General features: G+C 72.0%; 52 protein-coding genes (2 of these 52 running past the window's edge). 34 read left to right on the top strand and 18 right to left on the bottom strand.

Features of this window, described 5'->3' with window-relative positions:
- Window positions 1–702, bottom strand: partial view of a crotonyl-CoA carboxylase/reductase gene (gene ccrA / locus ACFPM7_RS04355; protein WP_378244999.1) — the 5' portion only. It extends 606 nt beyond the left edge of the window; 702 of the gene's 1,308 nt are visible here — the first part of the coding sequence; the start codon lies at window positions 700–702; its stop codon lies beyond the left edge, outside the window.
- A 250-nt stretch (window positions 703–952) separates the two neighbouring features.
- Between ccrA and ACFPM7_RS04350 the strand changes: the two genes are divergently transcribed.
- Both ACFPM7_RS04350 and ACFPM7_RS04345 read left to right on the top strand, forming a co-directional pair.
- Window positions 953–1,537, top strand: coding sequence for a VOC family protein (locus tag ACFPM7_RS04350; RefSeq protein ID WP_378244060.1), 585 nt, complete (start codon window positions 953–955; stop codon window positions 1,535–1,537).
- 220 nt (window positions 1,538–1,757) lie between these two features.
- Entirely contained in the window at window positions 1,758–3,221 is a 1,464-nt protein-coding gene (locus ACFPM7_RS04345) for a peptide MFS transporter (protein ID WP_378244058.1), read from the top strand.
- 48 nt (window positions 3,222–3,269) lie between these two features.
- On the opposite strand, the gene ACFPM7_RS04340 is transcribed toward ACFPM7_RS04345, so the two are convergent.
- The gene (locus ACFPM7_RS04340) at window positions 3,270–4,520 is read right to left on the bottom strand and encodes a M64 family metallopeptidase (protein ID WP_378244056.1); all 1,251 of its coding nucleotides are present in this window, start codon (window positions 4,518–4,520) and stop codon (window positions 3,270–3,272) included.
- Between the two features lie 128 nt (window positions 4,521–4,648).
- Between ACFPM7_RS04340 and ACFPM7_RS04335 the strand changes: the two genes are divergently transcribed.
- Window positions 4,649–5,593, top strand: coding sequence for a LysR family transcriptional regulator (locus tag ACFPM7_RS04335; protein ID WP_378244054.1), 945 nt, complete (start codon window positions 4,649–4,651; stop codon window positions 5,591–5,593).
- Here ACFPM7_RS04335 and ACFPM7_RS04330 read toward each other — a convergent pair.
- Window positions 5,560–8,382 carry an NACHT domain-containing protein gene (locus ACFPM7_RS04330; RefSeq protein ID WP_378244052.1) on the bottom strand — a complete coding sequence of 941 codons (2,823 nt, stop codon included), beginning with the start codon at window positions 8,380–8,382 and terminating at the stop codon, window positions 5,560–5,562. The genes ACFPM7_RS04335 and ACFPM7_RS04330 overlap by 34 nt on opposite strands.
- A gap of 31 nt (window positions 8,383–8,413) precedes the next feature.
- Window positions 8,414–8,860 (bottom strand): methylmalonyl-CoA epimerase, encoded by a 447-nt coding sequence (mce, locus tag ACFPM7_RS04325; protein ID WP_378244050.1) that lies wholly within the window; start codon window positions 8,858–8,860, stop codon window positions 8,414–8,416.
- Between the two features lie 131 nt (window positions 8,861–8,991).
- On the opposite strand from mce, the gene ACFPM7_RS04320 reads away from it, so the two are divergent.
- Both ACFPM7_RS04320 and meaB read left to right on the top strand, forming a co-directional pair.
- Window positions 8,992–10,179, top strand: a complete 1,188-nt coding sequence (locus ACFPM7_RS04320) for an acetyl-CoA C-acetyltransferase (protein ID WP_378244048.1) — start codon at window positions 8,992–8,994, stop codon at window positions 10,177–10,179.
- Window positions 10,180–10,181: 2 nt separating this feature from the next.
- Window positions 10,182–11,144 (top strand): methylmalonyl Co-A mutase-associated GTPase MeaB, encoded by a 963-nt coding sequence (meaB, locus tag ACFPM7_RS04315; protein WP_378244046.1) that lies wholly within the window; start codon window positions 10,182–10,184, stop codon window positions 11,142–11,144.
- Here the strand turns inward: meaB and ACFPM7_RS04310 are convergent.
- Window positions 11,131–12,792: a hypothetical protein gene (locus ACFPM7_RS04310; protein WP_378244044.1), complete on the bottom strand. Its 1,662-nt coding sequence runs from the start codon at window positions 12,790–12,792 to the stop codon at window positions 11,131–11,133. The genes meaB and ACFPM7_RS04310 overlap by 14 nt on opposite strands.
- Before the next feature lie 98 nt (window positions 12,793–12,890).
- Between ACFPM7_RS04310 and ACFPM7_RS04305 the strand changes: the two genes are divergently transcribed.
- Genes ACFPM7_RS04305 through ACFPM7_RS04295 form a run of 3 tightly spaced genes read left to right on the top strand, consistent with a single transcriptional unit; the run spans window position 12,891 to window position 15,202 of the window.
- Window positions 12,891–13,802: an ABC transporter ATP-binding protein gene (locus tag ACFPM7_RS04305; RefSeq protein ID WP_378244042.1), complete on the top strand. Its 912-nt coding sequence runs from the start codon at window positions 12,891–12,893 to the stop codon at window positions 13,800–13,802.
- On the top strand, window positions 13,799–14,842 hold the full coding sequence (locus ACFPM7_RS04300; protein ID WP_378244040.1) for an ABC transporter permease: 1,044 nt from the start codon (window positions 13,799–13,801) through the stop codon (window positions 14,840–14,842). Before ACFPM7_RS04305 ends, ACFPM7_RS04300 begins: the two co-directional genes overlap by 4 nt.
- Window positions 14,843–14,884: 42 nt before the next feature.
- Window positions 14,885–15,202 carry a DUF3817 domain-containing protein gene (locus tag ACFPM7_RS04295; RefSeq protein ID WP_378244038.1) on the top strand — a complete coding sequence of 106 codons (318 nt, stop codon included), beginning with the start codon at window positions 14,885–14,887 and terminating at the stop codon, window positions 15,200–15,202.
- 137 nt (window positions 15,203–15,339) lie between these two features.
- Here the strand turns inward: ACFPM7_RS04295 and ACFPM7_RS04290 are convergent, their stop codons facing one another.
- Window positions 15,340–15,843: a MarR family winged helix-turn-helix transcriptional regulator gene (locus tag ACFPM7_RS04290; protein ID WP_378244036.1), complete on the bottom strand. Its 504-nt coding sequence runs from the start codon at window positions 15,841–15,843 to the stop codon at window positions 15,340–15,342.
- A 13-nt stretch (window positions 15,844–15,856) separates the two neighbouring features.
- Window positions 15,857–16,891 (bottom strand): DNA polymerase IV, encoded by a 1,035-nt coding sequence (locus ACFPM7_RS04285; RefSeq protein WP_378244034.1) that lies wholly within the window; start codon window positions 16,889–16,891, stop codon window positions 15,857–15,859.
- Window positions 16,892–16,938: 47 nt separating this feature from the next.
- On the opposite strand from ACFPM7_RS04285, the gene ACFPM7_RS04280 reads away from it, so the two are divergent.
- The 4 genes from ACFPM7_RS04280 (at window position 16,939) to ACFPM7_RS04265 (ending at window position 20,426) form a co-directional block, all read left to right on the top strand.
- Window positions 16,939–17,235, top strand: coding sequence for an MTH1187 family thiamine-binding protein (locus ACFPM7_RS04280; protein WP_378244032.1), 297 nt, complete (start codon window positions 16,939–16,941; stop codon window positions 17,233–17,235).
- Window positions 17,236–17,245: 10 nt separating this feature from the next.
- Complete coding sequence (locus ACFPM7_RS04275) at window positions 17,246–18,118, top strand: SCO6745 family protein (protein ID WP_378244031.1); 873 nt, start codon at window positions 17,246–17,248, stop codon at window positions 18,116–18,118.
- Window positions 18,119–18,177: 59 nt separating this feature from the next.
- Window positions 18,178–19,155 (top strand): co-chaperone YbbN, encoded by a 978-nt coding sequence (locus tag ACFPM7_RS04270; protein ID WP_378244029.1) that lies wholly within the window; start codon window positions 18,178–18,180, stop codon window positions 19,153–19,155.
- Between the two features lie 116 nt (window positions 19,156–19,271).
- On the top strand, window positions 19,272–20,426 hold the full coding sequence (locus tag ACFPM7_RS04265; protein ID WP_378244027.1) for a hypothetical protein: 1,155 nt from the start codon (window positions 19,272–19,274) through the stop codon (window positions 20,424–20,426).
- A 456-nt stretch (window positions 20,427–20,882) separates the two neighbouring features.
- Here the strand turns inward: ACFPM7_RS04265 and glgP are convergent, their stop codons facing one another.
- Entirely contained in the window at window positions 20,883–23,414 is a 2,532-nt protein-coding gene (gene glgP, locus ACFPM7_RS04260; protein ID WP_378244025.1) for an alpha-glucan family phosphorylase, read from the bottom strand.
- Window positions 23,415–23,540: 126 nt separating this feature from the next.
- On the opposite strand from glgP, the gene ACFPM7_RS04255 reads away from it, so the two are divergent.
- The 10 genes from ACFPM7_RS04255 to ACFPM7_RS04210 all read left to right on the top strand — a co-directional run bounded on the left by ACFPM7_RS04255 (window position 23,541) and on the right by ACFPM7_RS04210 (window position 36,516).
- Window positions 23,541–25,508 (top strand): alpha-1,4-glucan--maltose-1-phosphate maltosyltransferase, encoded by a 1,968-nt coding sequence (locus tag ACFPM7_RS04255; protein ID WP_378244023.1) that lies wholly within the window; start codon window positions 23,541–23,543, stop codon window positions 25,506–25,508.
- A 301-nt stretch (window positions 25,509–25,809) separates the two neighbouring features.
- On the top strand, window positions 25,810–27,597 hold the full coding sequence (treS, locus tag ACFPM7_RS04250; protein WP_378244021.1) for a maltose alpha-D-glucosyltransferase: 1,788 nt from the start codon (window positions 25,810–25,812) through the stop codon (window positions 27,595–27,597).
- Window positions 27,594–28,946 carry a maltokinase N-terminal cap-like domain-containing protein gene (locus ACFPM7_RS04245; RefSeq protein WP_378244019.1) on the top strand — a complete coding sequence of 451 codons (1,353 nt, stop codon included), beginning with the start codon at window positions 27,594–27,596 and terminating at the stop codon, window positions 28,944–28,946. Before treS ends, ACFPM7_RS04245 begins: the two co-directional genes overlap by 4 nt.
- 106 nt (window positions 28,947–29,052) lie before the next feature.
- Complete coding sequence (locus ACFPM7_RS04240; RefSeq protein ID WP_378244017.1) at window positions 29,053–29,478, top strand: CBS domain-containing protein; 426 nt, start codon at window positions 29,053–29,055, stop codon at window positions 29,476–29,478.
- 6 nt (window positions 29,479–29,484) lie between these two features.
- Window positions 29,485–31,641, top strand: coding sequence for a 1,4-alpha-glucan branching protein GlgB (glgB, locus tag ACFPM7_RS04235; protein ID WP_378244015.1), 2,157 nt, complete (start codon window positions 29,485–29,487; stop codon window positions 31,639–31,641).
- A gap of 41 nt (window positions 31,642–31,682) precedes the next feature.
- Window positions 31,683–32,444: a class I SAM-dependent methyltransferase gene (locus ACFPM7_RS04230; RefSeq protein ID WP_378244013.1), complete on the top strand. Its 762-nt coding sequence runs from the start codon at window positions 31,683–31,685 to the stop codon at window positions 32,442–32,444.
- Window positions 32,441–32,917 (top strand): NUDIX hydrolase, encoded by a 477-nt coding sequence (locus tag ACFPM7_RS04225; protein ID WP_378244011.1) that lies wholly within the window; start codon window positions 32,441–32,443, stop codon window positions 32,915–32,917. The genes ACFPM7_RS04230 and ACFPM7_RS04225 overlap by 4 nt, the downstream gene beginning before the upstream one ends.
- 56 nt (window positions 32,918–32,973) lie before the next feature.
- Entirely contained in the window at window positions 32,974–34,344 is a 1,371-nt protein-coding gene (locus ACFPM7_RS04220) for a neutral zinc metallopeptidase (RefSeq protein ID WP_378244009.1), read from the top strand.
- A 65-nt stretch (window positions 34,345–34,409) separates the two neighbouring features.
- On the top strand, window positions 34,410–35,870 hold the full coding sequence (locus ACFPM7_RS04215; protein WP_378244007.1) for a neutral zinc metallopeptidase: 1,461 nt from the start codon (window positions 34,410–34,412) through the stop codon (window positions 35,868–35,870).
- Window positions 35,871–35,931: 61 nt separating this feature from the next.
- Window positions 35,932–36,516 carry a phosphoribosylanthranilate isomerase gene (locus ACFPM7_RS04210; RefSeq protein WP_378244005.1) on the top strand — a complete coding sequence of 195 codons (585 nt, stop codon included), beginning with the start codon at window positions 35,932–35,934 and terminating at the stop codon, window positions 36,514–36,516.
- 187 nt (window positions 36,517–36,703) lie between these two features.
- Here ACFPM7_RS04210 and glgX read toward each other — a convergent pair whose 3' ends face one another.
- Window positions 36,704–38,833, bottom strand: a complete 2,130-nt coding sequence (gene glgX, locus ACFPM7_RS04205) for a glycogen debranching protein GlgX (protein ID WP_378244003.1) — start codon at window positions 38,831–38,833, stop codon at window positions 36,704–36,706.
- A 478-nt stretch (window positions 38,834–39,311) separates the two neighbouring features.
- On the opposite strand from glgX, the gene ACFPM7_RS04200 reads away from it, so the two are divergent.
- From ACFPM7_RS04200 to ACFPM7_RS04185, 4 genes are read left to right on the top strand one after another with little or no spacing between them, the layout of a single operon-like run.
- Entirely contained in the window at window positions 39,312–40,079 is a 768-nt protein-coding gene (locus tag ACFPM7_RS04200; RefSeq protein WP_378244997.1) for an ABC transporter ATP-binding protein, read from the top strand.
- A gap of 50 nt (window positions 40,080–40,129) precedes the next feature.
- On the top strand, window positions 40,130–40,915 hold the full coding sequence (locus tag ACFPM7_RS04195; protein WP_378244001.1) for an enoyl-CoA hydratase/isomerase family protein: 786 nt from the start codon (window positions 40,130–40,132) through the stop codon (window positions 40,913–40,915).
- Window positions 40,905–41,858, top strand: a complete 954-nt coding sequence (locus ACFPM7_RS04190) for a class I SAM-dependent methyltransferase (protein WP_378243999.1) — start codon at window positions 40,905–40,907, stop codon at window positions 41,856–41,858. The genes ACFPM7_RS04195 and ACFPM7_RS04190 overlap by 11 nt, the downstream gene beginning before the upstream one ends.
- A 1-nt stretch (window position 41,859) precedes the next feature.
- Window positions 41,860–43,017, top strand: a complete 1,158-nt coding sequence (locus tag ACFPM7_RS04185; protein ID WP_378243997.1) for a THUMP-like domain-containing protein — start codon at window positions 41,860–41,862, stop codon at window positions 43,015–43,017.
- On the opposite strand, the gene ACFPM7_RS04180 is transcribed toward ACFPM7_RS04185, so the two are convergent.
- Together ACFPM7_RS04180 and ACFPM7_RS04175 are read right to left on the bottom strand one after the other, a co-directional pair.
- Window positions 43,014–44,171, bottom strand: coding sequence for a hypothetical protein (locus ACFPM7_RS04180; protein ID WP_378243995.1), 1,158 nt, complete (start codon window positions 44,169–44,171; stop codon window positions 43,014–43,016). The two genes, ACFPM7_RS04185 and ACFPM7_RS04180, sit on opposite strands and share 4 nt — an antisense overlap.
- A 101-nt stretch (window positions 44,172–44,272) precedes the next feature.
- A complete protein-coding gene (locus tag ACFPM7_RS04175; RefSeq protein ID WP_378243993.1) occupies window positions 44,273–45,205 on the bottom strand; it encodes a nucleoside hydrolase in 933 nt (310 codons plus the stop codon).
- Window positions 45,206–45,242: 37 nt separating this feature from the next.
- On the opposite strand from ACFPM7_RS04175, the gene ACFPM7_RS04170 reads away from it, so the two are divergent.
- From ACFPM7_RS04170 to ACFPM7_RS04160, 3 genes are read left to right on the top strand one after another with little or no spacing between them, the layout of a single operon-like run.
- Window positions 45,243–45,989 carry an acyltransferase gene (locus ACFPM7_RS04170; protein ID WP_378243991.1) on the top strand — a complete coding sequence of 249 codons (747 nt, stop codon included), beginning with the start codon at window positions 45,243–45,245 and terminating at the stop codon, window positions 45,987–45,989.
- Window positions 45,990–46,049: 60 nt separating this feature from the next.
- Complete coding sequence (locus tag ACFPM7_RS04165; RefSeq protein WP_378243989.1) at window positions 46,050–46,874, top strand: helix-turn-helix domain-containing protein; 825 nt, start codon at window positions 46,050–46,052, stop codon at window positions 46,872–46,874.
- 1 nt (window position 46,875) lies between these two features.
- Window positions 46,876–47,028 (top strand): DUF397 domain-containing protein, encoded by a 153-nt coding sequence (locus ACFPM7_RS04160; protein WP_378243987.1) that lies wholly within the window; start codon window positions 46,876–46,878, stop codon window positions 47,026–47,028.
- Window positions 47,029–47,157: 129 nt separating this feature from the next.
- Here the strand turns inward: ACFPM7_RS04160 and ACFPM7_RS04155 are convergent, their stop codons facing one another.
- From ACFPM7_RS04155 to ACFPM7_RS04125, 7 genes are read right to left on the bottom strand one after another with little or no spacing between them, the layout of a single operon-like run.
- Window positions 47,158–47,646, bottom strand: coding sequence for a hypothetical protein (locus tag ACFPM7_RS04155; RefSeq protein WP_378243985.1), 489 nt, complete (start codon window positions 47,644–47,646; stop codon window positions 47,158–47,160).
- Window positions 47,625–48,242 carry a class I SAM-dependent DNA methyltransferase gene (locus ACFPM7_RS04150; protein ID WP_378243983.1) on the bottom strand — a complete coding sequence of 206 codons (618 nt, stop codon included), beginning with the start codon at window positions 48,240–48,242 and terminating at the stop codon, window positions 47,625–47,627. Before ACFPM7_RS04150 ends, ACFPM7_RS04155 begins: the two co-directional genes overlap by 22 nt.
- Entirely contained in the window at window positions 48,233–49,087 is an 855-nt protein-coding gene (locus ACFPM7_RS04145; RefSeq protein ID WP_378243981.1) for an NAD-dependent epimerase/dehydratase family protein, read from the bottom strand. The genes ACFPM7_RS04150 and ACFPM7_RS04145 overlap by 10 nt, the downstream gene beginning before the upstream one ends.
- Entirely contained in the window at window positions 49,084–50,328 is a 1,245-nt protein-coding gene (locus tag ACFPM7_RS04140) for a glycosyltransferase family 4 protein (RefSeq protein ID WP_378243979.1), read from the bottom strand. Before ACFPM7_RS04140 ends, ACFPM7_RS04145 begins: the two co-directional genes overlap by 4 nt.
- A 9-nt stretch (window positions 50,329–50,337) precedes the next feature.
- Window positions 50,338–51,846: a 1,4-alpha-glucan branching protein domain-containing protein gene (locus ACFPM7_RS04135; RefSeq protein WP_378243977.1), complete on the bottom strand. Its 1,509-nt coding sequence runs from the start codon at window positions 51,844–51,846 to the stop codon at window positions 50,338–50,340.
- On the bottom strand, window positions 51,843–52,619 hold the full coding sequence (locus ACFPM7_RS04130) for a methyltransferase domain-containing protein (protein WP_378243975.1): 777 nt from the start codon (window positions 52,617–52,619) through the stop codon (window positions 51,843–51,845). Before ACFPM7_RS04130 ends, ACFPM7_RS04135 begins: the two co-directional genes overlap by 4 nt.
- A gap of 59 nt (window positions 52,620–52,678) precedes the next feature.
- A complete protein-coding gene (locus tag ACFPM7_RS04125) occupies window positions 52,679–53,503 on the bottom strand; it encodes an SAM-dependent methyltransferase (RefSeq protein WP_378243973.1) in 825 nt (274 codons plus the stop codon).
- A gap of 92 nt (window positions 53,504–53,595) precedes the next feature.
- On the opposite strand from ACFPM7_RS04125, the gene ACFPM7_RS04120 reads away from it, so the two are divergent.
- From ACFPM7_RS04120 to ACFPM7_RS04100, 5 genes are all read left to right on the top strand, one after another.
- Window positions 53,596–54,459, top strand: a complete 864-nt coding sequence (locus ACFPM7_RS04120) for a helix-turn-helix domain-containing protein (RefSeq protein WP_378243971.1) — start codon at window positions 53,596–53,598, stop codon at window positions 54,457–54,459.
- A gap of 174 nt (window positions 54,460–54,633) precedes the next feature.
- Window positions 54,634–54,834, top strand: coding sequence for a DUF397 domain-containing protein (locus tag ACFPM7_RS04115; RefSeq protein WP_378243969.1), 201 nt, complete (start codon window positions 54,634–54,636; stop codon window positions 54,832–54,834).
- A complete protein-coding gene (locus tag ACFPM7_RS04110) occupies window positions 54,831–55,211 on the top strand; it encodes a hypothetical protein (protein ID WP_378243967.1) in 381 nt (126 codons plus the stop codon). Before ACFPM7_RS04115 ends, ACFPM7_RS04110 begins: the two co-directional genes overlap by 4 nt.
- Before the next feature lie 261 nt (window positions 55,212–55,472).
- Window positions 55,473–56,258, top strand: a complete 786-nt coding sequence (locus tag ACFPM7_RS04105) for an electron transfer flavoprotein subunit beta/FixA family protein (protein WP_378243965.1) — start codon at window positions 55,473–55,475, stop codon at window positions 56,256–56,258.
- Window positions 56,259–56,283: 25 nt separating this feature from the next.
- Window positions 56,284–56,742, top strand: the 5' end (the start) of a protein-coding gene (locus tag ACFPM7_RS04100; RefSeq protein WP_378243963.1) for an electron transfer flavoprotein subunit alpha/FixB family protein. The gene runs 510 nt beyond the window's last position; the window shows 459 of its 969 coding nt (coding positions 1–459); its start codon is at window positions 56,284–56,286; its stop codon lies off the right edge, out of view.

Raw genomic sequence — 56,742 nt, 5'->3', positions numbered from 1 at the left:
GAACTGGGTGGCGTAGGAGCCGAGGCCGCCGGAGGCGCCCCAGATCAGCACGATGTCGCCCTGCTTCATGTTGGCGCCGTTGGTGGAGACCAGCTGCCGGTAGGCGGTGCAGTTGACCAGGCCGGGGGAGGCGGCTTCCTCCCAGGTCAGGTGGTCGGGCTTCGGCATGAGCTGGTTGGCCTTGACCAGCGCGACCTCGGCGAGGCCGCCGAAGTTGGTCTCGAAGCCCCAGATGCGCTGCTCGCTGTCGAGCATCGTGTCGTTGTGCCCGTCGGGGCTCTCCAGCTCGACGTTGAGGCAGTGCGCGACGACCTCGTCGCCGGGCTTCCAGTTGTGCACGCCGGGCCCGGTGCGCAGCACGACGCCCGCCAGGTCGGAGCCGACGACGTGGTAGGGCAGGTCGTGGCGCTTGGCCAGCGGCGAGGTGCGGCCGTAGCGCTCAAGGAACTTGAAGGTGGACACCGGCTCGAAGATCGAGGTCCACACCGTGTTGTAGTTGATCGCGCTGGCCATCACGGCCACGAGCGCCTCGCCGGGGCCCAGCTCCGGCACCGCGACCTCGTCGAGGTGCAGCGACTTGCGCGGGTCCTTGTCGCGGGATTCGAGTCCGGCGAACATCTCGACCTCGTCGGCGTGGACGGTGACCCCGCGATAGGTGTCGGGGACATCCAGCCCACCGATCGAGTCCAGCTCATCGGCCATGATGGCGTCGAGGATCTTCTGCACGGCGACTCCTCCAAGGGCGGCTCGGGTGCGCTGAGGTTACTCACGGGTAGCGATTCAGAAAGCGGCGATGTGAGCGATGGCACCCGACGGGGTGACGGTCGCGGGTCGGTCAAAGCCGCTCACACGGGCCGCAAAGGCCCGTGTCGGACCAATAGAGCAAATGCGGAGAAGTAGGTCGCCCGTTTCGGCGAGCGTCCTGCGCCGCGCAGAGGACACCATTGACCTTGTGCGATATCTCGACCACGTTCTGATTGCCACCGGCGACATCGAGGCGGCCATCGCGCGGCTGCGGACCGACCACGGGCTGGGCGCCCTGGAGCGACGCAGCTCGCCGGTGCCCGGCGTCGTCAACGTGGCGATCCCGCTCGCGCCGCCGACGTACCTGGAACTCGTCATGGCGACCGACCCGACCGCCCACCCCGCGGCCGCCGACCTCGCCGCCGCGCGGGAGGGCCTGTTCACCTGGGCGATCGAGGCCGAGGACCTGCGCGCGGTCGCCGAGGAGCGCGGGGTCGAGCGCTGCGACTACCCGCAATGGAGCGTCGTCAGCGCCGTGGACCCCGGGCTGCCGTTCTTCATCCGGTACAACCAGAGCCGCGCCGAGCGCTTGCCGTACTGGACGGACGCGTACGCGCGGGCGGCCCATGAGTGCGCTCCTGGTCGCATCACCTCCGTGCGGTTGGGAGGTGACGAGGCCGCCGCCCGGCGGTGGGTGGGCGAGGTGGACGTGCCGATCTTGTTCGGCGGGCCTGGCCGGGGGATGACGACGGTGGTCATCGAGACGGCGGCGGGGCCGATCGCGCTCACCTGACCGGAGCCCGCCGGGGAGTTTCGGGATGGGGGTCGATCGCGCGGCGACCACTGGGTCGTTGCCCGGGTGATCGAGATCTCGCGTGCGAAGCATCCGGCCCCCCGCCGCCAGGTTATCGAAGCTCGGGGGTGGCGGGGCAGGGGTGGACAAGGGGCTGTGGACAACCCGGCTAGGGCGGCTGGCCAGCCGGAAGCCGAGGTCAGGCGTACCGTCACAGGCCATGTCAACCTCTACCGAGGAATCTCCACCGAAGGGTTTTTTCGGACACCCACGAGGTCTCGCGAACCTGTTCGGCACCGAGATGTGGGAGCGCTTCTCCTTCTACGGGATGCAGGCGATCCTGCTCTACTACCTGTACTTCAGCGTCGCCGACGGCGGGCTGGGCATCGATGAGGCCGTCGCCGCGGGCATCGTCGGGGCGTACGGGGGCTCGGTCTACCTGTTCACCATCGCGGGGTCGTGGGTGGCCGACCGGCTGTTCGGGCCCGAGCGGACGCTGCTCTACAGCGCCGTCCTGATCCTGGCCGGTCACGTGGCGCTGGCCGTGCTGCCGGGGGTCGGGGGTGTGGCCGTCGGGCTGATCTGCGTGGCGCTGGGGTCCGGGGGGCTCAAGGCCACGGCGACCGTGCTCGTCGGGCACCTCTACGCCGAGGGCGACGAGCGGCGCGACGCCGGGTTCTCGATCTTCTACATGGGGGTCAACCTGGGGGCGCTCGCCGGTCCGCTGCTGACCGGCCTGCTGCAGGACAAGGTCGGCTTCCACTGGGGCTTCGGGCTGGCCGCGGTCGGCATGGCGTTCGGCCTGGCGCAGTACGTGCTGCAGCGGGGCAACCTGCCGGCCGCGGGGCGCGAGGTGCCGAACCCGGTGGTCGGGGCCGAGCGTGTGCGGGCGTTCGCCGTCATCGGGGTGGGGGTCGCCGCGGTCGCGGTGCTGGTGCTGACCGGGCTGATCGGCGCCGACAACCTCGCCGCCGTCGTCACCTGGGTGATCTCGATCGCGGCGGTGCTGCTGTTCACGATGCTGCTGACCAGCAAGCGCGTCGACGGGGTCGAGCGCAGGCGGGTGGTCGCGTTCATCCCGATGTTCCTGGTCAGCTTCGGGTTCTGGTCGCTGTTCCAGCAGCAGTTCACCGTGCTGGCCATCTACGCCGAGCAGCGCCTCGACCTCGACGCGCTCGGGTTCTTCAGCATCCCGCCGTCGTGGTTCAACTCCGTCGAGCCGCTGTTCGTGGTGCTGCTGGCGCCCGTCTTCGCGGCGATGTGGGTGCGCCTGGGAGAGCGGCAGCCGAGCACGCCGGTCAAGTTCGCCATGGGCGTCGGCGCGATGGGCGTGGCGTTCCTGATCATGGCGCTGATGGGCTTCACCAAGGGCGACGGGGTCATCAACCCGCTGCTGCTCGTGCTGGTCCTGGTGGTGTTCGTGCTCGGCGAGCTGTGCCTGTCGCCGGTCGGGCTGTCGCTGTCGACCAAGCTCGCGCCCAAGGCGTTCGGGGCGCAGATGGTGGCGCTGTTCTACCTGTCGGTCGCTCTCGGCTCCTCGGTCGCGGGGGCGCTGGCCGGGTACTACGCCAAGGACGCCGAGCCCGCCTACTTCGGCACGCTCGGCGCGGGCGCTCTGGTGCTGGGCGCGATCATGTTCGCGCTGTCGCCGCTGGTCAAGCGGCTGATGGGCGGCGTGCGCTGACGTGCGCGGGTGGCGGCGGGCGCACGTCCGCCGCCACCCGCACCGCCACTACGGCGAGGTGTAGCCGAGCGTGTAGGCACCCGCGCCGGAGTCCGAGGCGATCCGGTAGGTGTAGTAGCCGGCCGTGCCGGTGTAGGCCAGGGTCTCGTCCGGCCCGCTGGTGGCCGCCGTGGCGACCGTCGCCCAGGCGCTGCCGTTCCACTTCTGCAGGTAGAGGTTGAAGTTGGTGCCGTTCGGCCCGTCGAGGCAGGCGCGGTGCGCGCCCGCGCCGGACTGGAAGTAGGAGGCGTCCGGCTGATACGCCGAACCGCCCGATGCCAGGCTGCCGGTGCGGGTCGAGGCGTACCCGGAGCAGGTCGCGCCGCCGCTGCTGATCTTGCTGCTGATGGCCCGGTCCATCACGTCGTAGCCGATCAGGTTGTACGGCTTGCCGAGCGAGCGCATCAGGGAGTCCTGCGAGGGCCGGTAGATGCCGTTCGCGTACTGGTGACCGCCCTGGTACGCGCCGATCGTGCCGCCGTCGGGGGTCGATCGGCCCAGGTAGGACGACCACTTGGACCCGCTCGGGTTCTTCGTCACGTTGGGCTCGCGCGGCTCGGTGCCGGTGAAGGTGGTGCCCGGGGTCCAGTACTCGTCGGCCAGGCCGCCGACGGAGTGGCCCAGCTCGTGGATGGCGATCTGGCCGGACTGGGCGTTGCCGCCGGAGACCGTGGACAGGCTCGGGTAGCCCGCGCCGCCGTACTTGGTGGTGTTGCCGACGGCGACGATCGCGTCCACCTGCGGGGCCTGCGCGGCGTACGCCTTGGCCTTGGACTCGTTGAGGCACAGCAGGCGTTCGGTGTTGAAGCACCAGAAGCCCATGTCCAACGCGGTGTCGCGGCTGACGCCCTGCGACGGGTCGTTGTCCACACCGGACTGATTGGACACCACGCCGACCAGCCACACGTTGATCGATCCGCGGTGCTTGTCCCACGGCGCGGACGCGGCGATCTCGTTCCACTTCGCGGTGGCGTGCTGGCGCAGCAGCCCCTGCTCGGCGACGGTGTAGCCGTCGCCGACGATCACCATGTCGAAGCGGGACGCCGACGGCCCGGTCTCCTGGATCGGCTCGACGGCCGAGATGGCGACGTCGGCGGCCGACACCTGGGGCTCGACGACGACCGGCACGCGGACGCGGGTGATGGTGCCGTCGGGGGAGAACACCTCCTTCCACTGCATGGCAGCCGGTTGCGACGATGCGGGGGACGGCACCAGGGCCACCGCGGCGGCCAACGCCGCGGCCAGGCACAAGACGCGCATGGGACGCTCCTCGAATGGGCGCAGGGCAGGGACAACCCGACCGTTCCCATTCGCGCGCGTTCCCGGAAATCCCATTGGGGATAACTGGGGGGTGATGGAGGCCGAACGGCGCAATACGCTGGCCTTCGATGGAGCTGGAGCTGCGGCACCTCACCTCGCTCTGCGCGATCGCCGACGCGGGCAGCGTCTCCAAGGCGGCCGCGCTGCTCGGCGTGTCCCAACCAGCGCTGACCGCCCAGCTCCAGCGCGTGGAGCGGGAACTGGGCGCGCAGGTCTTCATCCGCGACCGCAAGGGCGTCACCCCGACACCGGTCGGCCAGGCCCTGCTGACCCGCGCGCGCGGCGTGCTCACCGCGGTGGACGAGATGCGCCGCGACACCGACCGCCGCGTCTCCACGACCCGGCCGGTGGTGCGCCTGGGCGGGATCGCGGGGGCCGTCTCGGTCGGCCTGGCCGACCGTCTCAGCGACGAGCTGGCCGACTCGGAGGTGCACCTGCGCACCGAGTACTCGCCCCGGGTCATCTGGGACCTGCTGATGGCCAACCGTCTCGACGCGGTGGCGCTGGTCGACTACCCCGGCTTCGCGCTGCGCCCGCCCGCGACGGTGTTGTCCCAGGTCATCGCCGTGGAACCGGTGTTCGTGGCGCTGTCGGAACGGCACCGGCTGGCCGGGCGGACGCGCGTGGATCTCGCCGACCTGTCCGACGAGCCGTGGGCGCTGACGCCCTACGACGGCGCGGGCTGGCCGGACTGCTTCTACAGCGCCTGCGAATCGGCAGGCTTCACCCCGCGCGTGCTGTACACGGTCTCGGACGCGACCCCGATCCGCGAACTGGTGGCGATGGGCCGGGCGGTGACCCCGTGCCAGGCGGTGTTCGCCGGCGGCGACGGGGTGGTGGTGCGCCCGCTGGCGGGTGATCCGGTGACGATGCGCCACGTGCTGGCGTGCCGGACGGACAGCCCGCTGGCGTGCCAGTTCGACCTGCTGCTGCGGCAGGCCACGGACGCGTACTGGGCCTATGCGCAGCGTCGGCCGGACTACCTGTCGTGGCTGGGGGAGGAACCGGCCTGATAGGCCGAAGCGTCGAACAGGGCGTGCACGATCAACCCGGTCTCGGTCTGTTCTCCAGTTAGGTGCCTGCGGCGGGCGGCGGCGAGGATCTGCTCGGCGAGGGCGTTGCGCAGCGGCATGCCGCCGACCAGTGCCAGCACCTCCCTGTGCCGGAACGCCGTCGCCGCGATGACGACGGGGTCGACTCCCTCGTCTTGGGTGAGCGCCCAGTCGGCCAGCGTGCTAGCCCATCCCGGTGGCCACAGGCCCGGCTTGGTGCGCAGCAGCGTCCACACCCGCTCGACGACGGGGAAGCCGCGCCGCTGCTCGGGGAACGACGACGGCGAAGGCCAGTCCCTGGCGTCGGTCAGCTCCAACGCCGTGATCAGGGACTCCACGTCTTCGGTCGCGACGTCGAGGAACGGCGCGAACCCGGGGGAGACCCGGTTGACGGCGAGGTAGCCCGCGAGGGCTGCCAGGGTCGAGTCGGGGCTGTCGGTGAGCAGGCATTCGGCCACCCTGAGGCCGACCGGGTCGTACACGCCCCCGCGCGGCTCGATGGCGGTGATCGTCCAATCCCGCAGGGCCATACGGGTCAGCACCGACTCTGCCGACAGTTGGTCCAGTGCAGCCGTCCACGTCCGCACGCACGAGTTCCACAGCCCCGACGGATCGTCGGGCCAAACATCGTTGATGCGCACATCTTCGACGCACAGGTGCAACAGGACGAGGTTGGCCGAGTAGGTGGCCGCCGCGCGGATGTTGTCCCGGCGCGGAGAGCAGTAGCCGGTATAGCGCCGTGACGGTGGGCGGTGGGCGTAGTCGCCGATGAGCAGGCGCAGCGTCTGGCACAGCTCGTCGCGCTCGGGGTGGGAGTCCAGGCGCTCCTTGGCGAAAGTCAGGATCGGGGGTTGGGCGGACAGCGGTTCGTGGGAGAGCAGGGCGAAGAGGAGGTCGTCGTCGGGGGCGGGTTTGCCGCCTCGGCGGAAGGTGGTGGCGGCGACGTCGGCGAGGACGTCGACCACGTGGTTGGCGACGAGGTACTCGGCGAAGGTGAGGTGCAGGAACTCGTACGCGCGGCGGTTGCCGGACTGTGCCGTGTGGACGAAGAAGAACTCGCCGAGGACGCGCTCGCCCGCGGGTTCCTCGTCCAGGGCTTGGAGATCGGCGGTCAGCTCGGCCTCGGTGATGCTCTGCCTGCCCCGGTTGGTCATGCCCAGCGCGGCGACGGAGAGCCTGCGCAGTAGCGCGGTGACCTCGGCCTCGCGCGACTGCGGGCGGAGGGCTCCGTGCTGTTTGGCGACCTCGCGCTCGGCGTAGGTGCGCAGGAGGCCGCGGTACAGCTCGGGGGTGGACAGGTCGGGGCGGAGTTCTACCTCGGGGTCGGCGAAGTAGAGGGCGAGCATCAGCAGCAGGAGCGGCTGGCGGGCGATCTCGCTCTGCGCGCGGGCCACCTCGACCGGCAGGGGACGGGCGCGCCCGCCCGCGTTGGCCTCGTTCCACCGGCCGATCCAGTCGGCCATCTGGTCGTCGGTGAAGTCGTTGATGGTCACGACCGGGCAGCCCTCGGGAATGCTGACCCGGTCGGCGACGACCGTCCGCGAGGTCACCACCACGGCGACGGGCTGTTCCACCAGCGCCTCGACGCGCTGGAACTCGGCGACCTTGTGCAGGTAGTCCATGCGGTCCTGGCCGCTGGCCTGGAGGAGTTCGTCCAAGCCGTCGAGGAGCACGACGCGCAGCTCGTCGGTCGACTCGGTGACCAGCCGCCGCCAGGTCACGGCGTTGTTGGTCTGGGCCTGGAGGGCTTGGTCGATCTGGTCGGGGATGGAGGCGTTCTCGTCCACCGAGCGCAGCGGGACGCGCACGACGGTATAGCCGCAGGTGGACAGGCGCGCGGCGAGGACCTTGGTGAGCAGCGATTTTCCCGCCCCGGGGTGGCCCAGCAGGACCAGCGGGCGGACGGTGGCCCCACCGCCGGTGAAGTGCCGGGCCAGCATCCACTCCAGGTCGTCGGCGGTCTCGCCCTCAGCGGTGTAGTGCGGGCTGATGAAGATCTTGTCGACGGTGGGCAGGACAGCGCCGACCCCGTACCCGTCGGCGTTGACGTCGAGCACGGGCCGGTTCAGCTCGTCGGCGTTGATCGCTTTGACGACGGTCTGCGCTTCGCGCTGCGGGGTGCGGGAGCCTTGGGTGAGCAGGCGTTCCAGGGTGCCGAGGGCGTGGTGGGTGGCGGAGTGTGCGGTCTGGTCGGCCCAGATGGCGAACTCGGGGACGGCCGTCTGGAGCTGGAGGTAGAGAGAGCGGTAGTTCTGACCGGTCAGGCGAGCGACATCGATTGTCTGCGCCCGGGTGAAGGTGTGGGAGGAGACGGTGTTGGCAGCCTCGCTCGCCCACCGCTCGATGAGGCCCACCGTGGTCTCGAAACCTGCGGTCGCGGACGGCGCAGGCGTGTCCGTCTCAGGCAGGAAGCGCTCCAGGGCAGGCTGCTCCGCGATGACCGGCGGTAGGTGCGCGTCCAGGGCGTCGAGGAAGGCCGTGGCCACGATGGCCGTGTGGGCGGCGATCACCAGGTCGTGCCTGCGCAGCCCGCTGGTGCCTGCGATCTTGCCGGTGGCGGCCGTCACGCCCTCGCGCAGCAGGCGGACGGCTTCGTTCTTCTGGTCGACCCAGCCCCACACGGTGGCAACCGGCCCCGAGGCGAGGATGACCCCGCCCACGGCGGCGTCGATTAGCTTCAGCCAGCCCGGCTCGTCCTTGCCAAGGATCTTGAGAGCGCCACGGAAGGTGAACGCCGGGTCACGTGCCACCCGGCGACCCTACCGAAAGATGATCGTGCGCCTAGTGCCCTTCGCCGGGCTGGACCAGCTCGATCAGCACCCCGCCCGCGTCCTTCGGGTGCACGAAGTTGACCTTGCTGCCCGCCGTGCCCGTCTTCGCGGTCTCGTAGAGCATGCGCAACCCAGCCCCACGCAACACCTCGGCCGCCGCCTCGACATCGGTCACCCGGTAGGCCAGCTGCTGCAGGCCCGGCCCGCTGCGGCCGATGAACTTCGCGATGGTCGAGGTCTCCGACAGGGGGGCCAGCAGCTGGATGGCGGTGCCGGTGCCGTCGTCGCCGGGGGCGCGGAGCATGGCCTCGCGGACGCCCTGTTCCTCGTTGGTCTCCTCGTGCGCGTTCACGAGGCCGAAGTTGTCCCCGTAGAAGGCGATCGCGACGTCGAGGTCGGGCACGGCGATGCCGACGTGGTCGACGGCGATGACAAACGGCTTGAGTGCGTCCTGCATGGGGGTCACCCTATTGGTACCCGTCAGTAACTTCACCCTGTGCGGCTACTCACACGACCACGTGGCGGGTCGGTCGCGCGCGGGTATGGTGCCGGTTAACGCTCGTTCGCACTCGTCGCTAGGAGACCGCCGTGTCCGCAAGCGTGATCGTCGCGGGGGCCCGCACCCCCATCGGCCGACTGCTCGGCTCCCTGAAGGACTTCACCGGCGCGCAGCTCGGTGGGGTCGCCATCAAGGCGGCTCTGGAGAAGGCGGGTGTCAAGCCCGAGCAGGTCCAGTACACGATCATGGGTCAGGTGCTGACCGCGGGCGCGGGCCAGATCCCGGCCCGGCAGGCGGCCGTCGCGGCGGGCATCCCGATGTCGGTGCCCGCGCTGACCATCAACAAGGTGTGCCTCTCCGGCCTCGACGCGATCGCGCTGGCCGACCAGCTCATCCGGGCGGGCGAGTTCGACATCGTCGTCGCAGGCGGCCAGGAGTCGATGACCCAGGCCCCGCACCTGCTGCCCAAGTCGCGCTCGGGCTTCAAGTACGGCGACGTCACCATGCAGGACCACATGGCCTACGACGGCCTCTTCTGCGCCTTCGACCAGGTCGCCATGGGCAACTCCACGGAGAAGGTCAACTCCCGCTACGGGCTGACCCGCGAGGAGCAGGACGCCTTCGCCGCCACCTCCCACCAGCGTGCCGCCGCCGCGATCGCCGAGGGCCGCTTCGCCGAGGAGCTGGCCCCGGTCACCATCCCGCAGCGCAAGGGCGACCCGGTCGTCTTCGACACCGACGAGGGCGTGCGCGCCGACACCACCGCCGAGAGCCTGGCCAAGCTGCGCCCGGCCTTCGCCGCCGACGGCACCATCACCGCGGGCTCGGCGTCGCAGATCTCCGACGGCGCCGCCGCGGTCGTGGTGATGAGCAAGGCCAAGGCCGAGGAGCTGGGCCTGACCTGGATCGCCGAGATCGGCGCGCACGGCGTCGTGGCCGGTCCGGACGCGAGCCTGCACGAGCAGCCGTCCAACGCGATCAAGGCCGCGCTGGCCAAGCAGGGCCTCTCGGCCGCCGACCTGGACCTGGTCGAGATCAACGAGGCGTTCGCCGCGGTCGGCGTCGTGTCCACCCGCGAGCTGGGCATCAGCTCCGACATCGTCAACGTCAACGGCGGGGCCATCGCCCTCGGCCACCCGATCGGCGCCTCCGGGGCGCGGGTGCTGGTGCACCTGGCCTACGAGCTCAAGCGCCGCGGCGGTGGGGTCGGCGCGGCGGCGCTCTGCGGCGGCGGCGGCCAGGGCGACGCCCTGATCATCACCGTTCCGAAGGGCTGAGCTTGGCCCGGCAGGTCGACGTGGCCGACCTGGTCGACCGCGCGCGGCGGCACGAGCCGCGCGCGGTGGCCCGGCTGATCTCGCTGGTCGAGGCCGCCAGCCCGCACCTGCGCGCGGTGGCCGCCGCGCTCGCGCCGCTGACCGGCCGCGCGCAGGTCGTCGGGCTGACCGGACCGCCCGGTGTCGGCAAGTCGACCACCACCTCCGCGCTGGTCAGCGCCCTGCGCGCGACCGGGAAGCGGGTCGGGGTGCTGGCGGTGGACCCGTCCTCGCCGTTCTCCGGCGGCGCGCTGCTCGGCGACCGCATCCGGATGCAGGACCACGCCACCGACCCGGGCGTGTTCATCCGCTCGATGGCCACCCGCGGCCACCTCGGCGGCCTGAGCTGGGCGACCCCGCAGGCGCTGCGCGTGCTGGACGCCGCCGGGTTCGACGTCGTGCTCATCGAGACCGTCGGCGTCGGCCAGTCCGAAGTGGACGTCGTGGGGCTGGCGGACACCACGGTCGTGCTGCTGGCCCCCGGCATGGGCGACGGCATCCAGGCGGCGAAGGCGGGCATCCTGGAGATCGCCGACGTCTTCGTCGTCAACAAGGCCGACCGCGACGGCGCCGAGACCACCGCCCGCGAGCTGAAGTACATGATCTCCTTGGGCCGCAGGGAAGTCCGCGGCCCCAGCTGGCGCCAGCCGATCGTCAAGACCGTCGCCTCCCGCGGCGAGGGCGTGGCCGAGGTCGTCACCGCCATCGGCGAGCACCGCGCCTGGACGCGCGCGAACGGCGAGTGGGACGCCCGCCGCGCCCGCCGCGCCCGCACCGAGATCGAGGCCATCGCCGTCGAGACCGTCCGCGCGCGCCTGGGCGGCCTGCGCGGCGGCAGCGGCGCCATCGACGCCCTGGCCAAGCGCGTCATGGCAGGCGAACTCGACCCGTACACCGCGGCCGACTCGCTGATCAGCGAGGTGTAGTCCGAGCGGCCCGCTCGGCGAAGAAGCGGGTGTCGGCGGTGATGACGTCGCCGCAGGAGCCCCTCGGCTGGGCGGCGGCCACGGCGTGCAGGCGCGCGGCCTCGTCGCCCGCCACGCGCAGCAGCGCCATCGTGCCGTCGTCGGGGACGGCGTCGCGGCGCACCCACTTCTCCCGGGAGCGGTCGGCGGTGATCAGCGCGTAGTCCCGCTGCAGGCGCGGGTCGGCCAGGACTCCGGTCGCCCCGGCCCAGTTGCCGTGCGCGGTGATGAAGGTGGGCCGGGCCTCGGTGAAGACGTAGTCGCGCAGGCCGCGCATGTCGTCGTCGCCCCAGAACTCGGCGATCTCGCGGTGCGCCAGACCGGCCAGGTCGAGGATCTCCAGGTCGCTCGCCAGCGCCGCGCCGCCGACGTCGGGGACCAGCAGGGAGCCGTCGCGGACGCCGAGCAGGTCGGCGTAGGCGTTGAACTCCCAGCCGACGGCCTGGGCGATCACGCAGGTCGGGACCGTCGGGCCGGTGCGGAAGCGGTCCATGTCCGCCCACCACAGGGTCACCGAGTGGGCGAGGCCCAGCACCGCCAGCACCCCGACCGCCACCTTGCCCCGCGTGGCCAGCCCGCCGACGACCAGTGACCCGCCCACCACGGCGGCCACGGCCGCCAGCGGCCACACCGGTGTCGCGAAGCGGAACTGCGGCATCCAGTCCGCGGCCAGCACGCCGAAGGCGACCACAGCCAGCCCCAGCGGGACCAGCAGCGCCAGCAGCCCGTCGCGCTCCTTCGACGGGCGCGGCAGCGCCGCCCCGACCAGCACCACCCCGACCAGCAGCGTCAGCCACCCGACGTAGCCGACCATCGTCGCGGGCTTCACCAGGTCCTGCGGGCTCGGCACGCCCTGCGACTTCGCCAGCGCGGTGTTCGGCAGCAGCGCCCCGAACACCGCCCACCGCCACGCCACGTACGCGCCGACGGGCACGGCGAAGGCGACGACGCTGAGCAGCACCGGCTTGACCGCGGGCCGCCACCCGCGCAGGAACAGCAGCGCGACCAGCGGGAACGCCGCCGCGTAGATCATCCCGTCCGGCCTGGTCAGGCCCGCGAGCGCGGCCAGCAGGCCGGCGGTGACGGCCGCGCGGGTCGTCAGCAGGCGCCCGCCCACCACCGCCCTGACCAGCACCGCCGCCAGCGCCACGACCGCGAACCCCAGCAGCGGGTTCTCCAGGCCGGAGAACACCCAGATCGCGAAGGACGGCACCAGCGCTGTCAGCGTCCCCGCCGCCACCGTGACCAGGCCCGGCCGCTCGGTCAGCGCGTCGGCGACGAGGTAGACCGCGGCGAACATGCCCGCGGCCAGCAGCAGTGCCACCGCCTTCGGGAAGGCGGCGTAGTCCGGCAGGCCGAACCACGCGCCGCTGTCGAACAGGCCCACCAGCCTGCCCACCGACAGCACCGCCAGCCACGCCGGGTTGGAGTAGCCCTCCACCGGTTCGGCGCCGGGCTGCAGGACCGGGCCGTGGCCGGAGGTCAGCGAGCGGGCGTAGGCGAAGGTGATCGCGGCGTCATCGATGGTCCAGCGGCCGTACGCGGCGCCGTGGACGCCGAGGACGGCGGTGGGGACGAGCACAGGCGGGACCGCTCGCAAGCGCAACACCTGCGCGACCGTAGACCGCGCGCGGGGACAGGTGTCAACTCGGTGCCTGTTCACTCGAATGGCCTCTTCCGCGGCTCGCCGCCACTACGGTGGCGCGCATGACCGACACCACCGCCGCGATCGAGGTGCGGGACATCCGCAAGGCGTACGGCGAGCTCAAAGCCGTCGACGGGGTCTCCTTCACCGTCGCCGAAGGCGAGTTCTTCGGGATTCTCGGCCCCAACGGCGCGGGCAAGACGACCACGCTGGAGATCATCGAGGGGCTGCGCGAGCCGGACAGCGGTGAGGTCAGGCTGCTCGGCGAGAGCCCGTTCCCGCGCAACCCGGCGTTGCTGCCCAGGATCGGCGTGCAGCTGCAGGCGTCGGCGTTCTTCGAGAAGCTGACCGCCCGCGAGCAGCTGCTGACCTTCGCCTCGCTCTACGGCGTCGACAGCGCCCGTGCCGACGAGATGCTGGAGCTGGTCGGCCTCACCGAGAAGGCGGCCACCCGCGAGGAGAAGCTCTCCGGCGGGCAGCGCCAGCGGCTCTCGATCGCCTGCGCGCTGGTGCACGACCCGGACGTGGTCTTCCTGGACGAGCCGACCGCCGCGCTGGACCCGCAGGCCCGCCGCAACCTCTGGGACGTGCTGCGCGCGATCCAGGCCCGCGGCAAGACCATCTGCTACACCACGCACTACCTGGACGAGGCCGAGATCCTGTGCGACCGCGTCGCGATCATGGACCGCGGTCGCGTCCTCGCCCTGGACGCCCCCGCCACCCTCGTGCGCGGCCTGGACGCCCCCACCCGCGTCTCCCTGGAGCGCGGCGCGCTCACCGCCGAGGACGCGCGGGCGCTCGCGGGCGCCGAGCACGCCCACGAGGACGAGCTGTCGCTGACCATCACCACCCGCACCCCGGCGCCGCTGCTGTCCGCCCTCGCCGAGCGCGGCGCGCTCGACGGCCTCCAGGTGCGCACGGCGACCCTCGAAGACGTCTTCCTCGACCTGACCGGACGGGAGTACCGCGCGTGAGCGCCTTCAAGAGCCTGTCGACGGCGATGGCCAAGGGCTACTACCGGGACAAGGCCACGCTGTTCTTCGCCTTCATCTTCCCGCTGATGTTCCTGGTCGTCTTCGGCCTGCTGTTCCGCGACGGCGGGGGCGACAAGATCAAGCTCGGCGTGGTCGGCGACGGCCCGGTCGTGGTGGCGCTGGAGTCCACCGGCGCGGTCGAGATCAGCAGGACCACCCTGGACGAGGGCCTCGCCGAGATCCGCGCGGGCGACCTGCCCGGCCTGGTCGAGGTCGAGGGCACCACCGTCGTCCTGCACTTCGCCGCCAGCGACCAGTCGCGCGCGGGCCTCGTGCAGGGCCTGGTCTCCGGCGTCACCCAGAACCTCAACGTCCAGGCGACCGGCCAACCGCCGATCTACGACTACCGCCCGCAACAGGTCGAGGACGCCTCACTCCAGCCGATCCAGTACCTGACCCCCGGAATCCTCAGCTGGGGCATCGCGGTCACCGCCGTCTTCGGCGCGTCTCTGTCCCTGGTGACGTGGCGCAAGAAGCAGGTGCTGCGCAGGCTGCGCCTGGCCCCAGTCAAGGTCGGCACGGTGCTTTCCGCCCGCATCGTCGTCACCATCGGCGTGGCGGTCCTGCAGGCGCTGCTGTTCGTGGCCGTGGCGATGCTGCCCGTGTTCGGGCTGCGACTGTCGGGCACGTGGTGGATGGCGATACCGGTGTTCCTGAGCGGAATCCTGGCCTTCTTCGCCATCGGCATGCTCGTCGGCGCGTTCTGCCGCACCGAGGAAGCCGCGACCGGCGCGGCCAACATCGTCGTGCTGCCCATGGCCTTCCTGTCCGGCACGTTCTTCCCCCTGGACCTGGCGCCGTCGTGGGTCCAGGCGGTGTCGCTGGTATTCCCGCTGCGTCACATGAACGACGGCATGCTCGCGTTCATGGTCAGAGACCAGGGCCCGGAAGCCCTGCTGCTGCCATGCGGCGTTCTCCTGGCGTTCACACTTGTGGTCTCCGCCATAGCCGCCAAGGTCTTCACCTGGGAAGACAGCTGACCCGGTGGGAGCGTGAGGCCGCTCACGCTCCACACTGGAGACATGCACGCAGCCGGCCTGTTCCGCGTCGTCGCCCTCGCCGAAGCCGTCTCCTGGATCGGCCTCCTCACGGGCATGTTCTTCAAGCACGTCACCGAGACCAGCGAACTGGGCGTCAAGATCTTCGGCCCCGCCCACGGAGCCGTCTTCGTCGCCTACCTGGCCGTCACCATCTTCACCGCCCGCAAACTGGCCTGGGACCGCCGCACCACCTTCTGGGCCCTGGTCGCCAGCGTCCCGCCCCTGGCCACCATCCTCTTCGAGCGCTGGGTCCTGCGCACCGGCAAGCTCGACCCCATCGCCCTGCGCCGCCGCTTCTGATCGCCGCCACTGGCCCACGTCTCAAACCCTGAGACGAAGGCGACCGTCATACCCGCCAACGCTCGGACGCGCCCCGAACAACTCGCGCCGCACGAGAACCGCGCCGCACAAGGAACCACGTCCCAGACAGTGGGACGTCAGTCCTGGAAGTCCCCCGTAGCCTTCCGCACCTTCGCCAGCAGATCCGTCAACTGCTCGGTCTGCCGCTCAGTCAACCCCTGCAACCCGAAATCAATCCCCGTAACCGCCTCGGTGGCAGCAGCCCGCCGCTCCCGCCCAGCCTCGGTGATCTCCGCCAACGTGGTCCGCCGATCAGTGGGATGCGGCAGCCGACGCACCAGCCCGTCCCCCTCAAGCCGGTCGACGATGTTCGTCACACTCGTCGGATGCAGCTGGAGCCGCTCACCCATCACCCGCATCGGAAGACTCCCCTGACGGGCGAAAGTCAGCAGCACCAGCGCCTCGTACCGCGCGAAGGTCAGCCCGTGCGGCTTCAGCGCCGAGTCCACAGCGGACTGAACGATCTGCTGGACCCGCATGATGCTGGTGACCGCGGCCATCGAGGTCGCGTCGCCGATGCGCTCCCCCCACAGCTCCGCGGCCCTGGCGATGGGGTCGAACGGCAGGGAGCGGGGCCTCATGCGCCAGAAACTATCAGTACCCCTCAGCGGGCGGCCGCATCTCGGCCCACACGCCCAGCAGCCGGATCGGCCTGCTCAGCTCGAAGCGGTCGAACACCTCGGCGGCGGCCGCGGCGATGTCCCCGGCCGAGGACGTCGGGCCCGGCAGCGTCTTGCTGCGCGTGCGGGTCAGGAACGGCCGGAACCGCGCCTTGACGCCGACGCGGACCGCGGGCCTGCCCTCGGCGGCGATGTCGTCGGCGACCCGAGTGGCCAGGGCGGCCAGCTCGCGGTGGAGGTCGGCCGGGTCGGTCAGGTCCTCGGCGAAGGTGGTCTCGCGGCTGTGCGAGCGCGGCACCCACGGGGTGGCGCTGACCTCGGCCGAGCCCGCGCCCAGGGCCAGCGTGCGGTACCAGGGGCCCATGCGCGGGCCGAGGACCAGCAGCGCCTCGGGGTCGGCGCGGGCCAGCTCGCCGACGGTGGTGTAGCCGAGGTCGGCCAGCTTGCGGGCGGTGCGCGAGCCGACGCCCCACAGCGCCGACGTCGGGCGCCGCGCCATCACCTCGAACCAGTTGTGCCTGGTCAGCTCATAGATCCCGGCGGGCTTGGCGAAGCCGGTGGCGAGCTTGGCGCGCAGTTTCGTGTCGCCGATGCCGACCGCGCAGCTCAGCTGTGTGCCCACCCAGACCGCGTCTTGGACGGCCGCGGCCAGGGCGGCGGGGTCGTCGGTCTCGGCGCCGAGGAACGCCTCGTCCCAGCCCAGCACCTCCACCACCGCGTCGAAGCCGCGCAGCACCGCCATGACCTCGGCGGACGCGGCGTCGTAGGCGGGCGGGTCCGACGGCAGGAACACCGCGTCGGGGCAGCGCTTGTGCGCGGCCACCATCGGCATGCCGGAGCGGATGCCGTGCTCGCGGGCCTCGTAGGAGGCGGTGGCCACGACCTGGCGCGGCGCGGGCTCGCCGTTGCCGCCGACGACGACCGGCCTGCCCGCCAGCTCAGGGCGGCGCAGCACCTCGACCGCGGCGATGAACTGGTCGAGGTCGACGTGCAGTACCCACGCTCCCACCCGGCTAGTGTGCGCCCGACCGACCCAGACCGCGAAGGAGTCCACCCGTGCTCGTCGCCTTCAGCGTCAGCCCGCTCGGCGGGGAATCGGAGAACGTCGGCCGCGCCGTCGCCGAGGCCGTGCGGGTGGTGCGCGAGTCCGGGCTGCCGCACGAGCTGTCGAGCATGTACACCACGGTGGAAGGCGAGTGGGACGAGGTGATGGCCGTGGTCAAGCGCGCCACCGACGTCCTGCTGGCCAAGTACCCGCGCGTGTCGCTGGTGCTCAAGGCCGACATCCGCCCCGGCCACACCGGTCAGCTGGCCGCCAAGGTGGCCCGGGTGGAGGAGTACTTGTCGGAATAGGATCGGCGGGGTGACCACGCCCCGGGACCTGTGGCTGTGCTTCGAGCCGTACCACGACGTCGTCTACTTCACCCCGGAGAGCCGCGCCGCCGCGGACGAACTGGGCTGCAAGGGCGGCTGGATGGGCTACTTCGGCATGCGCGCGGCCGTGCTCGGCGCGGCCCCGGAGTGGCTGGTGACCAGCGTGTTCTACAACTTCCACCCGTCGAGGGTCGGGCGGGCGGTCCCGGACGTCTGGGCGGTCGCGAGCCCGGAGCGGTTCTTGGAGGCCCGCCTCGCCGGGGTCGACGGGGCGCTGCGGCGGATGCTCGGCGACGAGGCCACCGGCGACGACCTGGCCGAGGCCGCCGAGCTGGCGGTCGTCGCGGCGGGGGTCGCGGCCACCGCGGGCAGGCCGCTGGGCGCGGCCAACGCCGCGCTTCCCGTGCCCGCCGAGCCGCACCTCGCGCTCTGGCAGGCGGCCACCACGCTGCGCGAGTCGCGCGGCGACGGGCACGTCGCCGCCCTGGTCACCGCCGGTCTCGACCCGGCGGAGGCGCTGGTGCTCTTCGCCGCCGACCGCGGCCTGGACGCCGAGTACCTGAGGCAGGCCCGCAACTGGCCCGCCGAGGAGTGGTCGGCCGCCGCCCAGCGCCTCGCCGAGCGCGGCCTGATGGACGGCGCGGCCCTCACCGCGGACGGCGCGGCGGTCCGCGAGACCGTCGAGGCCCTGACCGACGAGGCCGCGGCCGGTCCGTGGGAGCACCTGGGCCCGGCCGCCACCGAGCGCCTGGCCCGGCTGCTGGCCCCGCTGTCGCTGCGGCTCGTGCGCGGCAACGAGGCGATGCGGGTCAACCCGATGGCCCTGCACCCCGAGGACGACCTGGTCCGGCTGTCCGGCTGACCGGGTCTCGGGCATGGTCTCGCGCATGCGCCGACCGGCGTCATGCCAAGATGTAAACCGTGACCAGGCCAGATCCCCGCAACACCGCCGCGCTCTCGGCCGCCCTCTCCAGGGCCGTCGACCTGTCCGCGCTCAAGGCCAGGGCCGACGCGGCACGCACCGCGCCCGCCGGTCAGCCGAGCGGGACCGCCCCCGCACCCGCCGCGACGAGTGAGCACGTCGTCGACGTGACCGAGGCCACGTTCCAGGCCGAGGTGGTCGAGGGGTCGTTGCAGGTCCCGGTGATCGTCGCGCTGGTGGCGGGCTGGTCCGGCCAGTCCCAGCAGCTCGTGGCGCTGCTGGAGAAGCTGGCGGGCGAGTTCAAGGGCGCCTGGCGGCTGGCCAAGGTCGACATCGAGACCAGCCCCCGCATCGGCCAGCTCTTCGGCGCCCAGGCCGTGCCGATGACCATCGCCGTGGCCGCCGGGCAGCCGGTCGAGGCCTTCGGCGACATCCCGCCGGAGCCCCAGCTGCGCCAGTGGCTGACCAGCCTGGTCGACGCCCTGCGCGACCGCCTCCCCGGCATCCGCGCCGCCGAGGCGGGCGGCGTCGACGCCGACCCCGACGCCGAGCCGGAGCCCGAGCCCGAGGACCCCAGGTTCGTCGCCGCCGAGACCGCCCTCGACGGCGGCGACTACGCCGCCGCCGAGGCCGCCTACCAGGCGATCCTGGACTCCGAGCCGGCCAACGAGCAGGCCTCGGCCGCGCTGGTCCAAGTCCGCTTCATCGCCCGCACCCAGGCCACCGACCCGTCGGTGATCGTGCGCGCCGACACCTCGCCGGAGGACTTCGACGCCCAGCGGGCGGCGGCGGACCTTGAGGTGGCCGGTCAGCAGGTGGAGAAGGCCTTCGGCAGGCTGATCACGGCTGTGCGGCGGGCGTCGGGGGAGGACAGGGACAAGGTGCGCGGGCACCTCGTCGGGCTGTTCGACCTGTTCTCGCCGGATGACCCGAGGGTGGCGAAGGCCCGCAGGGACCTGGCCAGCGCTCTGTTCTGAGGTTTCCCGCCGTGCGGCACGCGGTCTTCGCGCCGGTCTGACGCCTCGCGGCGTTCGGCGGCGAGTTCGGGCCGGTGTGCTGTGGACGTGGCGGTCGAGCCCGGGGAGCGGGGACAGTGGACGCGACTGGTCGCGGTGGGGGAGCGCGCTGGATCGGGGTCGTCCGCCACCCCATGACCGGGCTGGTCCTGGTCGGCGTGGCGCTGTCGGCCGTGCCTGCCGAGACGGTCGGCGGATTCCTGGCCGGGCTCCTGGCCACGCTCGGCGGTTACCTGGCCGGCCTGCTGGCGCTCCAGCTCGGGATGCTCGTCGGGGCGTCGGCGTTCGGGGTGGCGGTGCGGTCGGTGGTCGTGGGGGTGGGGCCGCGGGTGCTGGACCGGTCGACGGCGCGGCGGGCGGTGGTCGTCCGGGCGGTCCCGGTGTTCCTGTCGGTGTCGATCGCGCCGGGCCGGGCGCCCGCGCGGCCGAGGATGTGGGCGGCGGCGGTGTGCTCGGCGGTGGCCGGGGTCGCCGCGACGGTCGCCTTCGCGCTGTGGTGGGTGATCCCGGCGGTCGCGTGTGGACTGACGGTCGGGCACGCCCTGACGCCGCGCAAGCGCCCGGCGAGCACGTCGACGGGCTGGCTGGTCGTCAACCTGTTGCGCCTCACCGGGGACCAGGCCGCCCGGCTGGACGCCGCCCCCGCCGTCGCCAGGACCGTCGACGCCACGCTGGACGGAGACCTCGCCGCGGCCGAGTCCCTCGCCGTCCGCCTCGCCGAGGAGTACCCCGGCCTGCGCACCGCCCGAGCCGCCCGCGTCCTGGTCCACCAGGCCCACGCCCGCTACGCCGACGGCCTGCTGATCGCCATGGCCGTCCTCGACGAACCCGACCAGACCCCCGCCGAGCTGGCCCCCTTCCTCGCCGCCCTGGCGGGCCTGGCCTGCGACGCCGTCGAAGCGGGCCAGCTGGACCCGGCCGTCGGCCTGCCCATCGCCGACAACGCCCTCACCTCCGCGGCCGAACTCGGCTACCCCTCCCACAAGCTCACCGGCACCCGCGCCCAGCACGCCCTCCTCACCGGCGACCCCGCCACCGCCGTCCCCCTGGCCCGCCAGGCCACTCAAACCAACGACGACCCCCTCGGCCGAGCCGACGACTACGCCACCCTCGCCAAGGCCCTCATGGCCACCCACGACAACCGCGCCGCCCGCGAGGCCCTGGCCGAAGCCGAGAAGACGGCTCCCTGGTGGCCCCGCGTGGCGGCGATCCGACAGCGCCTGGACGTCTGAGCCCTAGCGCGACGCCGTGATCAGGGCCGTGTGAAGTGGCGAGCGGCCAACGCGGGCCCGTTCTCGGCGTTGACGGCGGTGCGGTGCCGCGACAGCGCCAGCGCCGGGGGGCCGATCGAGAGGCGTCCAGCTCGGGGAGGTAGTCGGTGCCGTTCAGGGCGATGGGAAGTGGCTGCCCGGGCGCGGCACCTTGGTGAACTCGTGCAGCGGCGAACTCGTGCAGCGGCGAACTCGTGCAGCCCGGCGTCGGGACGGTCGACGTGGTAGATCGTGTGGTCGGTGATCACCCGCGTCAAGGCCGAAACCGAGAACGGGAGCACCCGTGCCGACCTCCAGGAGGCCGCCGGTGAAGCAGACGCTCGGCTAGCCAGGAGAACCACAGCCGTGGGCTCACCACGTCGATCACACGACAAGGGCCGACGGGAACGTTCCCATCGGCCCTTGTCGCCTTGTCCATCAGGCCAGGACGACCTTGCCCAGCTCCGCGGGCGTGGCCAGCAGGCCGTGCTTGGGCAGGACGCGGACGGTCACGCCCAGGGCTCCCGCGTGCGGCAGCGGCAGTTCGGTGGAGTAGCGGCCGTGCTCGCCGGGGTGCATGGCGGCGGTCACGACGTCGGTCAGGTCGTCGGTGTCGCCGACTCGGCCCACGACGGCCTGGACCTCCACATCGGACGGTGACAGGCCCGCGAGGTCCACCACCGCGTGCACGGTCACCGGGTCGCCGATGACGGGGGTGTGGCCGTCCTCCAGGCCGAGTTCGCAGCCGGTCACGCGGACGTAGGACCAGGCGCCCGCCAGTTTGCGGCGGTACTCGGCGAGGTCCCTGGCCATGCGGAAGTCGTCGGACTCGGCGAGGACGCCCGCGGCGGCGGCGGGGGCGTAGTAGTTGTCGACGTACTCCCCGACCATGCGCGAGGCCTGGAGGCGCGGGCCGAGGGTGTCGAGGGTGTGGCGGACCATCGACAGCCAGCGGGTCGGGACGCCGTCGGGGTCGCGGTCGTAGAACAGGGGGGCGACCTGCGAGCCCATCAGCTCGTAGAGGGCGGCGGCCTCCAGGTCGTCGCGGCGGACGGGGTCGGCGACGCCGTCGGCGGTGGGGATGGCCCAGCCGTTGCTGCCGTCGTGGAACTCGTCCCACCAACCGTCCCTGATGGACAGGTTGAGGCCGCCGTTGAGCGCGGACTTCATGCCCGAGGTGCCGCACGCCTCCAGCGGGCGCATCGGGTTGTTCAGCCACACGTCGCAGCCCCAGTACAGGAACCGGGCCATCGACATGTCGTAGTCGGGCAGGAACACGATCCGGTGGCGCACGGCCGGGTCGTCGGCGAAGCGGACGATCTGCTGGATCAGCGCCTTGCCGCCGTCGTCGGCCGGGTGGGACTTGCCCGCGACCACCAGCTGCACCGGCCGGTCGGGGTTGAGCAGCAGCGCGCGCAGCCGCTCGGGGTCGCGCAGCATCAGCGTCAGGCGCTTGTAGGTCGGCACGCGGCGGGCGAAGCCGACGGTCAGCACGTCGGGGTCGAACACCGTGTCGGTCCAGCCCAGCTCCAGCGCCGACGCGCCGCGCTGCAGCCACGCCGCCCGGACGCGGCGGCGCACCTCGGCGACCAGGCGTTCGCGCAGCACGCCCCTGATCTGCCACAGCTCCGCGTCGCCCACCGACGACAGGCCCGCCGACGGGCTGGTCCAGTCGGCCATGGCGGTGATCTCGCGCGCCGCCCAGGTCGGGCCGTGCACGCCGTTGGTCACCGAGCTGATCGGCACCTCGTCGGTGTCGAAGCCCGGCCACAGCCCGCCGAACATGTCCCGGCTGACCGCGCCGTGCAGCTGCGAGACGCCGTTGGCGCGCTGCGCGAGCCGCAGGCCCATGTGCGCCATGTTGAACATGCCCGCGTTGTCCTCGGCGCCCAGCGACAGCACGCGGCGGATCTCGATGCCCGGCAGCAGCGCCTCGTCGCCGAAGTAGTGCTGCACCAGCTCGACCGGGAAGCGGTCGATGCCCGCGGGCACCGGTGTGTGCGTGGTGAACACGGTACCCGCGCGGACCGCCGAGAGGGCCTGGTCGAAGTCGAGCCCGCGGCCGGAGACCAGCTCGCGCAGCCGCTCCAGGCCGAGGAACCCGGCGTGTCCCTCGTTGGTGTGAAACACCTCTGGCTGCGGCGTGTCGCTCAGCTCGCAGTACGCGCGCACCGCGCGCACACCGCCGATGCCCGCCAGGATCTCCTGCCGGATGCGGTGGTCCTGGTCGCCGCCGTAGAGCCGGTCGGTGACGTTGCGCAGGTCCTCGGGGTTCTCGTCGATGTCGGAGTCGAGCAGCAGCAGCGGGACGCGGCCGACGTGGGCCTTCCAGATCCGGGCGCGCAGCACCCGGTTTCCCGGCATGGCGACGTGCACCAGGATCGGCGCGCCGCTGGGCTCGGTCAGCGGCTCCAGCGGCAGGCCGTTGGGGTCGAGCACCGGGTAGTGCTCGATCTGCCAGCCGTCCAGCGACAGCGACTGCCGGAAGTAGCCGGAGCGGTAGAGCAGCCCGACGGCGATCAGCGGCACGCCGAGGTCGGAGGCGGCCTTGAGGTGGTCACCGGCCAGCACGCCGAGCCCGCCGGAGTAGTTGGGCAGCGCCTCGGTGACGCCGAACTCCATGGAGAAGTAGGCGATCGCCTTCGGCAGCCTGCTGCCGTTGCCGCCGAGATCGCGCTCCTGGTACCAGCGCGAGCCGGTCAGGTAGTCGCGGAGTTCGGCGGCCAGCGACCGGACGCGGCCGAGGAAGTCCTCGTCGGCGGCCAGCGCGTCCAGCCGTTCGGCGGGGACCTGGGCGAGCAGGCGCAGCGGGTCGCCGCCGACACCCGACCACACATCCGGGTCGACGGCGGCGAACAGGTCCTGGGTGGGCGGGTGCCACGTCCAGCGCAGGTTGGTCGCCAGCAGACCGAGGTCGGCCAGCGGCTCGGGCAGTCCGGCACGGACGGTGAATCGGCGTACGGCTCTCACGGCACACGACCCTAGCGGCCGGATGGTCGTGGGCAAGCCCGCCGGGCGGAGTCCCCGTCATGTGGGGCTGGATCGAACAAGGCAGACTGTAGGAAGGGACCAGCTATGAGGGAAGGAGCCGTACCGGTGAGCGGTCGGCTTGGAATTGACGATGTCTCCCCGGTCGTGTCGCACGGCCGTTACCCCGCCAAAGCCGTAGTGGGTGAGCACATCCCCATCCGGGCGACCGTGTGGCGGGAGGGTCACGACGCCGTGGCGGCCACGGTCTCCTGGAGAGGTCCCCAAGACCCGGTCTCGCGCAGCACCCGGATGAAGCCCGAGGGCGACGGACTGGACCGCTGGGTGGCGCACATCGCTCCCGACAGTCCCGGACTGTGGACTTTCCGGGTGGACGCCTGGAGCGACCCGTGGTCGACGTGGCGCCACGCCGTCGAGGTGAAGGTCGCCGCCGGGCAGGGCGCCGAGGAGCTGGCCAACGATCTTGAGGTGGGCGCCCGGCTGGTCGAGCGGGTCGGCAGGCGGCCCGACCGCAGCGCCGACCGCAAGCTGCTGCTGTCGGCGGCCCGCGCGCTGCGCGACACCGCGATGCCGCTGGCCGCGCGCATCGCCGAGGCGCTCTCGGAGCCCGCGCACCGGGTGATGACCGCTTACCCGGTCCGCGAGCTGATCACCAAGGGCAAGGCCCACCAGGTGTGGGTCGACCGCAAGACCGCGCTCTACGGCTCCTGGTACGAGTTCTTCCCGCGCTCGACCGGCGGCGTGGACGAGTCGGGCAAGCCGGTGCACGGCACCTTCCAGACCTCCATCGGCGAGCTGGACCGCATCGCCGACATGGGCTTCGACGTGGTCTACCTGCCGCCGATCCACCCGGTCGGCCGGGACAACCGCAAGGGTCCCAACAACAGCGTGGTCTCGGTGCCCGAGGACGTGGGCTCGGTGTGGGCCATCGGGGCCAAGGAGGGCGGCCACGACGCCATCCACCCCGAGCTGGGCACCTTCGCCGACTTCGACGCCTTCGTCGCCAGGGCCAAGGAGCTGGACCTGGAGGTCGCGCTCGACCTCGCCCTGCAGTGCGCGCCGGACCACCCGTGGGTCGAGGAGCACCCGGAGTGGTTCACCACCCGCCCGGACGGCTCGATCGCCTACGCGGAGAACCCGCCGAAGAAGTACCAGGACATCTACCCGCTGAACTTCGACAACGACCCGACCGGCCTCTACAACGAGGTGCTGCGGGTCGTGCTCCTGTGGGTCTCGCACGGGGTGCGCATCTTCCGGGTCGACAACCCGCACACCAAGCCGCCGGACTTCTGGGAGTGGCTGATCCGCGAGGTCAAGGCGGTGGAGCCGGACGTGCTGTTCCTGTCCGAGGCCTTCACCCGGCCCGCCCGGCTCTACGGGCTGGCCAAGCTCGGGTTCACCCAGTCCTACACCTACTTCACCTGGCGCACGACCAAGCAGGAGCTGACCGAGTTCGGCGTGGACATCACCGCGCACATCGACGAGGCCCGGCCGAACCTGTTCGTCAACACCCCGGACATCCTGCACGAGTCCCTGCAGCACGGCGGCCCCGCCGTCTTCGCCATCCGCGCGGCGCTGGCGGCGACGATGGCGCCGACGTGGGGCGTGTACTCCGGCTTCGAGCTGTTCGAGGGCGAGGCGGTCAAGCCGGGCAGCGAGGAGTACCTGGACTCCGAGAAGTACCAGCTGCGCCCCCGCGACTTCGCCGCCGCGCTCAACCAGGGCCGTTCGCTGCAACCCTGGCTGACCAGGCTCAACGCCATCCGCCGGGTGCACCCGGCGCTGCAGCAGCTGCGCACCCTGCACTTCCACCACATCGACAACGACGCCCTGATCGCCTACTCCAAGATCGACCCGGAGACCGGCGACACGGTCGTCACGGTGATCACCCTGGATCCGCACGCGCCGCAGGAGGGCACCCTCTACCTGGACCTGGCCGCCCTCGGCCTGGACCCGGCGGGCAGCTACCCGGTGCACGACGAGGTGACCGGCGAGTCCTGGCAGTGGACGGGCGCGAACTACGTCCGCCTCGAACCCTGGCGCTCGGTCGCCCACATCGTCCACATCCGACGCTGACCACACCACGGGCCGTCCGGCGGGAGCACCCCGCCGGGCGGCCCGTGTCGTTGGACTCCTGGTCCCAAGATCCGGACCGGGCGCTGCGGGCCGAGGCCGCGTGCCCGAGAATAGGGCGTGTCCGTCCTCCATACGGGGTGCGGATTGGACTGTTGTGCGCGCAAACCGCAACATAGTCGACACAGCCGGTAAACCGTTGACGGTTGGTGGCCACGCGAGCGTGGTATGCACCAAGTACCGGCAGTACTCCTGACCGACCGACACGACACCGGCCAACGACGACGGTGACAAAAGGCGACACATGACGTACACCGCTGCCCCGGATGCCGCCCTGGGCTTGGAGGGCATCCCCCACACCGGAGAAGGGGTGACCGCTGACGGTCACCTCACCGAGCCGCAGTCGGAGGACTTCGACCACGCTCGACAGGCGCCGGCCGATCCCCACTGGTACAAGACCGCCGTTTTCTACGAGGTGCTGGTCCGCGCCTTCAACGACTCCGACGGCAACGGCACCGGCGACCTGCGAGGGCTGGCCGACAAGCTGGACTACCTGCAGTGGCTCGGGGTCGACTGCCTGTGGCTGCCGCCCTTCTACGCGTCCCCGCTTCGCGACGGCGGCTACGACATCAGCGACTTCCGGGCGGTCCTGCCCGAATTCGGCACCATCGAGGACTTCGTCTACCTGCTCGACCAGGCGCACAAGCGGGGCATCCGGGTGACCACCGACCTGGTGCTCAACCACACCTCGGACGCGCACCCCTGGTTCCAGGAGTCCCGCAACAACCCCGACGGTCCGTACGGGGACTACTACGTCTGGGACGACAAGGACGAGAAGTACTCCGACGCGCGGATCATCTTCGTGGACACGGAGAGCTCCAACTGGACCTACGACCCGGTGCGCGGGCAGTTCTACTGGCACCGCTTCTTCTCCCACCAGCCGGACCTCAACTACGAGAACCCCGAGGTCCAGGACGCGATGCTCGACGTCCTGCGGTTCTGGCTCGACCTCGGCATCGACGGGTTCCGCCTGGACGCGGTGCCCTACCTGTTCGAGGAGGAGGGCACCAACTGCGAGAACCTCCCCCGGACCCATGAGTTCCTGCGCCGCTGCCGCAAGGTCGTCGACGACGAGTTCCCCGGCCGGGTGCTGCTGGCCGAGGCCAACCAGTGGCCCGCCGACGTGGTCGAGTACTTCGGCGACGCCTCGGTCGGCGGCGACGAGTGCCACATGGCGTTCCACTTCCCGCTGATGCCGCGCATCTTCATGGCGGTCCGCCGGGAGTCGCGCTTCCCGATCTCGGAGATCCTCGCCCAGACGCCCGCCATCCCCTCCGGCGCGCAGTGGGGGATCTTCCTGCGCAACCACGACGAGCTGACCCTGGAGATGGTCAGCGACGAAGAGCGCGACTACATGTACGCGGAGTACGCCAAGGACCCGCGCATGAAGGCCAACATCGGCATCCGCCGCAGGCTGGCCCCGCTGCTGGAGAACGACCGCAACCAGCAGGAGCTGTTCACCGCGCTGCTGCTGAGCCTGCCCGGCTCGCCCGTCCTGTACTACGGCGACGAGATCGGCATGGGCGACAACATCTGGCTCGGCGACCGCGACGCCGTGCGCACCCCGATGCAGTGGTCGCCCGACCGCAACGCGGGCTTCTCCAGGACCGACCCGGGCAGGCTCTACCTCCCGGTGATCATGGACCCGATCTACGGGTACCAGGGGGTCAACGTCGAGGCGCAGATGAACAACACCTCGTCGCTGCTGCACTGGACGCGGCGCATGCTCCAGGTGCGCTCCCAGCACACCGCGTTCGGCCTGGGCGACTACGCCGAGCTGGGCTCCTCCAACCCGAGCGTGCTGGCCTACCTGCGCCGCCACGGCGACGACGTGATCCTCTGCGTCAACAACCTCTCCCGCTTCCCGCAGCCGGTCGAGCTGCACCTCTCGCCCTACCAGGGCCTGGTGCCGACCGAGCTGACCGGCGGGGTCCGGTTCCCGGCGATCGGCGAGCTGCCGTACCTGCTGACCCTGCCGGGGCACGGCTTCTACTGGTTCCACATCAGCACCGAGGAGGGTCCCCGAGCATGAGCACCGCCCCGCGGCACGCCGTCGCCGCGCTGACCGACGACCTGGCCGAGTGGCTGCCCCGGCAGCGCTGGTACGCGGCCAAGGGATCGCGGCCGGAGCGCGTCGGCGTCCGCGAGGCGGCCCAGCTCAGCGCCGGGGAGCCCGCGCTGCTGCACGCGATCGTCGAGGTCGACCTGGGCGGGGGCGCGGGCACCGAGGCCTATCAGCTGCTCATCGGCGTGCGCCCCGATCTGCCCGAGCACCTCGCGCACGCGGGGATCGGGCGCATCGGCGGCGACTGCGCCTACGAGGCCACCCAGGACCCGGAGCTGATGTCGCTGCTGCTGCGGCTGATGGCCTCGGGTGAGCAGACGGCGGGCATCCGCTGGACGCCCGAGCCCGGTGTGCAGATCGCCACCGGGCTGCGGGCCCGGCCGATCGGCGTCGAGCAGTCCAACACCTCGGTGATCTTCGGTGACCAGTACATCCTCAAGCTCTTCCGCAGGCCGTCGCCGGGCCCCAACCGCGACGTCGAGCTGCACCGGGCGCTGCTGCGCGCAGGCAGCGCCCAGATCGCCCAGCCGGTGGCCGTGGTCGAGTCCGACGAGCTGGTGCTCGGCTTCGCCCAGACCTTCCTCGACAACGCCGCCGAGGGCTGGGCGGCAGCCACCGCCAGCGTCCGGGACCTGCTGGCCGAGGCCGACCTGTTCGCCCGCGAGGTCGGCGGGGACTTCGCCGCCGAGGCGGGCAGGCTCGGCGAGGCGGTGGCGCGCGTGCACCGCGACCTCGCCGAGAGCATGGGCGTCGAGCACATGCCCGCCGACGCCGTCGTCGCCGCCGTGGCCGAGCTGCACGCCCGCCTCGACGCCGCGCTGGCCAAGGTGCCCGAGCTGGCCGAGCACGAGCCGCTGGTCCGCGCCGCGTTCGACGCGCTGCGCGGCCTCGACGGCGCCGTCGTCCAGCAGGTGCACGGCGACCTGCACCTCGGCCAGACGCTGCGCACCACGTCGGGCTGGGTGCTGATCGACTTCGAGGGCGAGCCGATGGCCAGCCCCGCCGAGCGGGTGCGCACCCGCTCCCCGCTGCGCGACGTCGCGGGCATGCTGCGCTCCTTCGACTACGCCGCGCTGCACCTGCTCGCCGGCACCGAGCCCGACCACCAGCTACTCACCCGGGCGCTGGAGTGGGCCGACCGCAACCGCGCCGCCTTCTGCTCCGGCTACGCCGAGGTGGGCGGCGACCCGCGCGAGCACGGCGCGCTGCTGCGCGCGCTGGAGCTGGACAAGGCCGTGTATGAGGTCGTCTACGAGGCGAGCCACCGGCCCGACTGGCTCGGCATCCCGCTGGCCGCCTTGCGCAGGTACGGATGAATTCCCAGGTAGCGGCCCTGCAACCGGGTGACGAGGTGTTCTCCGGCCGACCGAACGCGGTTAGCCTGATCGTTCACGTGTCGTCGACGGGATCGGGGTGACCGGTATGCGGATCGCGGACGTACTGCGCGGCAAGGGCTCGGCTGTGGCGACGATCGACCCGGGGCTGACGGTGAGCGGCCTGCTCGGGGAACTGGCCAGGCACAACGTCGGCGCGCTCGTCGTCGTGGACGCGGAGCGGGTCGTCGGGATCGTCTCCGAGCGCGACGTCGTGCGCGGCCTCGCCGAGCGCGGCGGCGGGCTGCTGGACGCCACCGTCTCGGAGATCATGACCGCCGACGTGGTGACCTGCGGGCCCGAGGACACCGTCGACTCGCTGGCGGGCCAGATGACCGAGCGCCGCATCCGGCACATGCCGGTCCTCTCCGGCGGCGCGCTCGTGGGCATCGTCAGCATCGGCGATGTGGTGAAGACCCGCATCAGCCAGCTGGAGAGCGACCGGGACCAACTGACCTCCTACATCCAAGGGTGAGAACCGTTGCGTGACGATTTCGCCCGGCTGATCGCCGGCGCACACCACGACCCGCACTCGCTGCTCGGCGTCCACCCGCTGCCGGGCGAGCCGGGGCGGGTGGCCGTGCGGGCGCTGCGCCCGCACGCCAAGGCGTGCGCGGTGATCGCCGGGCGGGACCGTTACGAGATGGAGCAGGTCGCCGACGGGCTGTTCGAGGCCGTGCTGGACACCGCGCCCGGCGACTACGCCTTCGAGATCGACTACGGCACCGGCGACCTCGCCTTGGTCGATGACCCGTACCGCTGGCTGCCGACCCTGGGCGAGTTGGACCTGCACCTCTTCGGCGAGGGCAGGCACGAGCGGCTGTGGGACGTGCTGGGAGCGCACGTGCGCTCCTACGACACCCCGTCGGGCACGGTCGAGGGCACCTCGTTCGCGGTGTGGGCGCCCACGGCGCAGGGCGTGCGCGTCTGCGGCGACTTCGACGGCTGGGACGGGCGCGCGCAGCCGATGCGCTCGCTGGGCTCCTCCGGGGTGTGGGAGGTGTTCGTGCCCGGGGTGACCCCCGGGACCAGGTACAAGTTCCGCATCCACGCCGCCGACGGCTCCTGGCACGAGAAGGCCGACCCGATGGCCTTCGCCACCGAGCACCCGCCCGCGACCGCGTCGGTGGTGTCCACAACGGAGCACCAGTGGGGCGACGCCGACTGGATCGCGCTGCGCTCGGCCACCGAGTGGAGTTCCGCGCCGGTCAGCGCCTACGAGGTCCACCTGGGCTCGTGGCGGCCCGGCCTCGGCTACCGCGAACTGGCCGAGCAGCTCGCCGACTACCTGGTCGAGCACAACTTCACCCACGTCGAGCTGCTGCCGGTCGCCGAGCACCCCTTCGGCGGGTCCTGGGGCTACCAGGTCACCTCCTACTACGCGCCGACCTCGCGGTTCGGGTCGCCGGACGACTTCCGCCACTTCGTCGACACGCTGCACCAGCGCGGCGTCGGCGTCATCGTCGACTGGGTGCCCGCCCACTTCCCGAAGGACAGCTGGGCCCTGGCCCGCTTCGACGGCACCCCCCTCTACGAGCACGCCGACCCGCGCCGCGGCGAGCAGCCCGACTGGGGCACCTACGTCTTCGACTTCGGCCGCACCGAGGTCCGCAACTTCCTCGTCGCCAACGCGCTGTTCTGGCTGGACGAGTTCCACATCGACGGCCTGCGCGTCGACGCGGTCGCCTCGATGCTCTACCTGGACTACTCGCGCAAGGACGGCGAGTGGCTGCCCAACATCCACGGCGGCCGGGAGAACCTGGACGCGGTCAAGTTCCTGCAGGAGCTCAACGCCACCGTCTACAAGCACCACCCGGGGATCATGATGATCGCCGAGGAGTCCACCGCCTGGCCGGGCGTCACCCGCCCGACGCACCTGGGCGGCCTGGGCTTCGGCTTCAAGTGGAACATGGGCTGGATGCACGACACGCTGCGCTACGTGGGCCACGACCCCGTGCACCGCGCGTTCCACCACAACGAGCTGACCTTCTCGCTGGTGTACGCCTGGAGCGAGAACTACGTCCTGCCCCTCTCCCACGACGAGGTCGTCCACGGCAAGGGCTCCCTGTGGACCCGCATGCCCGGCGACGACTGGAACAAGGCCGCGGGCCTGCGCGCCCTGCTGGCCTACATGTGGGCGCACCCCGGCAAGCAGCTGCTGTTCATGGGCGGGGAGTTCGGCCAGGTCGGCGAGTGGTCGGAGAGCCGCTCGCTGGACTGGCACCTGCTGGAGAACCCCCTGCACTCGGGCGTGCAGCACCTGGTCAGGGACCTCAACGCCGTCTACCGCGCCTGCCCGGCCCTCTACGCCGACGACGTGCGCCCGGAGGGCTTCTCCTGGATCGATGCCAACGACTCCGGCAACAACGTGGTCAGCTTCCTGCGCCAAGGCGCGGGCAAGACCCTGGCCTGCATCGCCAACTTCGCAGGCCAGCCGTACTTCGACTACCGAGTCGGCTTGCCTGGCAGCGGCCGCTGGCGCGAGGTGCTGAACACCGACGCGCCCTCGTACGGGGGGTCGGGGGTGGGCAACCTCGGGGAGGTCGTCGCCCAGGAGATCTCCTGGCACGGCCGCCCGGCCTCCGCCCTGCTCAACCTGCCCCCGCAGGGCGTGGTGTGGCTGGAGCCGGTCGAGTAACCGCGTTGCCGCGGGCCCGCGGCGGCCGTGATCATGCCCGCATGGACCTGATCGGCCACTACTCGACCGCCGACGAGGGCGCGCGGCTCACCCGCAGCGCCCACGGGCGCCTGGAGTTCCTCCGCACGCGGGAACTCCTGACGCGCGTGCTGCCCGACCGATCGAGGGTCCTCGACGTCGGGGGCGGCACCGGTGTCCACGCGCGGTGGCTGGCCGCCGACGGGCACGCCGTGCACGTGGTGGACGCCGTGCCCGGCCACGTGGCCGAAGCGGCCCGGCTGCCCGGGGTCACCGCCGCGGTCGCCGATGCCCGCGCGCTTCCCGCCGGAGACGGCGCGTACGACGCGGTCCTGCTGCTCGGCCCCCTCTACCACCTCCTCGCCGCCGCCGACCGCCGCGCGGCGCTGACCGAGGCGCTCCGAGTGCTGCGACCCGGCGGCGTCCTCGCGGCGGCCGGGGTGAGCCGGTACTGCTCCCTGCTGCAGGCGGGCTCGCTGGGGCGGCTCGACGCGGCGATGGAGCCCTCGGTCGCTGAGGTCGTGGCGACCGGTCGCTACGACGGGCACGTCGGGTTCATGCCCACCCACTGGCACACCGCCGACGAGTTGGCCGCCGAGGTGGCGGCGGCCGGGGCGCTCGACGTGGCGGTGTTCGGTGTGGAGGGTCCAGCGTGGCCCGCGCTCGACGTGGTCGCCGACCACGCTCCCCTGCTGGACGCCGCCGTGCGCGCCGCGCGGGTGGTGGAGCGCGACCCCCTGTTGATCAACGCCAGCGCGCACCTGCTGGCCGTGGGCACCCGGTGAACGGCGTGGAGGTGGCCGCCGGGGTGCGGGTGCCGGTGCCCGCCGAGGGGGAGCTGTGGGTCGTCGGCGCCGTGGTGCTCGACCCGGCCGGGCGGGCGTTCGTGCAGCTGCGCGGGCCGGTCCGGCGGCTGTTCCCGGACACCTGGGACATCGTCGGCGGGCACGTCGAGGCCGGGGAGACGGTGCTCGGGGCGCTGGCCAGGGAGGTCCGGGAGGAGACCGGGTGGGTGTTGCGGCGGGTCGTGCGCGGGCTCGGGGTCGGCGCCTGGGAGGCCGGGGGGCTGCTTCGGCACTCGGTGGACTTCGTGGTGGAGGTCGACGGTGACCTGGAGCGACCGGCGCTGGAGTGGGACAAGCACCCGCGCTTCGCCTGGGTCGGGGTCGAGGACCTGCCGGTGCTGCTGGTCAACCGCGAACCCGGCGACACGGTGATCCACGACATCGTCGCCGCCGCGCTGCGCCCGCCCGGCTGAGGCCGAACTCTTCCGAACGGCCGGTCGGACCGGCGGGCATCAGGCAGACTGGGAACGTGCGTGCGCGTGTGCCGGGACTGGTCGTGGGGCTGATGCTGTCGACGGCGCTGGTGGCGTGCACGACGACCGTCCCCGGTGAGCCCATCTCCCAGGGGCGGGTCATCAAGGAGGAGACCACGCCCGGCGGGGTCGACCCGGCCGGGATCGTGGAGAACACCGACGGCGGGGAGATCGACCGGCTGGCGGCGACCGTGGTCGAGGACCTCAAGGTCTACTGGGGCGGGGTCTTCCCCGAGGTGTTCGACAAGGAGTTCACCGACCTCAAGGGCGGCTACTACTCCGTCGACACCGCCGACGCCGAGTCGCCCAAGCCGCCGTGCACCGACTCGGCCGACGAGGTCGAGGGCAACGCGTTCTACTGCCCGACCGCCGACGTCATCGCCTGGGACAGGGCGGCGCTGCTGCCCGTGCTCAAGGACCGCTTCGGCGAGGCCGGGGTCATGCTGGTGCTCGCCCACGAGGTCGGGCACGCCGTGCAGAACCGCACCGGGGCCGGGCTGGCCGAGCGGCGCGCCGAGCCCGACCGCTTCCCCACGATCCTCATCGAGGCGATGGCCGACTGCTACGCGGGCGGCTTCATCCGGTGGGTGGTCGACGGCAACGCCGAGCGGCTGCAGATGCGGCCCGACCAGCTCGACGCCGCGCTCGCGGCGATGATCAGCTTCCGGGACCCCGTCGGCACCGAGGCCTCCGACCGCGGCGCGCACGGCGACGCCTTCGACCGGGCGTCGGCCTTCCTCGACGGCTACGAGTCCGGCGCGCGGCTGTGCTCGGAGATGACCGTCGACAACCGCACCTTCACCCTCTCCGGCTTCATCGACGCGGGCGACCAGGCGCGCGGCGGCAACATCCGCTTCGAGGAGATCGTGGAGTCGATCACCGCGCTGCTCGACCCGTTCTTCGCCGAGGTCGCGGGCGAGAGCTGGCGCACCCCGCAGCTGCGCGAGATCCAGGACGAGCCCAGCTGCACCCGGCCGCAGGGCCCCGTCGCCTTCTGCCCCGACGGCAGCGCCATCGAGGTCGACGTGTCCGCGGAGCTGCCGGGCATCCACGCCGAGATCGGCGACTACGCCACCGGCACCCTCGTCGCGGGCCGCTACGCCCTGGCGTCGCTGGCCGCGGCGGGCGAGCCGCTCAGCGGACCCGACGCGCAGCGCTCGGCGGTGTGCCTGACCGGCGCGTTCACCGCCTCGCTGTTCGAGCGCGAGCAGCGCTTCCTCTCCCCGGGCGACATGGACGAGGCCGTCCAGGTGCTGCTCAAGTACGACTACGTGGCCCGCGACGTCGACGGCGGCGCGGTGGAGTCCGGGTTCGAGCGGGTGTCGCTGTTCCGGCAGGGTTTCGCCGAGGGCGCGCGGGAGTGCTGAACCGCGCACGTGGTGGTTGATCGATGAGTAGGGTTCGGGGACAAGTCGGACATGCAGGGGCTGGGATGAGCGGTTACAAGGTGGCGGTGGCGGTCGCGCTGGCGGCTGCGGTGGTCGTCGGGTGCGGGCAGAAGGTGCCCGGCGAGCCGAGGGCGGCGGGCGCGGTGAACGCGGGGACCGTCGCGGGACTGCCGGTCGACAACAACGCCCCCACCGGTCCGCGCGCCGGCGTCGAGGACGCCACCCTCGCCGTCGAGAACGCCGACAAGGGCGAGATGGACCGCCTCGCGATCAACGCCCTGGCCGACATCTACGACTACTGGACCGAGCGCATGCCCGCCGACTTCGGCGGCCAGAAGTTCGAGCCGGTGAAGCGGCTGGCCTCCTACGACTCCGGCGGCAAGCCCGTGCAGCTGTGCGGGACGAGCACCGCGGGTCTGGTCAACGCGTTCTACTGCGGCGCCGACGACAGCGTCGCCTGGGACCGGGGCAAGCTGCTGCCGATGCTGAACAAGCAGTTCGGCCCGATGTCGGTCGTGGCGGTCCTCGCCCACGAGATGGGCCACGCCGTGCAGTTCCGCCTCGGCGAGAAGTCCAACATCAACCAGGCGACCCCGACGATCGTGAAGGAGCAGCAGGCCGACTGCTACGCGGGCGGCTTCTTCCGCTACGTCGCCGAGGGCAAGGCCAAGCACTTCGAGATGAACACCGGCTCCGGCCTCAACCAGGCCCTGGCCACCATGTTCTTCATCCGTGACCCGGCAGGCCTGTCGGCCAAGGAGAAGGGCGCGCACGGCTTGGCCTTCGACCGCGTGTTCGCCTTCCAGGCGGGCTTCACCGAGGGCCCGCGGCGCTGCGCGGCCATGGACGTCCCGGAGATCGAGCAGCGCATCGAGGAGAAGGAGCGCACCGAGTACGACGAGCGCTCCAGCGGCGAGGCCGACATCACCGCCGAGGACATCTTCGGCAAGTTCAAGGACAGCCTCGACGAGGCGTTCAAGGGCGCGGGCGTCCAGGCTCCCGGCATCACCCGCAACGGCGCGAAGTGCGGCGACGCCGAGGGCACCCCGCCGGTGAGCTACTGCCCCGACTCCAACACCGTCGCCGTCGACATGGGCGAGATGGAGAAGGTCGCCACCCCGCCCAAGCGCGGTGAGGAGCCCGGCGTCGACGGCAACGGCATCGGCGACTTCGCCGCCTTCGCCGAAATCGCGTCCCGGTACGTGCTGGGGGTGCAGAAGGGCGTCGGCGCCGAGCTGGAGGGCGAGACCGCGGGCCTGCGCACCGCCTGCCTGGTGGGCGCGTGGACGCAGTTCACCGTCGACAAGGACCCCGACGTCGGCAGCCAGAAACTCCAACTCGCCGTCGGCGACCTGGACGAGGCCGTCGCGGAACTCCTGCAGGACAACAGCCTGATCGCCGCCGACATCAACGGCAAGCAGGTCCCCTCCGGCTTCGCCCGCGTCGAGGCGTTCCGCATCGGCTACCACGACGGCGACGCGGGCTGCGCGAGGGCGTTCAGCTGATCGGGTTTCCACCCGTGCACGGGATGGTTGCCCGGCCACGCGGCGGCGTAAGGTTGTCGCCGTGTTCGTGAAGGTGTGCGGGCTGACTGAACCAGCCCACGTGACCGCTGCCGTCGACTCGGGCGCCGACGCCGTCGGCTTCGTCTTCGCCCGCAGCCCCCGCGAGGTCACCCCCGCCCGCGCCCGCGAACTGGCGGCGGACATCCCCGACTCGGTGCTGACCGTGGGCGTCTTCCGAGACGTTCCCGCCGCGCGCGCGGCCGAGATCGCCGCCGAGTCCGGGATGCGCGCGGTGCAGCTGCACGGCAGCTACCCGCGCGAGGCCTTCACCCACTTCCCCGACTTCCAACTGATCCGCGCCACGGCGCTCGCCCCGGACACCGACATCGAGGTCGGCGCCTACGGTGAGGACATCCTCCTGCTGGACTCGGCCATCCCCGGCTCCGGCGAACGCTGGGACCTCACCGAAGCCACCCTGCCGGTCGGCGACTGGCTTCTCGCGGGCGGCCTCACCCCGGCCACTGTCGCCGCCGCGATCGCCGAGGCGACCCCGTGGGGGGTCGACGTGTCCAGCGGTGTGGAGGCCCGGCGGGGAGTCAAGGACCCGGCCATGATCAAGGACTTCCTGGCTGCTGCCAAGTCCTGATTCCCGGCGTCCACGGCTGGATCAGCCGTGAGCGAGTGTCCGGCCCCCCGCCGCCAGGTTATGGCCTGGAGCCTGAGAGGCGCACCGTGGAGATCGCGGGTGTGGATGGTCAGACTGCGCGTCTGGGAAACCCGGGTGGCTGACCGCCCCTCGGTGCACACGCCCCGCCGGGGCCGGACACCTGGGGTCAGTCCGCGCGGGGGGCGCGGAGCAGGTGCAAGGTGTGGCCGCCGAGTTTGAGGACGGTCTCGGGGGCGAAGGCGTCGGCGAGGCGGGGGAGGCCGGTGGGGGTCGTGCTGTCGAGTTCAGGGACGAAGCAGCGGCCGTAGGCGGCGGTGGGGAGGGTGAAGGTCGCCGGGTCGGGGCCGGAGTGGAGGAGTAGGAGCCAGGAGTCGTCGGCGACCAGCTCGCCGTCGCGGTTGCGGGAGAGGCACTCCGAACCGTCGATCCACATGCCCAGGGTGCGGCGGGAGTCGTCGAACCAGTCCTCGTCGGTCATGGGGGTGCCGTCGGGGCGGAACCAGACCAGGTCGGGTTCGCCGGAGCGGGTGGGGCGGCCGTCGAAGAACTCGGGTTGGCGCAGGGCGGGGGAGGCGGCGCGCAGGGCGGTCAGGCGGCGGGTGAAGGCCAGCATCGACTCCGAGCGGTCGCTGTGGCTCCAGTCCACCCAGGACGTCTGGTTGTCCAGGCAGTAGGGGTTGTTGTTGCCGTGCTGGGTGCGCCAGCGCTCATCGCCCGCCACCAGCATCGGGGTGCCGGTGGAGAGCAGGAGCGTGGCGAGCAGGTTCCTGGCCTGGCGGTCGCGCAGGGCCAGGACCGCCGGGTCCTGGGTCTCGCCCTCGGCGCCGCAGTTCCAGGAGCGGTTGTCGTTGGTGCCGTCGTTGTTGTGCTCGCCGTTCTCGTGGTTGTGCTTGTTGTCGTAGGAGACCAGGTCACGCAGGGTGAAGCCGTCGTGGGCGGTGATGAGGTTGACCGACGCCCACGGCCTGCGCCCGCTGATCGCGTACAGGTCCGAGGAGCCCGACAGCCGGTAGGCCAGGTCCCGCACGCCCGTCGAGCCGCGCCAGAAGTCGCGGACGCCGTCGCGGAAGCGGCCGTTCCATTCCGTCCACTGCACACCGAACCCGCCGACGCGGTAGCCCTCGCCGGTCGCGTCCCACGGCTCGGAGATCAGCTTGCGGCGGGAGAGCAGCGGGTCGGTGGCGATGGCGGTCAGCAGCGCCGAGTGCGTGTCGAAGCGGCCGCCGCCGGGACGGCCCAGCGCCGAGGCCAGGTCGAAGCGGAAGCCGTCGACGCCGAATTCGCCCGCGAAGTAGCGCAGCGAGTCCAGGACCAGGCGCACGACGGTCGGGGAGCCGGGGTCGAGGGTGTTGCCGCAGCCGGTGAGGTCGATGTCGCGGCCCTGGTCGTCGAGCAGGTAGTAGGCGGGGGCGTCGAGGCCGCGGAAGGACAGGGTCGGGCCGCCGACGCCGCCCTCGCAGGTGTGGTTGTAGACGACGTCGAGGATCACCTCGATGCCCGCCGCGTGCAGGGCGGCGACCATCGTGCGGAACTCCTCCACCTCGTGGCCGGGTCGGCTGGCGTATCCGCCGTGGGGGGCGAGGTAGCCGAGGGTGGAGTAGCCCCAGTAGTTGTGCCTGCCCGAGCGCAGCAGCATCGGCTCGTCGGCGAAGGAGTGGACGGGCAGCAGTTCGACGGCGGTGACGCCCAGGCGCTGGAGGTGCTCGATGACGGCGGGATGGGCCAGGCCGAGGTAGGTGCCGCGGAGGTTCTTGGGGACGTCGGGGTGCAGGCGGGTGAAGCCGCGCACGTGCAGCTCGCAGATCACCGACTCCTCGAACGGCACGTCCGGGTGCAGGCCGGTGTCCGAGCCGCCGAGCGAGGTGACGACGGAGAGGGGGACCGAGCCGAGGGAGTCGATCCGGGAGGGGGCGCCGGTCATGGGGTCGCCGCGGTGGCTGCGGGTGGCGCCGAGGTCGGTGACGGTGCCCGCGATGCGGCGGGCGTAGGGGTCGACCAAGAGCTTCTGCGGGTTGCACCGCAGGCCGCGGGACGGGTCCCAGGGGCCGTGCACGCGGAAGCCGTAGCGCTGGCCGGGCGTGATGCCGGGGACGACGCCGTGCCAGATGCCGAACGTCCGCTCGGTCAGCTCGACGCGCTGCTCGACGGGACGGCCGTCGTCGTCCTCCCCGACGAGGCACACCTCGACGGCATCAGCGACCCCCGAGGCGACGGCGAAGCGCACACCGCCGGCTTCGGGGTGTGCGCCCAGGGGGAAGGGGTGTCCGGGCAGCAGGCGCGAGTCCGAGTAAGCCACGTGCCCATCCTTGCGGAAGTGGGCGACGTGATCGATTCCCCGGAAGTCGGCATGGTGGATCGTTGAACGATCGGATTGTTGGACGATTGGATGATCAGGGCAGGGCAGGGCAGGGCAGGGCAGGGCAGGGCAGGGCAGGGCAGGGCAGGGCAGGGCAGGGCAGGGCAGGGCAGGGCAGGGCAGGGCAGGGCAGGGCAGGGCAGGGCGGCGGTGAGGCGGCGAGGCCGGGGGCAAGGCCCGAGCGGGCGCTGTGTGGCCAGGGCGGGTGTGGGGAGTGGCGCGTGGCCGAAGGGAAGATTGTTCAACAACCGAATTGATGGATCGGACCTTTGGTGGATTGTTGAACGATGGAATCCGCCCCTCGGTGGAGCATCGGCCCGGTGGGGGTGGGTGGTGTGCCGGGTGTGGTCGTGTGGTGGCGACAGGAAAGAATGGGGGGGTGAGCGCGCAGACTGAGCTTGACGATCTTGTTGTGCACATGGCGGGCGTTGGTGTCCGTCGGGGGGAGACCCAGCTGGTGGCTGGGGTGGACTGGCGGGTTGAGGTGGATGAGCGGTGGGTGGTGCTCGGGCCCAATGGGGCGGGGAAGACCACCTTGTTGCGGTTGGCGGGGGCGGAGATGCATCCGACCACGGGGACCGTCGATGTTCTTGGGGAGCGGTTGGGGAAGGTGGACGTGTTCGAGCTGCGGACGCGGCTCGGGTTCTGCACGGCGGCGTTGGGGAATCGGATTCCGGTTGACGAGAAGGTGCTCGACGTCGTCGTCAGTGCCGGCTACGCGGTGCTCGGGCGGTGGCGGGAGCAGTACGACCAGCTCGACACCGGGCGGGCGGAGGACCTGCTCAAGGCGCTGGGGATCGGGCACCTCGCGGAGCGGACGTTCGGGACGCTGTCGGAGGGGGAGCGCAAGCGGACGCTCATCTCGCGTGCGCTGATGACCGATCCCGAGCTGCTGCTCCTCGACGAGCCCGCCGCGGGCCTGGACCTCGGTGGGCGGGAGGACCTCGTCGCCCGGCTCACCGACCTGGCCGCCGACGCCGACGCGCCGACCTCGATCCTGGTGACCCACCACGTCGAGGAGATCCCGCCCGGCTACACCCACCTCATGCTCATGGCCCAGGGCGGCGTCGTCGCCCAGGGCCTCATCGATGATGTGCTGACCAGCGACAACCTGTCCTCCGCGTTCGGGCAGCAGTTGGCGCTGACCCGGGCCGACGACCGGTTCTTCGCCCGCAGGCGGGCCTGAGCTACTGGCAGGTAGCCTGCTGGGCAACGTACAGGGAAAGGGACACCGCCGTGGCAGAGAGTGAGTTCGTGCGGCTGGAAGTGGCCGACGGCATCGGCACGATCCGGCTCGACCGGCCGCCGATGAACGTGATCGACCGCCAGTTGCAGGCCGAGCTGCGCGCCGCCGCCGTCGAGGCCCGCGAGCGCGCCGACGTCAAGGCGGTGATCGTCTACGGCGGGCCGAAGGTGTTCGCCGCGGGGGCTGACGTCAAGGAGTTCGCCCGGATGTCCTACCCGGACATCGCCGCCTACGGGCCGGAGCTGTCCGGGTCGCTGAGCGTGCTGGCCGAGCTGCCCAAGCCGACGGTCGCCGCCATCACCGGCTACGCGCTCGGCGGCGGCTACGAGCTGGCGCTGTGCTGCGACCGCCGGATCGCCGGCGACAACGTCAAGGTCGGCCAGCCGGAGATCCTGCTCGGCATCATCCCCGGCGCGGGCGGCACCCAGCGCCTGACCCGCCTCGTCGGCCCGGCCAAGGCCAAGGACCTCATCTACACCGGCCGCTTCGTCAAGGCCGAGGAAGCCCTCGCCATCGGCATGGTCGACCAGGTCGTCGCCCCCGACGACGTCTACGAGACCGCGCGCGCCTGGGCCGCCCAGTTCGTCAACGCCCCCGCCTTCGCCCTCGCCGCGGCGAAGGCCGCCATCGACGGCGGCCTCGACCAGGACCTCGCGGGCGGCCTCAAGCTGGAGTCGCACCTGTTCGCCGCGCTGTGGGCGACCGAGGACCAGGCGATCGGCATGCAGTCGTTCATCGAGAACGGCCCGGGGAAGGCGGAGTTCCGTGGCCGCTGACCCGACGCCCAACCCGCACGCCACCGCCGAAGAGGTCCAGGCCGCCTACGCCGACCCCAAACTCGCCAACGTCCTCTACCACGACTGGGAGGCGGGCACCTACGACGAGAAGTGGTCGATCTCCTACGACGAGCGCTGCATCACCTACGCCACCGGCCGCTTCAAGGCCGCCGCGGGCGACGTCGGCCCGTACGAGAACGCCATGGAGCTGGGCAGCGGCACCGGCTTCTTCCTGCTGAACCTCATGCAGGGCGGGGTGATCAAGAAGGGCCACGTGACCGACCTGTCGCCGGGCATGGTCGAGGTCGCCCTGCGCAACGGCCGCGCGCTCGGCCTGGACGTGGACGGCCGGGTCGCCGACGCCGAGGGCATCCCGTACGAGGACGAGTCCTTCGACCTGGTCGTCGGGCACGCCGTGCTGCACCACATCCCGGACGTGCCCGCCGCGATGCGCGAGGTGCGCCGGGTGCTCAAGCCGGGCGGTCGCTTCGTCTTCGCGGGCGAGCCCACCAAGGTCGGCGACAAGTACGCCCGCGGCCTGGGCCGCGCGACCTGGTGGCTGGCCACCAACGCCACCAAGTTCGGCCCGCTGCAGGCCTGGCGCAAGCCGCAGGAGGAGCTGGACGAGTCCTCGCGCGCCGCGGCGCTGGAGGCCGTGGTCGACCTGCACACCTTCGACCCCTCCGACCTGGAGGACGTCTGCCGCTCGGCGGGCCTGGTCGACGTGCGCGCCACGACCGAGGAGTTCGCCGCCGCCCTGTTCGGCTGGCCGGTGCGCACCTTCGAGGCCGCGGTGCCCAGGGAGAAGCTGGGCTTCGGCTGGGCGATGTTCGCCTACCGCACCTGGCAGCGCCTGACGTGGCTGGACGAGCGCGTGTTCGCCAAGGTCCTGCCCCGCGAGGTGTTCTACAACGTCCTCGTGACGGGCCGTAAGCCGGGCTGAGTTGGGCTACCCGTTCACCGCGGCCGACGTGGCGTTCCTGCGCTCGCCCGCCGGAGCAGCCGCGGCGGCCGAGGTCGACCTGCTGCCGCTGACCCCCGCCACCCACCTGGCCGACGTGAGCGCCGCGCGCCGGGTGGCGGGGGAGCGCGCGGCGGCCGTGGTCGAGACGGTGCTGCTGCGCCGCAAGGCCGCCGCCAAGCTGCCCGACCCCGGCGGCTGGCTGTTCACCGCCGACGCCCTGCAGCAGGCGACGCCGTGGCCGGTCGCCGTCGCCAGGGCGCAGCGCCTCACCGGGCGCGCCGTGCACGACGTGACCTGCTCGGTGGGCGTGGACCTGGCCGCCGCCGCCGAGGTCGCCGAGATCGCGGTGGGGTCCGATGTGGACGCCGTCCGGCTGGCGATGGCCCGTGGGAACGTCGCGGGAGTGACGTTCCTGCGCGCGGATGCCCTGCGCCCGGTGTCCCGCGACACCGTGGTCCTGGCCGACCCCGCCCGCCGCGACTCCGCGGGCCGCCGCCGCTGGCGCCCGGCCGACTTCGCCCCGCCGCTGGACGACCTCGCCGCCGCCTACTCCGGCCGCGACCTGGCGGTGAAGTGCGCGCCCGGCGTCGACCCGGCCGACGTGCCGTGGGCGGGCGAGCTGGAACTGGTCTCCCTCGACGGATCGGTGCGCGAGGCCTGCCTGTGGACGGGCTCGCTGGCCACCGCCGCCCGCCGCGCCACCGTGCTCAGGTCGGACGCGGCCCCGTGGACGATCACCGACGCCGACGACGACACCTGCCCGGTCACCCCGGTCGGGGAGTGGATCGTGGACCCGGACGGCGCGGTGGTCCGCGCCGGGCTGGTCCGCCACTACGCCGCCCGGCACGGTCTGTCCCAAGTGGACGAGCACATCGCCTACCTGACCGGCCCGACCCCGCCGCCGGGCGTGCGCGCCTTCCGGGTCCTGGAACACGGCAAGTACGCGGAGAAGACGCTGCGGGCCGCCCTGGCCCGCCTGGACGTCGGCCGGGTGGAGATCCTGGTGCGCGGCCTCGACGTCGACCCGAACGCCCTGCGGCCCCGGCTCAAGCCGCGCGGCTCGCAGGAGGCGTCGGTGGTGCTGACCCGCATCGGCCGCACCCCGACGGCGATCATCTGCCGGGCGGAGCGGACCTAGTCGTCCAGCACCCGGGCGCGCACCCAGGTGAGGATCTTGCCGTTGAAGTCCGCGGGCTCGCCCGCCAGCGTGTTGACCGCGCCTTCGTCGGTGGTCGGGGTGTGCACGCCGCAGTGGCGCTCCGAGCCGGGACTGGTGACGCACAGCCGCATGCTGTCCGAGCGCGGGTCGCCCGCCAGGACGCGGGTGAGCGGCTCGTGCAGGCAGTCCACCGAGCCGAGGGTGGGGCGGGTGCCGTCGCGCAGCGGGCAGGCCATCGGGGTGGTGCCGCACTGGCCGGGGTCGCCGATGCTCCAGACGTCCAGCACCGGCACGCGGAAGCGGCCGGCGGCGATGCTCTGGTCGGGGTCGTTGGCGCCGGTGGTCAGGGCCGGGTGCAGCCTGCGCGGGTAGATGTCGGCCCACTCCTCGGTGTGGCCGCAGATCGGGGAGTCGCCGGTGGCGTCCTCCCACGCGGTGTTCATCACCCCGGAGTCGGCGACGACGCCCGCCGGGGCGAGGCCCTGCTGCTGGAGGCCGAAGCCGACGTGGAAGGTGCCGAAGGAGCCCGCGCTGGCGCCGTAGAGGACGTGGTCGCTGGAGGGGTGGGCGGTGGTGGCGAACTGGACGGCGGCCTTGGTGGCGAGCAGGCCGTTGGTGTGGCGGGGCCCGCCGTCGGGGGTGGTGTTGGGGTTGTTGGGGTCGGCGAGGCCGAACCCGCCGTAGATGTCGCGGTTGCACATCGACACCGCCATCATCCGCACGCCGCCCATGGCCGAGACGCGGGCGTTGAGGGCGTTGACGCGCAGCGAATCCCGCTGCTGGGCGGCGCTCTCCTCGGTCATGTGCGCGGTGCTGGTCGGCGTCCCGTCCGGGCGGAAGTAGCCGGTGCCGCCGCCGTGCAGGAACGTCCACAGCAGAGCGTCCGCGGTCGGCGGCATGGACGACCTGGTGGCGATGGTGAACGTCTGGTAGCCGGTGATGCTGCACGGGTAGGCGCGGTTGCGGTAGAAGTCGTAGCGCCAGCCGTCCACCGTGCTGCTCGACACCAGCTCGATCCGCGACACGTCGCCGGGCGTCGACAGCGGGGGCGCCTGCGCCGCCACCGCCCCCGACGCGAGCCCCGCAACCGCCACCACAGCGGCACCGACCGCGCCCATCCGCGACCACGTCATCGACGGCTCCTCTCCCGATCAGGTGCGTCGAGTGCAGCAGCGCGCGTGCCCCGTGATCAAGACCGCCCAGTGGATCTTTACAGTCCCCGGACAGTTCCGGGTCAGCGCAGCCGGTCCAGGACCAGGGCGCGCAGGGCGTCGAGGTCGGTGTCGACGGCGACGTCGATCTCGCGGTAGCCGGGGGACGGGGGGACGCCGAGGCGGCGGTCGGCGATGACGGCTCCGCGGCCGGGGCCGGTGGTCTGCACGGTGATCGGCAGGCGCTCGGTGCGCAGGGTGCCGGGCAGGATCGCCTCGGCGACGGCCACGGCGTCGTGCAGGATCGTGCAGTCGCGGCCGAGCAGCGAGGTGTAGTGGGCGCGGTAGGACGGGGTGAAGGACTCCAGCAGCGCGCCGAGCGGGCCGGAGTCGCGCAGGGCGTCCAGCCAGGGGCCGTCGACGGCGCAGCGGTAGGTGAGGTCGATGGGGACCAGCAGGGTCGGGACGTCCTCCTCGACCAGGACGCGGTAGGCGGCCTCGGGGTCGGCCCAGAGGTTGAACTCGGCGGCAGGGGTGGAGTTGCCGCCGGTCAGGCCGCCGCCCATGACCACCAGGCGGGCGATCTTGGGCTTCAGGTCGGGGTAGGCCGCCAGCAGCAGGGCGATGTTGGTCAGCGGGCCGATGGGGGCGATCGTCACCGGTTCGGGTGATTCGGCGAGGACGCGGGCGAGCAGCGGGACAGCGCCGCCCGGGGTGAGGCCGGGGTGGCGGGGCAGGCGCGCCGACTGGCCGGACAGGCCGTCCTCGCCGTGGACGTGGCCCGCCTCCCGCACGGCCGGGAACACCAGCGCGCGGGCCGCGCCCGCCGCGACCGGCACGTCGGGGCGTTCGCACGCGGCGAGCAGGCCGAGCGCGTTCGCCGTGGTCGCGGGGAGGCCGACGTTGCCGAACACCGTGGTCACGGCGGCCAGGTCGACCTCGGGGGCGCGGGCGGCCAGGGCCAGCGCGAAGGCGTCGTCGACGCCCGGGTCGGTGTCGATGAGCAGTCGGGGCATGTCCTCACCCTGCCGGCCGCTGAGTTAACGTCTTGGCATGACGTCCATGTGGGGTTCGCCGCTCACCTCCCGGCTGCGCCAGCGCAGGGACCCGGCGCAGGCCCGGTTCCTCACCATGGACTCGCTGCGCTGGGTGATCCGCAACCGCGCCTACACGCCGTGGTACCTCGTGCGGTACTGGCGGCTGCTCAAGTTCCGCCTCGCCAACCCGCACATCGTGCTGCGCGGCATGGTGTTCCTCGGCAAGGACGTCGAGATCCACGCCCGGCCCGGGTTCGGCCGCCTGGAGATCGGCCGCTGGGTGCACATCGGCGACGGCAACGCCATCCGCTGCCACGAGGGCTCCCTGCGCATCGGCGACAAGACCGTGTTCGGCAGGCAGAACGTCGTCAACTGCTACCTCGACATCGAGTTCGGCGAGGCCGCGCTGATCGCCGACTGGGTGTACATCTGCGACTTCGACCACGTCACCGACGACATCCACCGGCCGATCAAGGACCAGGGCATCGTCAAGTCCCCGGTCCGCATCGGGCCGGACACCTGGATCTGCACGAAGGTGACGGTCACCAAGGGCACCCGCGTCGGCCGCGGCTGCGTCCTCGGCGCGCATGCCGTCATCCGCGGCGAGATCCCCGACTACGCCGTCGCCGCGGGCATCCCGGCCCGCGTCGTCCGCGACCGCCGCGAGGCCTACGAAGCCGACACCGCCCGCCGCGAGGCGGTCGCGGACATGGGGCGCAAGGCCGAGCGCGCGCTGCGGGAGAAGCTGGGCTCCACCGGGTAGTGGCCTTTTCCGTAGCCGAAAACGCGCACGGTAGTCGGACGGTTACGGCAGGCTCGGGGGATGGGCGGCGATCGCAGACCACCACAGGGCCGGGACCGGGCCATCGGCGCGCAGCTGCGCGCGATCCGGCTGGAGTACACGGAGCTGACCGCCGATCAGGCGGCGCGGGAGATCGGCTGGTCGGGTCCGACACTCAGCCGGACGGAGAACGGCAAGCGGCACATCCCGAGCGAGGACGTGGCGGCGCTGCTGATGCTCTACCGGGTGCCGCGCCCGCTGCGCGAGCAGATGATCGACAACGCCAAGATCGGCTGCCAGGCGGGCTGGTGGTCGCGCGAGATCGCCGGAATCCTTCCCGACCTGGGCACCCTCGCGAGTTACGAAGCGGACGCGCGGGCCATCACCGACTGGTCCGTGACCCTGATACCCGGCCTTCTCCATACCCGGGAGTACGCCGCTGGCTTCATGCGGACGGACGGCTTCAGCCAGGCGGACATCGATGTCCGCTGGAAGGCGCGGGAGCTGCGGCAGGAAGTGCTGACCAGGGTTGATTACACGGCTTTCCTCCACGAACACGTGCTCCACCTGCCGTTCGGCGGGCATGACGCGTTCAAGTCCCAACTACGGCATTTGTATGAGGGGTACGACCGCGGACTGGGCATACGGGTGGTCCGTATCGTTGACGCCGCACTCGCGCACTCGTGGATGCTGCTGGAATTCCCTCGCGCGTCGCCGGTCGTGTCCATCGATCTGGTGCGCAGCGGCCTGTTCCTATACGACGACGAGGTAGCCCCCTACCAAGCGATTCGTGAGAAGATGGCCAAGGCGGCTCTTTCCGCCGCTGAAAGCAGGCAGGTCATCGCGCGAGTCCTTGAGAGGTTCTGACATGGAGTGGCGTAAGACGTCCCGGTCCACCAGCAACGGGAATTGCGTTGAGGTGCGGCAGGACTTGGCCGCCATCCGGGACAGCAAGTCACCGGCGGCCACCCTCGCCGTCCCCGCCGACACGGTTCGCAGGCTCGTGGACTGGCTCCGCTAGGACTTGCTCAACCAGTTCCATGCGTCGCCGACGGTCTGACCGATCGGTGTAACCGGCATGCCCGCCGCCACCGCGCGCAGCCAGTCGACCAGGCCGTGCCGCGCGGGCGCTGCGGGAGATGCCTGGGCTCTACTCGGTAGCGGGGTAGTACCGCAGGCCGACGCGGGATCTGTCGGGCAGCAGGAAGCCGACCGGCCGCTCCTCGGGCGCCGCCGCGACCGCCAGCGGCGCGGGCACGACGTCGTCGACCTCCCAGCCGATCAGCCCGACGCGGATCGGCGCGACCTCGTGCACCTGCGCGCCGATGTCGGCCAGCCACGGGTCCACCGCCGCGCCTGAGCGCTCCAGGGCGGTGAGCGGGATGTAGAAGACCAAGCGGTCGCTGTCGTCCAGGCGCGTCTGGTAGACGCCGGAGAAGATCGGACCGCTCGGCAGCGGCGCGGTGCCGCGCACGTGGAAGTCCGCGCCCGCGGGCCGGTCTCCGGTGAACCCGGTCGCCGACCACAGCGCGGCGGTGGCGCGGGTCAGGCGGGCGTCGTCGTGGTCGGGCCAGATCAAGGCGAGTTCGTGGAAGCCGCCGGTCCAGTCCTCGTCGGTCAGCGCCTGCCGATCAGCCATGCCTGCGGGCCCTTCTCCTGCTCGTCGGCGGGCCGGGTCAGGCGGGCTAGTTCGGTGAGGCCCGCGGTGGTCATGGCGGTGGCCACGGCGTCGACGGGGTGCCAGTGGACGTCCAGGGAGAGGTCGTGGCCGTAGGCGCGGGTGAGGTGGTGGACCGCGTCGCCCGTCTTGAAGGCGATCAGGGCGTGGCCGCCGGGGGTGAGGGCGCGGGCGAACTCGGTGAAGACGGCGGGCAGCTCGGCCAGTGGGGTGTGGACGATGGAGTACCAGGAGACGACGCCGCCCAGGGAGCCGTCGGCGACGTCCAGGGCGGTCATCGCGCCGACGTCGAAGCGCAGGTCGGGGTAAGCGCGGCGGGCGACGGCGACCATGGCGGGGGACAGGTCCTCCCCGCGCGCGTCCACGCCCAGGGAGTGCAGGTGGGCGGTGATGCGGCCGGGGCCGCAGCCGACCTCGACCACCGGGCCCGAGACCACCTCGGCGAAGGCCGACAGGGCGATGCGGTCGAACGGCTTGGCCACCAGTTCGTGGCGCAGGATCGCCAGGTAGTCCTCGGCGACGAGGTCGTAGGCGGCTCGGATGTCGTTCAGGCGCATGTGCTCAACCACGCCTGCACATCGGCGACCGTGCGTTCGACCGGGGTGACGGGCATGCCCGCCGCGTGCGCCCGCGCCGAGCTGCGGTGCTGGGTCGCCCAGTCGGTCTTGAGCAGCGGGCCTGGGGCGTCCGGGACGCGAACCAGGTCGATGTCCGTGCCCGCCGCCGACGCGCACAGCCGGATCAGCTCGCCCAGAGGCGTTGTGGGGCCGCAGGCGTTGAACGCGCCGCCGCAATCGTCGGACAGCAGGCGGGTGACCAGGCGGGCCAGGTCGCGGGAGTCGACCAGCTGGACGGGCTGGGCCGGGTCGGCGGACACCTCGACGCGGCCACCCTCGGCCACCGCGCGCAGCCAGTCGACCAGGCCGTGCTGCGGGTCGTGCGGGCCCGCGACCTTGCTCGGGCGCACGATCGTGGCGCGGTCGCCGTAGCGGGCGGTGATGTCGTCCTCACAGGCCACTTTGCACGGTCCATAGGTGTCATCGGTCAGGAACTCGGTGTCGCGCACCGGTTCCCGGCGCGGGGAGTCCTCATCGGCCCCCGGGCCGGTCGGGGCGTAGACGACGTGGCTGGAGATGAACAGGTACCGCCCGACCTCACCCACGGCCGCCATCGACTGCGCCACGTGCCGGGGCACGTAGCCGCTGACGTCGACCACCGCGTCCCACGGCCCGCCCATCGACGGGTACTCGCCGCTCTCCCGGTCGCCGATGAGCCGCGGCAGCCCGGGGAACAGCGCCGAGGTCCCCCGGTTGAACAGCGTGACCCGCGCGCCGTGGCCCAGCAGGTCGGTGACGATCTCCCGGCCGATGAAGCCGGTTCCGCCCAGCACCAGCACGTTCATGAGACGAACGCGTTCCCCGAGGCGATCTTCGGCCGACCCAGCGGCAGGTGCTCGCCCACGCTCGCCCGCTCGTAGACCTCCACGGTCTGCCGCGCGATCAGGCCCCAGTCGAAGTCCACCCCCAGGCGGGCCTTCGCCGCCTTCGCCCGCTTGCGCGCCGCCGCCGGATCATCGAGCACCGCGCGCACGGCGGCTGCCAGGCCGTCGACATCGCCGGGGGCGAAGGACAGGCCGGTCACGCCGTCGACCACGACCTCGCCGAGTCCGCCCGCGGTCGAGGCCACCAGAGGTGCTCCCGCCGCCGCGGCCTCCAGCGCGACGATGCCGAACGGCTCGTAGCGGCTGGGCAGCACGACGGCGTCGGCGGCGTTCAGCAGCGCCGAGAGCGCGTCGTCGGAGAGGTGGCCGACGAAGTCGACCGCGCGGCGCACGCGCAGCTTGCGCGCCAGCTCCACCAGGTTGTGCACCTGCGAGCCCCGGCCCGCCACCACCAGCCGCGTCCCCGGGTGGGTGCGCCGGACGCGGGGCAGCGCGGCCAGCAGGTCGTGGCCGCCCTTCTCCCACTCCAGCCTGCCGAAGAACAGCAGCAGCGGAGCGCCGTGGCGGGCCTTCGCCGCGCGCACCGCGGCGGGCGGGACCCGCCAGCCGCGCGGCTCGATGCCGTTGTGGATGACCTCGATCCCGGCGGCGTCCACATCGAACAGGTGCGCGGCCTCGGCGCGCATCGCCGACGAGCAGGTGATCAGCGCGTCGGCGCGGTTGGCCAGCCACCACTCCGCGGAGTGCACCTGCTGGTTGAGCGGCTGCGACAGCCAGCCGGAGTGCCTGCCCGCCTCGGTGGCGTGCAGGGTGGCCACCAGCGGCGCGCCCGCCTGCTCGGCCAGCGTGATCGCCGCGTGGGTGACCAGCCAGTCGTGGGCGTGCACGACGTCGGGCCGCCAGCCCCCCAGCAGCCGCAGCCCGGCCCGGATCATGGCGTGGCCCATGGCCAGCGTCCAGGCGACGAGGTCCTTCTCGAACACCAGGTGCGTCGGGTCCTCGGCCACCCTGATCACCCGCACGCCCTCGCGGAGGACGTCCTCGGTGGGGTGGGTGGCCGCGTCGGTGCCCGCCTCGTGCCTGCACAGCACCACGACCTCGTGGCCCGCGGCGGCGAGGTGCGTGGCGACCGCGTGCACGTGCCTGCCCAGCCCGCCGACGACGACCGGCGGGTATTCCCACGACAGCATCAGCACGCGCATCCGGGCACCCTACCGATCGGTAAGCAGGTCGCGGGCGTCGAGCGCGCCGAACAGGCCGTCCTCGGCGCGCAGCTCGGCGGCGCGGGCGGCGGCCCGCTCGCGCGCGCCCGCCCGCAGCAGCGAGGCCAGCTCGGCGTAGCGCTCGCCGTGCACCTTGGCGCGGCGGCGGGCGTAGTCGGCGGCGGAGTCCTTGGTGACCATGAACGCCCAGTCGCTGGACAGCGCCAGCAGCGCCTCGCGGGCCGCCTGGTCGCGCACGGGGTCGCGGGTGGGCGTGGGCGCGGCCAGGTCGAGCAGGTCGGCCTGCAGGGCCGCGCCCGCGTCGACCAGGTCGGCGACCTGGGCGCCGTCCCACACCCGCCAGTCCTTGCCCGAGCCCCACGAGGAGGCGGGCAGCTCGACCGGGTCGCCGGTGTAGCGCTCCAGCGCCGAGCCGAGGGTGGTCACCTCGACGCCCGCGCCGGGCAGCGCGCGCAGCACCGCCTCCAGCCACGCCGGACCCTCGTGCCACCAGTGCCCGTACAGCTCGGTGTCGTAGGCGGAGACCACCAGCGCGGGCCTGCCGTGCCGGGCGCGCAGGTCGGTGAGCCTGCGCACGACCGTCTCGACGAAGTCCGCCGCGTGCCGCTCGACGGCCGCCGCCGCCAGCGCGGGCTCGTAGGGCTTCTTCTCGTGCGGGGCGACCGCGCGGCCGGTGACCCGCGACGGCTTGAGGCCCGACGGGTGGTCGTAGGTGTGGAAGTCGCGGTAGGCGGCGTCACCGGGATAGCCGGCCTTCGGCGACCACACGCGGTAGGTGACCTCCAGGTCCCGGCCGAAGCACACGACACCGGAATCCCCGACGGGGCGGGCGAAGGCGGTGTCGCCGTGCAGGGCCGGACCGTCCACGAGGAACCGCCGCACGCCGTGGGCGGCGTACTCGCGCTCCATCCCCGGCGCGTACCCGCACTCCGGCGCCCAGATCCCCGCGGGCACCGACCCGACCCGCAGCCGGGTGTCGGCGAGCCCGGCGCGCAGCGCGAAGCCGCGCACGCGCGGGTCCAGCAGCGGCTGGAAGGGGTGCGTGGCCGGTCCGCCGATCAGCTCGACCACCCGGGAGTCCACCAGGCCGCGCAGGATGGGGGAGAAGCCGTGCCGCCAGCGGGTCTCGAAGTCGGCCAGCGCGGCGGCCGAGGCCCGGTGCTCGGCGGCGGCGAGGTCGCGCAGGCGGTGGTCGGCCGAGCGCCAGTTGACCGCGGCGTACTGGGCGCGCAGGTGCCAGTTGCCCAGCCAGTCGTGCATGGCGCGCAGCGCGTACGGGTCGTCCAGCTGGGCGGCCAGCACCGGGGTCACGCCGAGGGTGAGCACGTCGGAGCGGCCCTCGTCGGCGAAGCGGCGCAGCATGTCGACCACGGGCAGGTAGGAGTGCGCCCACGCCTGGTAGAGCCATTCCTCGCCGACCGGCCAGGTGCCGTGGTGCGGCAGCCAGGGCAGGTGGCTGTGCAGGACGAGCGCGAACCCGCCGACCGGCTCTCTCATGCGCGCGCGATCGCGAGGAGGTCGAGCGAGGCGTCGATGTCGTCAGCGTCGTCGGGGGAGACGGTGAAGTCGGCCGCGACGACCGAGGCGACGGCCTCGGTCAGCTCGGCGGGCCACTCCCGGTTCGCCACCGCCACCTCGATCTGGGCATCGATGATCGATCCGCCGAAGCGGGCGTCCAACTCGGCCAGCCGCGGCCCGTGGTGCACGCCGCCGAGGAAGTCGACGGTGAAGCCTGCGTCGGTGAGCAGCCCGGCCAGCTCGGCGCCGGACAGCTCGCGGGTGTGGAAGGGGTTGAGCGGAGTGTCGCGGCCGGGGGAGAAGGTGATGCGGTTGGGGGTGGTGAGCAGCAGGAGACCGCCGGGGCGCAGCACTCGGCGGCACTCGGCGAGGAAGCCCTCCTGGTCCCAGAGGTGCTCGATCACCTGGAGGTTGGCGACGACGTCGACGGCTCCGTCGGGCAGCGGGAGGGCGGCGAGGTTGCCCCGGACGGCGGTGACCTTCGGGTACGCCTTGGCGACGTGCGCGGCGGTGAGGGCGTCGTAGTCGAGGGCGATGACGTGGCGGGCTACCCCGGCCAGGAGGTCGGCGCCGTAGCCTTCGCCGCAGCCCGCTTCCAGCACGACGGCGTCGGCGCAGTGCTCGGCGAGGTGGAGATAGGCGATCTCATGGCGGCGGAACCAGTAGTTCTCGTGCAGGATTCCGGGGACCGTGCGTTCACCGGTCAGCGGGAGCGGGGTCGTGTCCGTCGGCACCCGGGCACGGTAGCCCATGGGGGCGCGCGGCTACCCGTCAGTAGGCACGCGGGGCGTGTCGCCCGCGGGTTCGGTGGCTAGCGCTTGACGCCGATGCCGCCCGCGATGCACTGGGAGACCGTGGGCAGGTCCTTGAGCAGGGGGGCGTCGGGCCACCACTGGGCGCAGGTCGTGACGCCGGGGTGGACCATCTCCAGGTCGCCGAACATGGACTCGATCTCCGGGCGGGTGCGGAAGTGGCCGGAGCCCATCGGGCTGTGCACGAAGACGTCCTCCATGCGGCGGGCCAGCTCCGAGAGGTCGCCGCTGTCCTCGGGGTCGAAGAAGTGGCTGATGGCCAGGAGCGAGCCGGTGGGCAGGGGGTCCAGGTAGGCGCGGGTGATGTCGGGGATCGGGCGTTCGCCGTTGTAGTGGTGGATGGTGCCCATGTGGAAGACGGCGACCGGCTCGGTGAAGTCGATGTGGGTCTGGATGACCTCGTTGGCCAGCAGTTGCTCTGGCTCGAAGATGTCCTCGGCGATGAAGTGGGTGCGCTCGTTCTCCTCCAGCAGCGCGCGTCCGTGGGCCAGCACGACCGGGTCGTTGTCGACGTAGACGACGGTCGAGTCCGGTTCCAGGCGTTGCACGATCTGGTGGGTGTTCTCCGCGGTCGGCAGGCCCGAGCCGCAGTCGATGAACTGGCGGACAGGCGTCTGCGCGGCGACGTAGCGGCTGGCCCTGATCAGGAACTGGCGGTTGTCGACGGCCAGGGTCGCGGCCTCGGGGGCGACCTGCAGCACCCGGTGGAAGACCTCGCGGTCGATCTCGTAGTTGTCCTTGCCCCCGAGGAACGCGTCGTACACCCGTGCGATGCTCGCCTTGCTCGTGTCTATGTACACCGGCACGTTGCGTTCGGCGGTCATCGGAAGTTCCTCACAGAGCGTCGTCGATCATGGACGATGTGCAGTCGGGGGGTATCCTCCCACCTGCGGAGGACGGGCGAGGAGAGGGCACCGTGGTGGAGCGACGCGCGGAGGGCAAGCCCACTGCCCGCCGGATCGTGCTCGGCTCGCAGCTGCGCAGGCTGCGGGAGGCGGCCGAGATCTCCCGCGCCCAGGCCGGGTACCGCATCCGCGGCTCGGAGTCGAAGATCAGCCGCATGGAGCTGGGCCGGGTCGGCTTCAAGGAGCGCGACATCGCCGACCTGCTCGCCATGTACGGCGTCACCGACCCGGCGATGCTCGAAGAGTTCCTCACGATGGTCAAGGAGTCCAACAACCCGGGGTGGTGGCACCGCTACGGCGAGGTCATCCCGAGCTGGCTGACCGACTTCGTCGGCCTGGAGGAGTCCGCGTCCCGCATCCAGACCTATGAGTTGCAGTTCGTCCCCGGCCTGATGCAGACCGAGGAGTACATCCGCGCCATCGTCAGCCACGGCAGGCCGGACGTGCGCACGCCGGACATCGAGCGCCGCGTCAAGCTGCGCATGGACCGGCAGAAGGTCCTGCACCGCACGGACGCGCCGAAGCTGTGGGCGGTCGTGGACGAGTCGGTGCTGCACCGGCCGATCGGCGGCACGCGGGTGCTGCGCGGCCAGATCGAGTACCTGCTGGAGATCACCCGCCTGCCCAACATCACGCTGCAGGTCGTGCCGTACGGGCTGAGCGGCTACGCGGCCGAGGGCGCGTTCACCATGCTGCGCTTCGCCGAGTCCGAGCTGCCCGACCTCGTCTACATCGAGCACCTCACCGGCGCGCTCTACCTGGACAAGCGCGATGAGATCGAGAAGTACAGCCGCGTGATCGACCGGCTGTCGGTCGACGCCGAGACGCCCGCGGGCACGCGCCAGCTCCTGTCGAAGCGACGCGCCGAACTCTGACAGTCACTCTCCGCGCATCGTCGGGGGACAATTGCTGTGCCGCTACTGCGATTGGGTCAACTTGGTCTTGTGCGGATGCACGTGCATTTGCCCGTACGGGTGCACGTGTTAACGTCATTCTCACGCAAATGCACGTGCATCTGCACCCACTGTGAGTGCTGGAGGGTGGTCTTCGTGATCCGCAACGGTGTTCCCGCTGAGTCTCTGACCGGCGCCGATTGGCGCAAGAGCAGCCGCAGCGGCGCGGTCGGCAACTGCGTCGAACTGGCCCCCCTGGCCGAGGCCACCGCCATCCGCGACTCCAAGTGCCCGTCCGGGCCCGCCCTGGTCTTCCCCGGCTCGGTCGCCGATGTGGTCAGGAGCTTCGCGCGGTGAAATCCGACACGGAGTCGCAACTGCGCGCGCTGGTGGGGCGCGGCTTCGAGTTCCTGCACCCCCGCGACGCCAACGGCGAACTGACCGCCGTCGTCGGCATCCGCGTGCACCACGACGTGATCGATGTGGTCCGGCTGCGCGCCGAGGACGACGTCGTCGCGTCGAGAATGCCCGGCGAGACGGCAGACATCACCCGCCCTGCCACCCTGCTCTGGGAGCGTTCCGGAACCGCGTCCGCCGTGCTGAGCGCGCTGCTCGCGCTGCCGGAGGATCACACCCCCGGGGTGGCCGACCGGCCCCGCCGCGCCCACGGCGCGGTGGGCTGCTGGGTGCCCACCACCCCGGGCCGGGCCAAGTGGCTGCCCGCGACGGCGTAGTCGCGCCCGCTCCGAAGCCCGTCCCCGCGCACCCCGCACGCGCCCGCGGTCGTGCGCCTGCGTGAAGGCCATCCCCTGCCCCGGGATGGCCTTCACGTCGTTTCCGGCCCAGGGTTATTGGGACGATCGTCCCGGTAGTTTGCCGATTTCGTGAGTACCATCACCGGTGTCTCGGGTTGCCCCGGGGCTACTCACTAGTAACAATCGGCACGTCGCGCCGCTACGGTCGGTCGCTCGTACCCGGGAGGTCGAACAAGACCCATGCCAAACATCGTTGTCCTGGTCAAGCAGGTGCCAGACACCTACTCGGAGCGCAAGCTCTCCGAGAGCGACCACACGCTCGACCGCGACTCCGCCGACGCGGTGCTCGACGAGATCAACGAGCGCGCCGTCGAGGAGGCGCTGGTGATCAAGGAGGCCCAGGGCGGCGAGGTCACCGTGCTCAGCGTCGGCCCCGACCGGGCCACCGAGGCGATCCGCAAGGCGCTGTCCATGGGCGCGGACAAGGCCATCCACGTCTCCGACGCGGCCCTGCACGGCGCCTGCCTGCTCCAGACGACCAAGGTCCTGGCCGCGGCGATTGGCCGCGTCGAGGGTGTCGACCTGGTCATCGCGGGCAACGAGGCCACCGACGGCCGCGGCGGCGCCATCCCGGCGATGCTGGCCGAGGTGCTCGGCTACCCGCAGCTCACCCACGCGCGCAAGGTCGAGATCGACGGCTCCACGGTCAAGGTGACCCGCGAGACCGACGCGGGCCTGGCGCACCTGGAGGCGTCGCTGCCCGCCGTCATCAGCGTCGGCGAGAAGATCAACGAGCCGCGCTACCCGTCCTTCAAGGGCATCATGGCCGCCAAGAAGAAGCCGGTCGAGACCCTGACGGTCGCCGACCTCGGTATCGACACCGGCGCGGTCGGCCTGGCCTCGGCCAGCACGAGCGTCCTGGAGGCCGCCCCGAAGCCCCCGCGCAGCGCGGGCACCCGGGTCGAGGACTCCGGCGACGGCGGCGCCAAGGTCGCCGAGTACCTGATCTCCCAGAAGCTCATCTGAGCCAGTCCACAAAGGAGAACGAGACATGTCTGAGGTCCTCGTCCTCGTCGACCAGGTGGACGGCGAGGTCAAGAAGGTCACCTTCGAGCTGCTGACCGCGGCCCGCGAACTCGGCGAGGCCGCCGCGGTCGTGGTGGCCGCGCCCGGCACCGCGGGCAAGGTGAAGGACGCGCTGGCAGGCTACGGCGCGGCCAAGGTGTACGTGGCCGAGTCCGACGACGTCGACACCTACCTGGTGACGCCGAAGGTCGACGTGCTCGCCGCGCTCGTCGCCTCCAAGTCCCCGGCCGCGGTGCTGATCCCCGCTACGGCGGAAGGCAAGGAGATCGCCGGCAGGCTGGCCGTGCGCACCGACTCCGGCCTGCTGATCGAGGCCGTCGGCGTGGAGAAGTCCGGTGACGACGTCGTCGCCGTGCAGGGCATCTTCGGCGGCGCGTTCACCGTGAAGTCCAAGGCCACCCAGGGCACCCCGATCGTCACCGTC

The sequence above is a fragment of the Actinokineospora guangxiensis genome (assembly GCF_042657845.1).
Classification (GTDB): Bacteria; Actinomycetota; Actinomycetes; order Mycobacteriales; family Pseudonocardiaceae; genus Actinokineospora; species Actinokineospora guangxiensis.
This window is presented reverse-complemented; position numbering and strand designations above follow the sequence as displayed.

Excerpts from the sequence above, each read along its gene's own strand:
- ACFPM7_RS04345 (WP_378244058.1), top strand. The coding sequence starts at position 1,758 with ATGTCAACCTCTACCGAGGAATCTCCACCGAAGGGTTTTTTCGGACAC.
- ACFPM7_RS04340 (WP_378244056.1), bottom strand. The coding sequence starts at position 4,520 with ATGCGCGTCTTGTGCCTGGCCGCGGCGTTGGCCGCCGCGGTGGCCCTG.
- ACFPM7_RS04335 (WP_378244054.1), top strand. The coding sequence starts at position 4,649 with ATGGAGCTGGAGCTGCGGCACCTCACCTCGCTCTGCGCGATCGCCGAC.
- mce (WP_378244050.1), bottom strand. The coding sequence starts at position 8,860 with ATGCAGGACGCACTCAAGCCGTTTGTCATCGCCGTCGACCACGTCGGC.
- ACFPM7_RS04305 (WP_378244042.1), top strand. The coding sequence starts at position 12,891 with ATGACCGACACCACCGCCGCGATCGAGGTGCGGGACATCCGCAAGGCG.
- ACFPM7_RS04295 (WP_378244038.1), top strand. The coding sequence starts at position 14,885 with ATGCACGCAGCCGGCCTGTTCCGCGTCGTCGCCCTCGCCGAAGCCGTC.
- ACFPM7_RS04290 (WP_378244036.1), bottom strand. The coding sequence starts at position 15,843 with ATGAGGCCCCGCTCCCTGCCGTTCGACCCCATCGCCAGGGCCGCGGAG.
- treS (WP_378244021.1), top strand. The coding sequence starts at position 25,810 with ATGACGTACACCGCTGCCCCGGATGCCGCCCTGGGCTTGGAGGGCATC.
- ACFPM7_RS04245 (WP_378244019.1), top strand. The coding sequence starts at position 27,594 with ATGAGCACCGCCCCGCGGCACGCCGTCGCCGCGCTGACCGACGACCTG.
- ACFPM7_RS04240 (WP_378244017.1), top strand. The coding sequence starts at position 29,053 with ATGCGGATCGCGGACGTACTGCGCGGCAAGGGCTCGGCTGTGGCGACG.
- ACFPM7_RS04230 (WP_378244013.1), top strand. The coding sequence starts at position 31,683 with ATGGACCTGATCGGCCACTACTCGACCGCCGACGAGGGCGCGCGGCTC.
- ACFPM7_RS04215 (WP_378244007.1), top strand. The coding sequence starts at position 34,410 with ATGAGCGGTTACAAGGTGGCGGTGGCGGTCGCGCTGGCGGCTGCGGTG.
- ACFPM7_RS04200 (WP_378244997.1), top strand. The coding sequence starts at position 39,312 with ATGGCGGGCGTTGGTGTCCGTCGGGGGGAGACCCAGCTGGTGGCTGGG.
- ACFPM7_RS04180 (WP_378243995.1), bottom strand. The coding sequence starts at position 44,171 with ATGACGTGGTCGCGGATGGGCGCGGTCGGTGCCGCTGTGGTGGCGGTT.
- ACFPM7_RS04175 (WP_378243993.1), bottom strand. The coding sequence starts at position 45,205 with ATGCCCCGACTGCTCATCGACACCGACCCGGGCGTCGACGACGCCTTC.
- ACFPM7_RS04170 (WP_378243991.1), top strand. The coding sequence starts at position 45,243 with ATGACGTCCATGTGGGGTTCGCCGCTCACCTCCCGGCTGCGCCAGCGC.
- ACFPM7_RS04165 (WP_378243989.1), top strand. The coding sequence starts at position 46,050 with ATGGGCGGCGATCGCAGACCACCACAGGGCCGGGACCGGGCCATCGGC.
- ACFPM7_RS04160 (WP_378243987.1), top strand. The coding sequence starts at position 46,876 with ATGGAGTGGCGTAAGACGTCCCGGTCCACCAGCAACGGGAATTGCGTT.
- ACFPM7_RS04155 (WP_378243985.1), bottom strand. The coding sequence starts at position 47,646 with ATGGCTGATCGGCAGGCGCTGACCGACGAGGACTGGACCGGCGGCTTC.
- ACFPM7_RS04150 (WP_378243983.1), bottom strand. The coding sequence starts at position 48,242 with ATGCGCCTGAACGACATCCGAGCCGCCTACGACCTCGTCGCCGAGGAC.
- ACFPM7_RS04145 (WP_378243981.1), bottom strand. The coding sequence starts at position 49,087 with ATGAACGTGCTGGTGCTGGGCGGAACCGGCTTCATCGGCCGGGAGATC.
- ACFPM7_RS04140 (WP_378243979.1), bottom strand. The coding sequence starts at position 50,328 with ATGCGCGTGCTGATGCTGTCGTGGGAATACCCGCCGGTCGTCGTCGGC.
- ACFPM7_RS04135 (WP_378243977.1), bottom strand. The coding sequence starts at position 51,846 with ATGAGAGAGCCGGTCGGCGGGTTCGCGCTCGTCCTGCACAGCCACCTG.
- ACFPM7_RS04130 (WP_378243975.1), bottom strand. The coding sequence starts at position 52,619 with ATGGGCTACCGTGCCCGGGTGCCGACGGACACGACCCCGCTCCCGCTG.
- ACFPM7_RS04125 (WP_378243973.1), bottom strand. The coding sequence starts at position 53,503 with ATGACCGCCGAACGCAACGTGCCGGTGTACATAGACACGAGCAAGGCG.
- ACFPM7_RS04105 (WP_378243965.1), top strand. The coding sequence starts at position 55,473 with ATGCCAAACATCGTTGTCCTGGTCAAGCAGGTGCCAGACACCTACTCG.